The organism is Mesorhizobium sp. CNPSo 4684 (assembly GCF_057784315.1).
On record NZ_JBWLUX010000034.1, the window covers coordinates 1 to 56,870 of the forward strand.

53 protein-coding genes and 2 pseudogenes are annotated in these 56,870 nt (G+C 63.4%); 22 read left to right on the forward strand and 33 right to left on the reverse strand.

Annotated features, from left to right (window positions below; genetic code table 11):
- From AC04SG_RS26290 to AC04SG_RS26305, 4 genes and pseudogenes are all read left to right on the forward strand, one after another.
- On the forward strand, positions 1-154 hold a 154-nt coding region (locus AC04SG_RS26290; protein WP_488553466.1), incomplete at its 5' end, for an integrase core domain-containing protein.
- Positions 155-294: 140 nt separating this feature from the next.
- The gene (locus AC04SG_RS26295; RefSeq protein ID WP_488553421.1) at positions 295-618 is read left to right on the forward strand and encodes a tetratricopeptide repeat protein; all 324 of its coding nucleotides are present in this window, start codon (positions 295-297) and stop codon (positions 616-618) included.
- 760 nt (positions 619-1,378) lie between these two features.
- On the forward strand, positions 1,379-1,582 hold the full coding sequence (locus tag AC04SG_RS26300) for a hypothetical protein (protein WP_352556788.1): 204 nt from the start codon (positions 1,379-1,381) through the stop codon (positions 1,580-1,582).
- A gap of 290 nt (positions 1,583-1,872) precedes the next feature.
- Positions 1,873-2,235: pseudogene (locus tag AC04SG_RS26305) on the forward strand (AMP-binding protein); the annotation flags it as partial.
- Here the strand turns inward: AC04SG_RS26305 and AC04SG_RS26310 are convergent.
- The gene (locus AC04SG_RS26310) at positions 2,229-2,816 is read right to left on the reverse strand and encodes an AMP-binding protein (protein WP_488553467.1); all 588 of its coding nucleotides are present in this window, start codon (positions 2,814-2,816) and stop codon (positions 2,229-2,231) included. The pseudogene AC04SG_RS26305 and the gene AC04SG_RS26310 overlap by 7 nt on opposite strands.
- Between AC04SG_RS26310 and AC04SG_RS26315 the strand changes: the two genes are divergently transcribed.
- Complete coding sequence (locus AC04SG_RS26315) at positions 2,725-3,234, forward strand: class I adenylate-forming enzyme family protein (RefSeq protein ID WP_488553422.1); 510 nt, start codon at positions 2,725-2,727, stop codon at positions 3,232-3,234. The genes AC04SG_RS26310 and AC04SG_RS26315 overlap by 92 nt on opposite strands.
- A gap of 947 nt (positions 3,235-4,181) precedes the next feature.
- A complete protein-coding gene (locus tag AC04SG_RS26320) occupies positions 4,182-4,400 on the forward strand; it encodes a hypothetical protein (protein ID WP_488553423.1) in 219 nt (72 codons plus the stop codon).
- 258 nt (positions 4,401-4,658) lie between these two features.
- Here AC04SG_RS26320 and AC04SG_RS26325 read toward each other — a convergent pair whose 3' ends face one another.
- Positions 4,659-6,638, reverse strand: coding sequence for a putative bifunctional diguanylate cyclase/phosphodiesterase (locus AC04SG_RS26325; RefSeq protein WP_203280300.1), 1,980 nt, complete (start codon positions 6,636-6,638; stop codon positions 4,659-4,661).
- 269 nt (positions 6,639-6,907) lie between these two features.
- Between AC04SG_RS26325 and AC04SG_RS26330 the strand changes: the two genes are divergently transcribed.
- On the forward strand, positions 6,908-7,954 hold the full coding sequence (locus tag AC04SG_RS26330) for a class I SAM-dependent methyltransferase (RefSeq protein WP_488553424.1): 1,047 nt from the start codon (positions 6,908-6,910) through the stop codon (positions 7,952-7,954).
- A 43-nt stretch (positions 7,955-7,997) separates the two neighbouring features.
- On the opposite strand, the gene AC04SG_RS26335 is transcribed toward AC04SG_RS26330, so the two are convergent.
- On the reverse strand, positions 7,998-8,891 hold the full coding sequence (locus AC04SG_RS26335) for a LysR family transcriptional regulator (RefSeq protein ID WP_488553425.1): 894 nt from the start codon (positions 8,889-8,891) through the stop codon (positions 7,998-8,000).
- A 112-nt stretch (positions 8,892-9,003) separates the two neighbouring features.
- Here AC04SG_RS26335 and AC04SG_RS26340 point away from each other — a divergent pair, with 112 nt between their 5' ends.
- The 3 genes from AC04SG_RS26340 to AC04SG_RS26350 all read left to right on the forward strand — a co-directional run bounded on the left by AC04SG_RS26340 (position 9,004) and on the right by AC04SG_RS26350 (position 10,320).
- Positions 9,004-9,732, forward strand: a complete 729-nt coding sequence (locus tag AC04SG_RS26340; RefSeq protein ID WP_488553426.1) for an SDR family oxidoreductase — start codon at positions 9,004-9,006, stop codon at positions 9,730-9,732.
- Between the two features lie 26 nt (positions 9,733-9,758).
- Positions 9,759-10,037: an Atu4866 domain-containing protein gene (locus tag AC04SG_RS26345; protein ID WP_436262395.1), complete on the forward strand. Its 279-nt coding sequence runs from the start codon at positions 9,759-9,761 to the stop codon at positions 10,035-10,037.
- Between the two features lie 88 nt (positions 10,038-10,125).
- Positions 10,126-10,320, forward strand: a complete 195-nt coding sequence (locus AC04SG_RS26350) for a hypothetical protein (RefSeq protein ID WP_488553427.1) — start codon at positions 10,126-10,128, stop codon at positions 10,318-10,320.
- A gap of 6 nt (positions 10,321-10,326) precedes the next feature.
- On the opposite strand, the gene AC04SG_RS26355 is transcribed toward AC04SG_RS26350, so the two are convergent.
- A complete protein-coding gene (locus AC04SG_RS26355) occupies positions 10,327-11,220 on the reverse strand; it encodes an SDR family oxidoreductase (RefSeq protein WP_488553428.1) in 894 nt (297 codons plus the stop codon).
- A 127-nt stretch (positions 11,221-11,347) separates the two neighbouring features.
- Between AC04SG_RS26355 and AC04SG_RS26360 the strand changes: the two genes are divergently transcribed.
- Positions 11,348-12,289 carry an AraC family transcriptional regulator gene (locus AC04SG_RS26360; protein WP_488553429.1) on the forward strand — a complete coding sequence of 314 codons (942 nt, stop codon included), beginning with the start codon at positions 11,348-11,350 and terminating at the stop codon, positions 12,287-12,289.
- 29 nt (positions 12,290-12,318) lie between these two features.
- Here the strand turns inward: AC04SG_RS26360 and AC04SG_RS26365 are convergent, their stop codons facing one another.
- Positions 12,319-12,957: a glycoside hydrolase family 25 protein gene (locus AC04SG_RS26365; RefSeq protein ID WP_488553430.1), complete on the reverse strand. Its 639-nt coding sequence runs from the start codon at positions 12,955-12,957 to the stop codon at positions 12,319-12,321.
- Between the two features lie 331 nt (positions 12,958-13,288).
- On the opposite strand from AC04SG_RS26365, the gene AC04SG_RS26370 reads away from it, so the two are divergent.
- The gene (locus tag AC04SG_RS26370; RefSeq protein WP_192252634.1) at positions 13,289-13,678 is read left to right on the forward strand and encodes a hypothetical protein; all 390 of its coding nucleotides are present in this window, start codon (positions 13,289-13,291) and stop codon (positions 13,676-13,678) included.
- 27 nt (positions 13,679-13,705) lie between these two features.
- Here the strand turns inward: AC04SG_RS26370 and recQ are convergent, their stop codons facing one another.
- The 9 genes from recQ to uxaC form a co-directional block, all read right to left on the reverse strand.
- Entirely contained in the window at positions 13,706-15,544 is a 1,839-nt protein-coding gene (gene recQ / locus AC04SG_RS26375; protein ID WP_488553468.1) for a DNA helicase RecQ, read from the reverse strand.
- Positions 15,545-15,809: 265 nt separating this feature from the next.
- Positions 15,810-16,148, reverse strand: a complete 339-nt coding sequence (locus tag AC04SG_RS26380) for a cupin domain-containing protein (RefSeq protein WP_488553431.1) — start codon at positions 16,146-16,148, stop codon at positions 15,810-15,812.
- A gap of 10 nt (positions 16,149-16,158) precedes the next feature.
- Positions 16,159-16,926, reverse strand: coding sequence for a 2-dehydro-3-deoxy-D-gluconate 5-dehydrogenase KduD (kduD, locus tag AC04SG_RS26385; protein ID WP_488553432.1), 768 nt, complete (start codon positions 16,924-16,926; stop codon positions 16,159-16,161).
- Positions 16,923-17,774 (reverse strand): 5-dehydro-4-deoxy-D-glucuronate isomerase, encoded by an 852-nt coding sequence (kduI, locus tag AC04SG_RS26390; protein ID WP_488553433.1) that lies wholly within the window; start codon positions 17,772-17,774, stop codon positions 16,923-16,925. The genes kduD and kduI overlap by 4 nt, the downstream gene beginning before the upstream one ends.
- Positions 17,775-17,794: 20 nt before the next feature.
- Positions 17,795-18,571 carry a FadR/GntR family transcriptional regulator gene (locus AC04SG_RS26395; RefSeq protein ID WP_192252646.1) on the reverse strand — a complete coding sequence of 259 codons (777 nt, stop codon included), beginning with the start codon at positions 18,569-18,571 and terminating at the stop codon, positions 17,795-17,797.
- Between the two features lie 49 nt (positions 18,572-18,620).
- Entirely contained in the window at positions 18,621-19,901 is a 1,281-nt protein-coding gene (locus AC04SG_RS26400; protein WP_203280293.1) for a TRAP transporter large permease, read from the reverse strand.
- Positions 19,902-20,453, reverse strand: a complete 552-nt coding sequence (locus tag AC04SG_RS26405; protein ID WP_488553469.1) for a TRAP transporter small permease — start codon at positions 20,451-20,453, stop codon at positions 19,902-19,904.
- An 82-nt stretch (positions 20,454-20,535) separates the two neighbouring features.
- Positions 20,536-21,513, reverse strand: a complete 978-nt coding sequence (locus AC04SG_RS26410; protein ID WP_488553434.1) for a TRAP transporter substrate-binding protein — start codon at positions 21,511-21,513, stop codon at positions 20,536-20,538.
- A gap of 39 nt (positions 21,514-21,552) precedes the next feature.
- Positions 21,553-22,962: a glucuronate isomerase gene (uxaC, locus tag AC04SG_RS26415; RefSeq protein ID WP_488553435.1), complete on the reverse strand. Its 1,410-nt coding sequence runs from the start codon at positions 22,960-22,962 to the stop codon at positions 21,553-21,555.
- 173 nt (positions 22,963-23,135) lie between these two features.
- Between uxaC and AC04SG_RS26420 the strand changes: the two genes are divergently transcribed.
- Positions 23,136-24,638, forward strand: a complete 1,503-nt coding sequence (locus tag AC04SG_RS26420; RefSeq protein ID WP_488553436.1) for a mannitol dehydrogenase family protein — start codon at positions 23,136-23,138, stop codon at positions 24,636-24,638.
- A 21-nt stretch (positions 24,639-24,659) separates the two neighbouring features.
- On the opposite strand, the gene lepB is transcribed toward AC04SG_RS26420, so the two are convergent.
- On the reverse strand, positions 24,660-25,448 hold the full coding sequence (gene lepB / locus AC04SG_RS26425; protein ID WP_488553470.1) for a signal peptidase I: 789 nt from the start codon (positions 25,446-25,448) through the stop codon (positions 24,660-24,662).
- A gap of 315 nt (positions 25,449-25,763) precedes the next feature.
- Here lepB and AC04SG_RS26430 point away from each other — a divergent pair.
- A pseudogene (locus AC04SG_RS26430) lies at positions 25,764-25,943 on the forward strand (ABC transporter permease); the annotation flags it as partial.
- A gap of 57 nt (positions 25,944-26,000) precedes the next feature.
- On the opposite strand, the gene AC04SG_RS26435 reads toward AC04SG_RS26430, so the two are convergent.
- The 11 genes from AC04SG_RS26435 to AC04SG_RS26485 all read right to left on the reverse strand — a co-directional run bounded on the left by AC04SG_RS26435 (position 26,001) and on the right by AC04SG_RS26485 (position 38,686).
- Positions 26,001-26,408: a F0F1 ATP synthase subunit epsilon gene (locus tag AC04SG_RS26435; protein ID WP_192252660.1), complete on the reverse strand. Its 408-nt coding sequence runs from the start codon at positions 26,406-26,408 to the stop codon at positions 26,001-26,003.
- A 111-nt stretch (positions 26,409-26,519) separates the two neighbouring features.
- Positions 26,520-28,103 (reverse strand): F0F1 ATP synthase subunit beta, encoded by a 1,584-nt coding sequence (atpD, locus tag AC04SG_RS26440; protein ID WP_185970412.1) that lies wholly within the window; start codon positions 28,101-28,103, stop codon positions 26,520-26,522.
- Between the two features lie 70 nt (positions 28,104-28,173).
- Positions 28,174-29,058 carry a F0F1 ATP synthase subunit gamma gene (locus AC04SG_RS26445; RefSeq protein WP_488553437.1) on the reverse strand — a complete coding sequence of 295 codons (885 nt, stop codon included), beginning with the start codon at positions 29,056-29,058 and terminating at the stop codon, positions 28,174-28,176.
- Between the two features lie 32 nt (positions 29,059-29,090).
- Complete coding sequence (gene atpA, locus AC04SG_RS26450; RefSeq protein ID WP_192252664.1) at positions 29,091-30,620, reverse strand: F0F1 ATP synthase subunit alpha; 1,530 nt, start codon at positions 30,618-30,620, stop codon at positions 29,091-29,093.
- Positions 30,620-31,180, reverse strand: a complete 561-nt coding sequence (locus AC04SG_RS26455) for a F0F1 ATP synthase subunit delta (protein ID WP_455857505.1) — start codon at positions 31,178-31,180, stop codon at positions 30,620-30,622. The genes atpA and AC04SG_RS26455 overlap by 1 nt, the downstream gene beginning before the upstream one ends.
- A gap of 236 nt (positions 31,181-31,416) precedes the next feature.
- Positions 31,417-31,812 (reverse strand): AGROH133_08824 family phage infection protein, encoded by a 396-nt coding sequence (locus AC04SG_RS26460; protein WP_112559758.1) that lies wholly within the window; start codon positions 31,810-31,812, stop codon positions 31,417-31,419.
- 96 nt (positions 31,813-31,908) lie between these two features.
- A complete protein-coding gene (locus tag AC04SG_RS26465) occupies positions 31,909-32,604 on the reverse strand; it encodes an aspartate/glutamate racemase family protein (RefSeq protein WP_488553438.1) in 696 nt (231 codons plus the stop codon).
- Between the two features lie 106 nt (positions 32,605-32,710).
- Entirely contained in the window at positions 32,711-34,045 is a 1,335-nt protein-coding gene (locus tag AC04SG_RS26470) for a lysine N(6)-hydroxylase/L-ornithine N(5)-oxygenase family protein (protein ID WP_488553439.1), read from the reverse strand.
- Positions 34,042-35,856 (reverse strand): IucA/IucC family protein, encoded by a 1,815-nt coding sequence (locus AC04SG_RS26475; protein ID WP_488553440.1) that lies wholly within the window; start codon positions 35,854-35,856, stop codon positions 34,042-34,044. Before AC04SG_RS26475 ends, AC04SG_RS26470 begins: the two co-directional genes overlap by 4 nt.
- Positions 35,853-36,917, reverse strand: coding sequence for a GNAT family N-acetyltransferase (locus AC04SG_RS26480; RefSeq protein WP_488553441.1), 1,065 nt, complete (start codon positions 36,915-36,917; stop codon positions 35,853-35,855). The genes AC04SG_RS26475 and AC04SG_RS26480 overlap by 4 nt, the downstream gene beginning before the upstream one ends.
- Positions 36,914-38,686: an IucA/IucC family protein gene (locus AC04SG_RS26485; protein WP_488553442.1), complete on the reverse strand. Its 1,773-nt coding sequence runs from the start codon at positions 38,684-38,686 to the stop codon at positions 36,914-36,916. The genes AC04SG_RS26480 and AC04SG_RS26485 overlap by 4 nt, the downstream gene beginning before the upstream one ends.
- A gap of 122 nt (positions 38,687-38,808) precedes the next feature.
- Between AC04SG_RS26485 and AC04SG_RS26490 the strand changes: the two genes are divergently transcribed.
- On the forward strand, positions 38,809-39,975 hold the full coding sequence (locus tag AC04SG_RS26490) for an MFS transporter (protein ID WP_488553443.1): 1,167 nt from the start codon (positions 38,809-38,811) through the stop codon (positions 39,973-39,975).
- Positions 39,976-39,986: 11 nt separating this feature from the next.
- Here the strand turns inward: AC04SG_RS26490 and AC04SG_RS26495 are convergent, their stop codons facing one another.
- The 4 genes from AC04SG_RS26495 to AC04SG_RS26510 all read right to left on the reverse strand — a co-directional run bounded on the left by AC04SG_RS26495 (position 39,987) and on the right by AC04SG_RS26510 (position 46,326).
- Complete coding sequence (locus AC04SG_RS26495) at positions 39,987-41,273, reverse strand: RhtX/FptX family siderophore transporter (protein WP_488553444.1); 1,287 nt, start codon at positions 41,271-41,273, stop codon at positions 39,987-39,989.
- Positions 41,270-41,620 carry a hypothetical protein gene (locus tag AC04SG_RS26500; protein WP_488553445.1) on the reverse strand — a complete coding sequence of 117 codons (351 nt, stop codon included), beginning with the start codon at positions 41,618-41,620 and terminating at the stop codon, positions 41,270-41,272. The genes AC04SG_RS26495 and AC04SG_RS26500 overlap by 4 nt, the downstream gene beginning before the upstream one ends.
- A 39-nt stretch (positions 41,621-41,659) precedes the next feature.
- Positions 41,660-43,807: a TonB-dependent receptor gene (locus tag AC04SG_RS26505; protein WP_488553446.1), complete on the reverse strand. Its 2,148-nt coding sequence runs from the start codon at positions 43,805-43,807 to the stop codon at positions 41,660-41,662.
- 335 nt (positions 43,808-44,142) lie between these two features.
- Positions 44,143-46,326 carry a primosomal protein N' gene (locus AC04SG_RS26510; protein ID WP_488553447.1) on the reverse strand — a complete coding sequence of 728 codons (2,184 nt, stop codon included), beginning with the start codon at positions 46,324-46,326 and terminating at the stop codon, positions 44,143-44,145.
- A gap of 90 nt (positions 46,327-46,416) precedes the next feature.
- On the opposite strand from AC04SG_RS26510, the gene fsa reads away from it, so the two are divergent.
- On the forward strand, positions 46,417-47,073 hold the full coding sequence (fsa, locus tag AC04SG_RS26515) for a fructose-6-phosphate aldolase (protein ID WP_112559768.1): 657 nt from the start codon (positions 46,417-46,419) through the stop codon (positions 47,071-47,073).
- Between the two features lie 219 nt (positions 47,074-47,292).
- Here fsa and lptE read toward each other — a convergent pair whose 3' ends face one another.
- Together lptE and leuS are read right to left on the reverse strand one after the other, a co-directional pair.
- Complete coding sequence (gene lptE / locus AC04SG_RS26520) at positions 47,293-47,868, reverse strand: LPS assembly lipoprotein LptE (protein WP_192254978.1); 576 nt, start codon at positions 47,866-47,868, stop codon at positions 47,293-47,295.
- Positions 47,855-50,497: a leucine--tRNA ligase gene (gene leuS / locus AC04SG_RS26525; protein WP_488553448.1), complete on the reverse strand. Its 2,643-nt coding sequence runs from the start codon at positions 50,495-50,497 to the stop codon at positions 47,855-47,857. The genes lptE and leuS overlap by 14 nt, the downstream gene beginning before the upstream one ends.
- Positions 50,498-50,644: 147 nt before the next feature.
- Here leuS and AC04SG_RS26530 point away from each other — a divergent pair, with 147 nt between their 5' ends.
- The 4 genes from AC04SG_RS26530 to AC04SG_RS26545 all read left to right on the forward strand — a co-directional run bounded on the left by AC04SG_RS26530 (position 50,645) and on the right by AC04SG_RS26545 (position 53,217).
- Positions 50,645-51,307: a YggS family pyridoxal phosphate-dependent enzyme gene (locus tag AC04SG_RS26530; protein ID WP_488553449.1), complete on the forward strand. Its 663-nt coding sequence runs from the start codon at positions 50,645-50,647 to the stop codon at positions 51,305-51,307.
- Between the two features lie 70 nt (positions 51,308-51,377).
- The gene (locus tag AC04SG_RS26535) at positions 51,378-51,632 is read left to right on the forward strand and encodes a type II toxin-antitoxin system Phd/YefM family antitoxin (protein ID WP_112559772.1); all 255 of its coding nucleotides are present in this window, start codon (positions 51,378-51,380) and stop codon (positions 51,630-51,632) included.
- The gene (locus AC04SG_RS26540) at positions 51,632-52,033 is read left to right on the forward strand and encodes a PIN domain-containing protein (RefSeq protein ID WP_488553450.1); all 402 of its coding nucleotides are present in this window, start codon (positions 51,632-51,634) and stop codon (positions 52,031-52,033) included. Before AC04SG_RS26535 ends, AC04SG_RS26540 begins: the two co-directional genes overlap by 1 nt.
- A gap of 134 nt (positions 52,034-52,167) precedes the next feature.
- Positions 52,168-53,217, forward strand: a complete 1,050-nt coding sequence (locus AC04SG_RS26545) for an aldo/keto reductase (RefSeq protein WP_488553451.1) — start codon at positions 52,168-52,170, stop codon at positions 53,215-53,217.
- Positions 53,218-53,266: 49 nt separating this feature from the next.
- On the opposite strand, the gene AC04SG_RS26550 is transcribed toward AC04SG_RS26545, so the two are convergent.
- Positions 53,267-54,175, reverse strand: a complete 909-nt coding sequence (locus AC04SG_RS26550; protein WP_488553452.1) for a LysR family transcriptional regulator — start codon at positions 54,173-54,175, stop codon at positions 53,267-53,269.
- A 125-nt stretch (positions 54,176-54,300) separates the two neighbouring features.
- On the opposite strand from AC04SG_RS26550, the gene AC04SG_RS26555 reads away from it, so the two are divergent.
- Both AC04SG_RS26555 and AC04SG_RS26560 read left to right on the forward strand, forming a co-directional pair.
- Positions 54,301-55,494 (forward strand): MFS transporter, encoded by a 1,194-nt coding sequence (locus tag AC04SG_RS26555; protein WP_488553453.1) that lies wholly within the window; start codon positions 54,301-54,303, stop codon positions 55,492-55,494.
- 64 nt (positions 55,495-55,558) lie between these two features.
- Positions 55,559-56,848 (forward strand): SGNH/GDSL hydrolase family protein, encoded by a 1,290-nt coding sequence (locus AC04SG_RS26560; protein ID WP_488553454.1) that lies wholly within the window; start codon positions 55,559-55,561, stop codon positions 56,846-56,848.
- Positions 56,849-56,870: the final 22 nt, after the last annotated feature.

Consider the following 56,870-nt stretch of genomic DNA (forward strand, 5'->3'; position numbering starts at 1 on the left):
TGTCGCCTATCCGACCTCAGACAGCCGTGCAGCCGAGCTTCCAGTCTGGCTCCACAGATATAATTGGCATCGTCCGCACGGCAGCCTAAAATCCAAAACACCAATCAGCCGCCTCGGCTCGAACCAGGACAACCTGTTGAGGCTCCACAGCTAGAGCAGGCCCTCGTCGGCAGATTTTGGTACGACAACGATCCGCGGACGCTACAGAAGGCTTGGGACTCGGCACGAACGGCGCTCGCTCTCGACAGGAGCGATGGCGTCTGCCACCAGAGCATGGGGCTGGTGCTTACGCACATGCGCCAGCACAGCGATGCGGGAGTGCATTTCGAGCAAGCGCGCTCGTTGAACCCGCTGGACGTGAACATAGCGGGGGACTACGCAAGCTGGCTCAACTACGGCGGACAGGCCGAGACGGCGCTGAACGTGCTCGAAACTGCGCTCCTGCGCGACCCGTTACCTCCGATATGGTTCTGGGAGGTGAAGGGCAGCTCGCTCTTCCTGCTTGGAAGGTACTCGGAAGCCGTCGGTTCGTCAGAAGGCCGGCGACCAATTCTTCATTCATGCATTCCTCGCAGCGGCGTACGCACATTTGGGCGAGACGCAGAATGCGCGCGCTGAAGTCGAGGAAGCACTGGCGAGGAAACACGACCCGACTGTCCGGCTGATTTCACGTCTCCCGTTCGCCGACCAGGTCGACCTCGAGCTTTTCACGTCAGGCTTCAGAAAGGCCGGTTTTCCGGCGTGAACGCACCTTCCGGGAGGTTCCAGATCGATCGGGCGTCCGCCACCCACCAGACCTTTTCAATGTATGGTCGCCTGGCCCTTCGCCCATGGCGCCAATCTCCTCGGGCTTCCGCGATCACACCATAGGCTAACGCGATCCCGCCAGTTCACAATACATCTACAAGCGGTCGATTCCTTAGAGATGTAGCCGCTCCCATCAGAGGTCCGTCGCGTGGGGGCACGCGGCGGACTGCTGGTGGCCCATCCGGCCGATAATAGCGCGGCGCCTGGATCATCGCCAGGCGACGGCGGGTTTGTTTAGCCTTCCCTGACGTAAAGGAACGTCTCCTGCACGGTTCAGGAACGGAAGGAGCCCATTCTACAACACGTTATATCGGCGTATGATCTCTCGCCAGCCGGCACCCATTTGCCGGTTAGGCCCGGCGGTCAAACCCCAAGCCCCCCGCCCCTGACCGCTGGGCCGCCAGTAGCCGCGCCAGCGCGCATTTATGCCGACCGTCTGCCAATGTTGGCGCGACAGGAAATGCATCGTTTTACTCAATTTCCAATTGCTGGACTCGCGCGATGCGTCGGTAGTTTAATTTTGCATCAGGCCAAGGAGTGGAAGGGTCGCGAACTGGGAGGAACTAGACACATGGATTTCGAATTCGACATCCGCCATCCGTCTGACGATCAGCCGTACGAAATCACCTCTTTCGCCAAAAAGTACGGCCTTACGATCCCAATTGCGGACGCCGTGCTCTTCGCCAAAGGACCGTCGCGGACGGCATGCGATGCTGCCGCACTGGCTTTCCTCTGCGCTATTGCCGCACAAGCCAAGAGACAGAGGGCGCAATAGGGACGCCTAGCGCCTCTTCTGCTTCAGCCCTCTACATCGCCGCCATCACCGCTGCGATGCTCGCCAGCGCGGGTCTGGCGCTACAGGCAGCGCAAGATGATCGGCATGGCCGCTTGCCTGCTGATGGCCGCCCTGTGGGGGCCCACATCCGTTTTTCCGGTTAGGTCGAGTGAACGAGACCTTCAATCTAAAATGAGCGACTGCTAACATGGTTACAACTTAGGCCGTGCACGATCCAAATTCAGCAAGTCAGGACCATCGACGGTCGTCAATCCAGCGGCGGGAACGAAGTGCCTCAATCACGAGCCAACCACGACGAGCCAATCTGGGTACCACGTCTGCTCGACGTTGGGCTAAGACGCGAGCCAGATGATCTGGCACTTGTTAGCCCCGAGGGCAGCTTGAGCTGGCAAGAACTCGAGCGCGCCAGCAAACGCTATTCCGCTGGCTTGCTGGCCTATGGGCTGAAGCCGGGCGATAGAATTGCGTCGCTCATGCCCAATAGCGCTGCGCTGATGATTCACTACCTGGGCTGCTTCAAATCGGGGATCGTGGCAGTACCCTTGAACTACCGATACACGCCTCCCGAGATCGATCATGGACTCAAGACGAGCGGCGCTCGGGCACTATTGGCCCATGTTGACCGTCAGGAAGACATCGCTTCCAATGTCGCTTTATCGCCGCCGGCACAGAGCAGTCTGAATGACGAAAAGTCTTCGCGCCTGGCATTCTTCGCCCGAACCAACCCGAAGAGGACCGAGGGCAAAGCGATGAGTATGGGCGGGCGATGCTCGCGCAGCATCAACAGGAGCCCGGGTCCATCGAAGCTTGGCGGGACGACGACACGAGCGCCGGCTGCGAGTCCCATGAGAGCGTCCAGGAGCGCTCCGATGTGCGACATGGATCCGCTCAGCAGAACGATGTCGTCTGCCGCAGTTTGGCAGCCCTGTGCGAAGCTGGCAATCATACTGCCCAGACTTTCGAAACTATGGGCTACGCCCTTTGCCGGGCCGGTACTGCCCGAAGTGAAAAAGATAACCGCAGGATCAGTAGGCCCAGGCATAGGCGAATTTTCGGGCGCGATCGGGCTCTCCAAGAGCGTCGCGAAGTTTGAATGGCGATCGTGCTCGGAGCCGTAGTTGATGACCCCAAGTGGCAAGTCACGCGTGCCGCTCGAGCTGGCGCTCGAAGTTACTGCGCTCAGCGGCTTGTCCGTCAATGAGCTGTACGGCATGTCTGAAATTGGAGTTGCCACGATCAACCCTCCTGACGGGCTCAACAAAGCGGGTTCGATCGGGCGTCAGATTGTCGGCTACCAGATATCCATCCGCGACGATAACGGCAATGAACTGCCTCCCGGCGCTCAGGGGCGCCTTTGGATCAATTCGCCTTGCAACATGGTCGGCTATTGGGGTGATGCAGATGCAACGCGTGCCACCATCAGGGATGGCTGGCTGGACATCGGCGATGTGATGAAGATAGACGAGGACGGATACCTTTGGTTCTGCGGGCGGCGAAAACAGATCATCGTACACGATGGCTCGAACATCAGCCCGCAGGACGTCGAGGAAGCGCTTATGCGGCATCCCGCCGTGGCAATCGCCGGAGTTGTCGGGGTCCCGTCCATGGCGAAAATGTCCACGCGTTCGTAACTTTCAAGCCAGGCGCCGCGCAGCCAGCCCCGCAGGAGCTTATCCATTTCGCTCGCGCCAGCGTTGGCTATAAGGCACCGGAGAGCTTTTTTTTACTGGATGAGATGCCCCTCAGCGCCACGGATAAGGTTGATCGGGTGGTGTTGAAGAAGTTGGCGGAGCGCCTTCTGAAATCGGAAGCATCAACAGGGTAGGCATCAGAGGCTCGATAAATTTCAGCCGGCCAATGCCCCGCCAGCGCGCGTTTAGGCTGGCCGCGGTCCTACAGCGCCGAAGCCGTCCGCGCGCCCTGGCGCTTGCCTGTGCCCGCGTGCCACCGTAGCCAAGCCTGCTCGGACTCCTGCCTGTAGCCGGCCGGCATCGGCTGCCCAGTCGGCCGGCGGCAAGCGCATGCACCATTTCGGCTCGCGATATCCCCAGTGCTCAAGTCCGACCATCTGCGAGCCATCGAACCAGACCGACACATTGAGTTCGGGGAAGTGCAACACCTTGGCCTGCCACCAGGTGCGATCGATCTCGTATTCGCCTGCACCTTCCGCCCAGCCAGACCAGCCGCGGCCAGGGCACTTTGGTTAGTTCGCTGTCTCGCATGGCTCGCGTTAGCCTGTCTCGTTTCGGGACCAAAATGCTGGCACCGCTTTTGCGCTGCATAGATTGCCGGTGCTCTTCCTCCCACCGGTCCTGATCGGGGATCAGGAAGTAAACTTTCGCCGGGCTTGAGGGAATTGGGGTTCCTCGCCCGGCGAGTTTTCTTTCAATGCAGCACCATGGCGCCAACGGCGGCGATCGAGGAGATGAAGGCAAGCCAAGCAATCATGGATGCAATGACATTGACGGGATGACAGATCAGGAGCCAGTTGAGCGCACCGACCGAGCCCGGGCGGCCCGGCCGAGACCGCGTGTGCGATGAAAACCTCGAGCAGCACGGAGACTGACGGGAGGAAGAAATGAACCGGGTCAAGGACGTTTGCGATCGAGCACGATCGCTATGGCTGCGGGTGGTGCGATCGACCCACCCTGTCGACGATGTCGAGAACAACGAGCTTTATCGGCTGATCGACGGCAAGAACAAGGTCATCACCGGCACCAACTTCGAGGCGTCCCGCTTCGACATCAAGACCCGTCTATCGCGGTGGGAGAGCTACACGCCGCCGAACGTTAACTGAAAACTATTCCGGTTCGGAGTACTTTGGACAGCCCCGGCCACCGCGCTGGGCATTTCCATGTCAGTGAACAATGCGATCGGCTATCTCGGCTCGAAGCCGGGTTGCGAGCGCGAGTGGCCCGACCGCAACCCAGCGAGCGCTCTCTCCGCCAGTTTGCTTCCGCTTGAACGATGCTCGCCAATCTTCGACCGGCAGCTACTTTCCGTCCCGGAATTGCGAAAAAAGCGGTTCGCCGTTTCTGTGAAACGGTGAAACGCTCTAGGCAACGAGGCCTTGCCTGATCTGGTTTACTTCTTCGATCGGGACCGGATGCCCCGTGAGGAAGCCCTGCATCAAATCTACCCCCAGGCGCTGCAGCAATATGTACTGCTCTTCCGTTTCAACGCCCTCGGCGAGCACGACATGGCCGAGATTGCGAAGCAGCCCGACCATGTCCCGCAACAGGCTAAGGCCATGAGACGTCTGGCAATCGTGGAGAAAGCTGCGGTCGATCTTGACCACGTCGAATTTGAAACGGCGGAGCCATGTAAGGCCAGCAAATCCCGTTCCGAAGTCGTCCAGCCAGATCTGAACGCCCAATTTTCGCAGCCGCTCCACGTTTCTTACCGCTTGCGCCTCCAGAAAGATGTCACTGCCTTCGGTGATTTCGATGGCCAGTTTCTGTGGCGCGAGGCCGTGCCGACCAAGGATTTCGGTGATCCGGAGTGAAAAGTTAGGAACCTTGAGCTGAAAAACAGATACGTTCACGGTCACGACCGAGCCCAATCCGTATTCGGCCATGTCACCGCAGGCTCGATCGACCAGCCACGTACCCAGTTCCACTATCGCGCCGGTTTGCTCGGCAACGGGTATGAATACGGACGGACTGATCATGGTACCGTCGAAGTCACATACCCGCATAAGCGTCTCGTGGCCCAGCACACGTCCAGACGCCAGGTCGCAAATTGGCTGGTAGGCGACAGAAACGAGCTGGTTGGAAACTGCCAGCTTCAGCAATTCTGAAAGATTTTCGCCGGAGCGATCCCGGCCGGTGGCGTGCGGGTCGTAAATTGTGAACGTAGCCCGACCCGCAAACTTGGACGCGTAGAGTGCGCGGTCAGCTTCCTGCAGCAGGATTCTAAGCTCTACGCTCTGATCGGCGCGCGTCAACGAGGCTCCGGCACTGATCGTGACAATGTTGAGCTTGTCACCCCGATCAGGGTGATAGATGTCCAAGTCCTCCACAGCGCGGCAAAATTGCTGCGTTATTTCGTGAAGGTGAGCCCGTCCGGTGACCTTGCAGAGAATGACGAATTCTTCTCCGCCATAGCGGGCCGCGACAGCGTTGTTCGAAGCCGCTATTTCGGAAAGGACCTGGGCGAGTTTGATCAGACAATCGTCGCCGGCTTGATGACCAAGTCCGTCATTGAACCTTTTGAAGTAGTCGACGTCGATCAGAATGAGGCCTATCTCGTCGTCGTCCGCGGCCCAGTCTTCGCGCAGCTCCGAGAACTCTCGAATGATCGCTCTCCGGTTTTTCATCCCCGTGAGCGGATCGGTGTCCGCGATTTCGGTTAGCTTCTGCCCCTTCCTGATAGCAGCCTGCTCCTGAATCTGTGCCCGAAGTGCGTGCAGGAAAGTCTGGTACCGCTCCAGGCTAAGTCGCCAGGAAAGATACAGCGACAACACCAGACAATTCACGAAATACGCCGACAGCACGACCCGGCCAACGATGTCGGCCTGGAGGAAGAACAGCGCGGCGCACACAAAGCTAGCGGCGACCGTCGCCGAGGCAATGGCCGAAAGCCAAAACCGGAAGTTGAAGAACAAATTCGCACCCAGGATAAACACGGTGCCAAAAACCATGAAATGGGAGAGGGCATCCTGATGCTCTGTTCCAAGAGCGGAGACGAGCCATCCAAGGGCACCGGATACAATCGCCAGCGCCGCTACAAGGTGCAAGGTGGCAAGGGCGAAGCCCCGTCGGGCGACAAATTCGACAAGCGCCAGGGACGTGATCCCCAGCACAACGCGGGTCAAAACAAGCCGATCGGCGATATCCGGAAAAAGAAACCAATCGAAGAGGCCATAGGCCACATAGCTGAGTACAGCAGCGGCAATACCCCATCGCACGAGACTGCGATTTTCATCGGCATCTTTCTGCAGGAACAGCGCCAGGAGTTCCGGATCGGCCGAATGCCAGCGCGGGCGTGCAATCGCAACCGCCACCTTCTGGGCAACGTCCTCGCTCAGTTGCATTGCAACGCTCCTCTGCGATCTGCGGTAGCGAATGCAATAGCCGAGGTTGCCTGCCGTCGGAGAATGAAGGCGCCACTGTCCGCAAGAAAAGTCGGATGTCGCTAACCGACGGTAAACAGACGGTTCGGATTTAGCCAGTTCAGCAAGGTGAAGGGGCCGCTCAATTGGCTAAAGTTTTATTAAAATTTTATTAAAATAGTTCGCATCGTGCAGCGACACACCTATGCTGTTTGCCGGGGACCGGGGGGTAAAACCGGAGAGTAAACGGCATGCCAATCGACCCAAAAGTGCAGATCGACGAATACAGCCTCGTCACCACCAGACTGATGAAGAAACATGCCCCTACCTCTGAAGAGACGATTGACACTGACGAGTTGAGGGACAGGACGGCCCAGCTCGCCCTGATACTGGATCTTGCTCACCAAGCCTTCATGCGGCACAAACCGGCCGCCCCCATCGTCCACCGCCTGGCAGGCAGGCTCCATAAGCTCCGCCGGCAGGTTGCTCCCGCGGTCTGGCAGAAACTCGTCCCGTTGGCTCAGCAGCATCGGGTCGCGGAATATTTGATCCAGGATCCGTTCACGCGTTGGTCGGTCGAAAAACCGCGCGGGTATTCAGGCGATGCAGGCCTGCTGGACATTTACTACAAGCATCCCGCTGCCGACGATGCCGTGGCTTCGTCGACCTTACTTGGTCGGCAAATTTACGCGTACACCAGTGAAGCCGCCAGTTCGGTGGCGGGGCGCGAGCGGCGGGATATCCTGGCCAGGACGGTGGACGAGACGGCCAGGAGGGTGGAAAAGGCGGAGGTCCTGGCGATTGCCTGCGGCCACCTGCGGGAAGCCGAACGCTCCGACGCGTTGGCCAAGCGCAAATTGCAACGTTGGATAGGCTTGGACCAGGACCCCATCAGCGTAGCCACGGTGAACCACGACTTTGCCGGCACGGCAGTCGAGGCACTCCAGGGCTCTGTACGCGGCATTCTTCGCCGCGCCTATTCTCTTGGCACATTCGATCTCGTCTACGCATCGGGGCTTTACGATTATCTGCCGCGTGCCATCGGCGTCCGCCTGCTGCAAAGAGCCATGGAACTCGTCAAGCCTGGTGGCGAATTCCTGTTTGCCAATTTCAGCGACGAGATCACGACCGATGGCTACATGGAGACCTTCATGGATTGGCCGCTCATCCTGCGTTCGGCTGACGATATGTGGGACATCATCAATGCCGCCCTCGGCAAGAGCTCTTTCGAAGCGCACGTATATTATGGCTCTAACCGAAATATCGTTTACGGCAAAGTCAGGAAGGGCGACCTCTAACTGACACAGCGCAGGAAATCGCGCGAGTCTCCCACTTTCGGTATCACAGCTGCCAGCGCTTAAGATGGTCGATCAGCGCGCGCAGCTTCGGCGCGGCATTCCTGCGGCTCGGATAATAGAGGTAGAAGCCGGCAAAGCGCGGGCAGTAGTTTTCGAGCACTGGTATCAGGTCGCCGCGTTCGATTGCGCGGCGAAAGCTCTCTTCCATGCCGAAGGTGATGCCCGCGCCGGCGACAGCGAGCTTGATCATCAGGCTCATCTCGTTGGTCGTGATCTCCGGCGCGACCTCGACCCGGAATTCGCGGCCCTGATCGGCGAATTCCCAGCGATAGGGCGCAACCTTCGGCGCCGGACGCCAGCCGATGCAGCGATGTTGGGCAAGTTCCGCGGGATGAGACGGCAGGCCGAAGCGGTCGCGATAGGCAGGCGAGCAGACGGCAATCTGCCGCTCGTCATCCGCCACCGGCACGGCGATCATGTCCTCGTCGATCACCTCTCCCAACCGCACCCCGGCATCATAGCCTTCGGCGACGATGTCGAACTCTTCGTCGGTCACCGTGATGTCGAGCTGGATATCGGGATTGGCAGTGCAGAAAGCCGCGAGAAACGGCCCGGACAGGAAGCGTTCGGCAATCGAGGATACGGCCAGCCGCAACTGGCCGCCCGGGCGGTCGCGCAGTACCTGTGTCGCCTCGAGCGCGGAGCGCATGTCGGCAATGGCCGGCCCGACTTCGGCATGGAGCCTCTCGCCGGCTTCGGTCAGGCTAACGCTGCGCGTGGTGCGTTGCACCAGGGCAATGCCAAGGCTCTCCTCCAGCCGCTTGATCGTCTGGCTGACGGCCGAGCGGCTGACGCCCAGCCGATCGGCTGCAGCGCGGAAATTCCGCTCCTCGGCGACAAGCGCAAAGACCACCAGTGCATTGATGTCAGGTGACACTGGTTAGCTCCGCTTTCCATCGTGTGGCGAAATGAGTGTCTTATCGCAACAATGCTCTCGGCATATCTCCCTGGCAACCCACCTCTCAGTCCAGACATAAAGGAAAGTTGCCATGTCCCTCGACAAGATCGTTCTCGTCACCGGTGGCTCCAGCGGCATCGGCGCCGGCATCGCTCGCGAACTCGGCGCCGCCGGCGCCAGGCTGATGCTCGGCGCCCGCCGCACCGACCGGCTGGAAATTCTGGCCCAGGAAATCCGGGCAGGCGGCGGCGAGATCATGACCCGCCGGCTCGACGTCACCGACCGCGCCGATGTCGCGACCTTCGCCGACGCAGCGCGCCAGGCCTGGGGTCGGGTCGACGTCATCGTCAACAATGCCGGCATCATGCCGCTGTCCCTGATGGCATCGATGAAAACGGATGAATGGGACCAGATGGTCGACGTCAACATCAAGGGCGTGCTCAACGGCATCGCGGCGGTGTTGCCGGAGATGACGGCGCGCGGTTCGGGCCACATCATCAACATTGCCTCGGTCGGGGCGCTTACCGTGTCGCCGACGGCGGCGGTCTATTGCGCGACCAAGTATGCCGTGCGCGCCATTTCCGACGGACTGCGGCAGGAACGCAACGACATCCGCGTCACTTGCATCCACCCGGGCGTGGTCGAGAGCGAACTTGCCGGCACGATCACCGACCCGGCAGCGGCGGCGGCGATGAGCAGCTATCGCGCCATCGCGCTGCAACCCGACGCCATCGGCCGGGCGGTGCGCTTTGCCATCGAGCAGCCGGACGATGTCGACATCAACGAGATCGTCGTGCGCCCGACGCGGGCGGCGTATTGACGCGTTCCGTCGCCGCGTCGCTTGTCTTGGCGCTATTCAACTCCGCAACCACCGAGCACCACCGGATGAACACCAATCCTTATGTCGGCATGTGGGTCACCGCCGACCGTAATATCCGCCACGAACTCCTGGCCAACGGCCGCTATGTCGAGGCAAGGGGAAAACGCGAACGCGCCTATCTCGGGCGATATGTCGTGACGGGCAATCACATCGATTATTGGGACGACACCGGCTTCACCGCCGACGGAGACTTTGTTGATGGCGTGCTGCACCACGCCGGCATGATCCTTTACCGGGACAAATGACGGGTCGCCGAGCGCAATCCGGGCCGATCGGAACAGATCTCCAGGCCTTTGCTGCTACTCGGTCGTCAGTTGGCGGAGTTTCCCGGCAGTGTCGCAGCCCGCATTCATCGTCCTGCTCATGCTGCTGGCGGTCATCCTTGCCGCAGCCGTGCAGGCTTTGCTGCGGCCGCAGCGCAGCGACATGGACGGAGCGGGATCAGCGGGATTGCGGATTGCCATCCTGCTCGCCCTGCCGCTGATCGCATGGCTGTCGGTCAATGCCATGCAACGCAATTGGCCCTGACCTCGTTCAGCTCTCGAAATAGCTGACACGGTCGAGATCGGCGATAAGCCCCGGCCCGGTCGGCAACCATCCCAACCTAGTGCGGGTCTGCTCGCTCGACGCCGACAGATCCCTGCCGATGAAATGGCCGAGGAAGCCGAAATGCCCGGCCGCCTCCTCGAGGCTTTTGGAAACGACCGGCAGGTTGAGGCGGCGGCCGATGATCTCGGCGATCTCCCTGGTCGCCACGCCCCGTTCGCCAACCGCATGATAGCTGGCGCCGCCGGCACCCTTCTCCAGCGCCAGCCTGTACAGCGTGGCGGCGTCGGACCGGTGCACCGCCGCCCAGCAATTCACGCCGTCGCCGACATAGGCCGAGACGCCTTTTTCACGCGCAATGGCAATCAGCATCGGCACGAAGCCGTGATCGCCGTCGCCATGAACGGTCGGCGCAAGCCGTACCGTCGATGCGCGCACCCCGCGCGCGGCAAGCGCCATGGCCGTCGCTTCCGAAGCGCGCGGCATGGCGGCGGATGGAGGCGCGGGTTTGTCGTCCTCGGTCGCCGGCCTTCCCTGCGCAAAGCCGGCGAGGCCGGAGGTGACAAGCAGCGGCCGCTCCGAACCTTCCAGCACCGCGCCGAGCGTTTCGATGGCGCGCTGGTCGGCTGCGCAACTGGCGGCGAATTTCGAAAAGTCGTGGTTGAAGCCCGTATGGATGACGCCATCCGCCTGGGCGGCACCGCTGCGCAGGCTGTCCAGGTCCTCCATATCGCCGCGATGCGCCTCGGCCCCTGCGGCGACGATCCACTTCGCACCCGCCTCCGAGCGCGCGAGGCCAAGCACCTGATGGCCCGCCCCAAGCAATTCCTGCACAACGGCCGAACCGACAAAACCGGTGGCACCGGTAACGAACACGCGCATGATGATTTCTCCTCGGGTTTGTCGAAGGCCGCACAGGCAGCCCGCATGCCGAAGGAGATAGAAGGTTGAGATCATACGATCTATGCTGTAAAATCCGAAATATCTTCGCAATCGTCCGGGAATGCTCATGGATCCGCTGTCAGACGTGCTGTCGCTGCTGAAGCCGCGCAATTATCTGTCCGCCGGGCTGGAGGCTGGTGGTGACTGGGCGATCCAGTTCCCCGACCAGCAGGCCGCCATCAAATGCGGCGCCGTGGTCTACGGCCAATGCTGGCTGTCGGTCGAGGGGGTCGATGACGCGGTGCGCCTGGACGCCGGCGACTGTTTCCTGCTGCCGCGCGGCCGGCCTTTCCGTCTTGCCAGCGATCTCGGCCTGCCGACGGTCGATGCAAGCACGATCTTTTCACCGGCGCGCACCGGCGGCATCACCACCCACAATGGCGGCGGCGATTTCCTGCTGGTCAGCAGCCGCTTCGCGCTGTCCGGCGACCATGCCGGCATCCTGTTGCGGATGCTGCCGCCCATCGTCCACATCCGTGGGGACAGTGACCATTCGGCGCTGCGTTGGCCGGTGGAGCGGATGATGCAGGAATTGCGCCAGCGGCGTCCCGGCGGCTTTCTCATCGTCGAGCATCTCGCCCATATGATCCTGATCGAGGCCTTGCGCCTGCATATGGGGGCTCGTGACAGCGTCGGCTGGCTGTTCGCGCTGACCGACAGGCAGATCGGCGCCGCGATCGCCGCCATGCACGAAGACCCGGCGCATGCCTGGACATTGCAGACGCTGGCCGAGCGCGCCGGCATGTCGCGATCGACCTTTGCGCTGAAGTTCAAGCAGACGGTCGGGGCCTCACCCCTGGATTATCTGACGCGCTGGCGCATGATGCTCGCCGGCGACAGGTTGATGCATTCCGGCGATCCGGTGTCCGTTATTGCGCTGGCGCTCGGCTATGAATCCGAAAGCGCCTTCAGCACGGCGTTCAAGCGCGTCATGGGCTGTTCGCCGCGCCAATACAGCCGGCGCCTGGAAACGGACTCGCCGGCGCAGGGCGAACGCGAAGCCGCCTGAGCAGGCGATCCGATGCCGGATCACCTTGCCTACAGGCTGTAGCGCGAGCGAAACTCGACGAAGGACATCGCCAGATGGTTCTCGTCCACCTTGCCGGTGATCCCGTCGATGCTGCCCGACTGGCTGAATTGCCAGATGGCATAGTTGGTGAAGCCCGACGGTATCGGCGGCGGGCTCGAGCCGTAGCGGGCGAGCCAGAGCGGGCAGTTGCCGAAACCGCTCGGGTTGCCCAGTGCCTGCCAGATATTGGCGCGGGTATAGATGAACGGCCAGCGGCCGCCATGGGCGGACCGCACCGCCGCCACCCAATCCTTCGCCTTCTGGACATAGGCGGCCCGCGCCGCCGGCGTTGCCGGAATCAGTTCGATGTCGAGCGACGGAATGAGGTCGCCGCTGCCGAACGACACCGTGTTGAGGAAGGCATGCGCCTGGTCGGCGCCCGAAGCGGTGTTGCGCAGGAAGTGATATCCCCCCACCAGCAATCCCGCCGCCTTGGCATCGGCAACATTGCGCACCGCGAATGCGTCCTTGCTGGTCTTGTCGGATATCTTGACGAAGGTGAACTTGACCCCGGCGCTGGCAATTTTCGCCCATTTGATGGCGCTGGCGCCGCCGCCGCCGGCCTCGTTCTGATAGTGCGAAACGTCGATCCCTTCACGCGTCGGCATGCCCTTGCTCCCATAGCCAAGCGGGCGCCGAAAATTCGGCGCGCCCGATTCGTTTTGATGCAAGCTGTAAGAACTTCCCCCGAAGCTCAGCGAACATTGGTGCCGAATAGAGAACCTGACTCTCTTGCTTCGCTGAATTCAGGCATATTAGCCCTGTCTAAGTCCGCCTCTGTGAAACCCTTCACACAGCTTTGCAGAAGCTGGCGATCCGGTCGTTGACGGCGTCGGGCTTTGCGTCCTTTGTACAGTCGGGCGTGGCATTCGGTTGATCCACTCTCGCCCTGTTGATTAATATTCCCATCTTGTCCAGGGACTGCAAAGGCCAGCAAGCATGAAACCGGAACAGCGGGCAAGGAAGTGGATCGAGAAGAAGGCCAAGAAAGGTGTGCGAAGCCATCCAGTCGGCACCATCGCCTTCTATGGTCCCGATGACAGGCGCGCCACCAAGGCGGCCGTCGCCATCATTCCTGACCAGCACTCCGACGCGACCGAGATGCGCCGCTGGTTTGCCGAAACGGGCGATCTGCGCAAGGACGATACGATCTTTGGCGAAATTGCTGCGTTCTTGCAGGAGCACGAAGTCCATTCCGTGGTCATGGTCGACGGAATTCTCGGTTGCCCACACGAGGAAGGGACTGACTACCCGGAAGGAGGCGTCTGCCCGCGATGCCCTTATTGGGTGGGGCGGGATCGCTGGTCGGGCAAGTTGAAAGCGTACTGATGCCAGATCAGGCTTTGGTCCAGCCTCTCAGCCTTGCGCCTCTGACGGGTGCGCAGCGATTGCGCTCAGGAAAACCTTGCCGAACTCCTTGAGCTTGGCAGCACCGACGCCGTTCACTTCAGCGAAAGCGTCGAGGTTTTGCGGGCGGCGTTCGGCCATGTCGATCAGCGTGCGATCGGAAAACACCACATAGGCCGGAACCTGGCGCTCCTTGGCCAGACGCAGCCGCAGCGTCTTGAGGGTGGCGAGCAGCGATGCATCGACATTTTCGCCCTGGGGAGTCTGGCCGGCACGAGCCGCGCGGCGCGCCGCGCGGGTGCGCGTCTCGACGCGGTACTGGAACGGAACCTCGCCACGGCCGAGCGCATGGCCCTTGTCGGCGATGGCCAAGCCGCCATGGCCACCTGGATCCGGCACCAGGAAGCCGTTCGCGACCAACTGACGGATCAGCGATAGCCAAAAGTCCTTTTTGTGCGCGGCACCGCTGCCGAAGCCGGCCAGCCGGTGATGGCCCCTTGCCGCCACCTTTTCGGTCTCGTGACCAAGCAGGATGTCGATGACATGGCCGGCGCCGAAGCGCTCGCCGCTTTGCGCGACCGCCGCCAGGATGATGCCAGCCTCGGTGGTGCCGTCGGCGCGCGGCGCCTGCTCCAGGCAGTTGTCGCAATTGCCGCAAGGCGAAGCCTCTTCGCCGAAATAGCCGAGCAGCACCTGGCGCCGGCACTCCGCCGTCTCGCAATAGCCGATCAGCGTGTCGAGCCGGCCATGCGAGCGGCGTTTGTGCTCGACAGCAGCGTCCTCGTCCTCGATGAACATGCGGCGCATGCGGATATCGCCGAGGCCGTACAGCATATGAGCTTCCGCTGCTCGCCCGTCGCGGCCAGCGCGACCGATTTCCTGGTAATAGGCTTCGAGGCTGCCCGGCAAATCGGTGTGGAAGACATAAGCGACGTCAGGCTTGTCGATACCCATGCCGAAGGCGATGGTCGCAACCATGACGACGCCGGACAGCGTCATGAAAGCGTTCTGGTTGGCGTCTCGCGCCTCCTTGCTCATCCCGGCGTGGTAGGCGAGCGCGGTGACGCCATTCTTCTCGAGGAAGGCCGCCATCTCTTCGGTCTTCTTGCGCGACAGGCAATAGACGATGCCGCTGCGCCCCTGATGGCGCTCGATGAAATTGAGCAACTGCCGCTTGCTGTCCTGCTTGGGCTCGATAGCAAGCTTGATGTTGGGTCGGTCGAAGCCAAGCACCTGCGTTTCCACGCGCCCGCCAAACAGCCGCGTCTCGATATCTGCCCGCGTCGTCTCGTCCGCCGTCGCCGTCACCGCAATGATCGGCACGTCGGGAAAGATGCCGCGCAGCTGCGACAGATCTTCATATTCGCGCCGGAACGCCGGCCCCCATTGCGAAATGCAATGCGCCTCGTCGATGGCGATCAGCCTGACATCGAGCCTCGTCAGCGCATCGAGCATGCGCTCGGTCATCAGCCGTTCCGGAGCGAGGTAGAGCAGACGCGTCTGACCCGAGGCGACGCGGCGCCATGCCGCGACATTGGCGTCGCGCTCGATGGATGAATTGATCGTATCGGCGGCAACACCGGCAAGGCGCAAGGCCGCGACCTGGTCCTGCATCAGCGCCACCAGCGGTGAGACGACGATGGTGAGCCCGCCTTTGACCAGCGCCGGCACCTGGTAGCAGAGCGACTTGCCGGCACCCGTCGGCATCACCGCCAGCACATGACGGCCGGCAAGCAGCGCCTCCATCACCGACGCTTGGCCCGGGCGAAAATCGTCAAAGCCGAACACGTCCTTGAGGACACGCCGTTTGGGATCGTGCGTCGAAACGCTCGTCGTCGATATCTGCATCACTGATGTTTTCGATCGGCCGCCCGAAGCAGCGGCATGGGGCAACGATTAGCCCAGCCCCCGTCCGACCACAACAAGCAGCAGCAACATCCCACCGATGATCGACCTGGGCTGGTGCCGTTAAACCTATCTTCACCATGTTGCGGCACCGTCCGAACCCTGCGGCGATGTTTCGAGTACCGCTGCGCTACGAGCGCACAGGCTACAGGCCCGCGCCTCCCAGGAGGCGCGGGTTTTCCGTTTCTGGAACAGACCGGAAAGGCTATCAGGCCAGGAAATCGGCCCGATGCGGGGTAAAGCTGTCAACGAGGCGGCCGGCCTCCAGCGCCTTGACGCCGTGCACGAGATTGGACGGCACGATGAAGCTGCCGCCGGTCTCGATGGTTTCGGTGCGGCCGTCGATGGTGACCTCGAATCGGCCTTCGGCGACATAGCTTGCCTGGACATGCGGGTGCGAATGCAGCGCGCCGACACCGCCCTTGTCGAAGCCGAATTCGACCAGCATCAGCTCATCGGTGGAGAGGAGAACGCGCCGCCTGTTGCCGTCCGGCGTCGGCGTCCAGGCGCTCTCGCCGGGATGGGCGAAAATCTTGGCTTGAGTCATGACCGTCTCCTCATCGCGCCAGCCAGCCGCCGTCGACCGGAACCACCGCGCCATGCATATAGTCGGACGCCGGCGCCAGCAGGAAGACGGCGGCGTCGCCTATGTCTTCCGGCCCACCCCAGCGGCCGGCCGGGATGCGCGCCAGTATCGCCGCGCTGCGGTCGGGATCGGCGCGCAGCGCCTCGGTGTTGTTGGTTTCGATATAGCCCGGCGCAATGGCGTTGACGTTGATGCCTTTTGCCGCCCATTCGCAGGCGAGCAGCCTTGTGATGCCGAGCGCGCCATGTTTCGACGCGGTATAGGACGCGACACGGATGCCGCCCTGGAAACTCAGCACCGAGGCGATGTTGACGATCTTGCCGCGGCGCCCGGGATCGGCCAGCACGCGCCTGGCAAAAGCCTGACTCAAAAAGAACAGCGTCTTCAGATTGACGTCTATGACGTCGTCCCAATCGGCCTCGGTGAAATCGACCGCATCGGCGCGCCGGATGATGCCGGCATTGTTGACCAGCCCGTCGATTGGGCCGGTCTTTTCCCAGACCTGGTCGAGCATCGCCTTGGCGGCGGCATGATCGGCGAGATCGCACCGCACGGCCTCGAACTGCCCGCCGGCCTCGCCGACCTTCCCTTGCGTATCATCCATCGCCGAGCGGCCGACACCGATGACGGTGCCGCCGGCGCGCGCAATCGAGATAGCGATGCCCTGGCCGATGCCGGTATTGGCGCCGGTGACCAGGATGCGCCTGCCGGCGAGGCTGAAAGCGGACGGCCCGCTCAACGCAATTCGCCCAGCGGCACCGGGTCGACATCGGTGTAGTCGACATTGTCGCCGGCCATCGCCCAGATGAAAGCGTAGTTGGAGGTGCCGGCACCCGAATGGATCGACCAGCCCGGCGACAGCACCGCCTCCTCATTGGCCATGACGAGATGTCGGGTTTCGTCCGGCTCACCCATGAAATGGAAGACGCGCGCCGTCTCCGGCAGATCGAAATAGAGATAGGCCTCCATGCGCCGGTCATGCACATGGCAAGGGATAGTGTTCCAAACCGAGCCCGGCGCCAGCTGGGTCATGCCGACCACCAGCTGACAGGTCTTGACGCCCTCGGCATGGATGAACTGGAAGATCGAGCGCTCGTTGCAGGTCTCCTTGCCGCCGAGGTCGAGACGCTTCGCATCGCCGATGCGGATCAATCGGTTCGGATGGGTGTGATGCGCCGGCGCGCTGAGCAGGTAGAATTTGGCCGGCAGACCCTTGTCCGCCGAAGCGAACGACACATCGGTGCTGCCCATGCCGAGATAGAGCATGTCGCGCGCCTGCAATGGGTGGGTCTCGCCGTTCGCCGTCACCGAGCCGACGCCGCCAATGTTGACGATGATCAGCTCGCGGCGGTCGAGAAAATTCCTCGTGCCCGTCGGCCTGATCGCTTCCAGCGGCAGCGATTCCGCCACCGGCACGGCGCCGCCGACGATCATGCGGTCATAATGGGTATAGGTCAGGCTGACGCGTCCCGGCTGGAACAGGTCGTCAATGTGGAAGTTGTGACGCAACTCGTCGGTTCCCATGGACGCCGCGGCTACCGGGTCGATGGCGAAACGCGAGGTATAGTCGGTATAGGGATGATCCATCATTGCTCCAGCTGATTCTTCTATTCGGTTTCCGCCGCCTTGACCGAGTCGGCATAAAAGACCTGGCGTGCGTGCAGGCGCTCGCGATAGCGCTGCTGGCTGGCAGTGAGATGGGCGCGCATCGCCTCGCGCGCGGCTTCGGCGTCACCCGATGTGATCGCATTCAGGATCACCAGATGCTCGCGCTGCAGCCCGCGCTGATAGCTGTCCGACTGCACCAGTTCGGTCGACCAGGGTGAGGTCACGTCGCAGGGAATGGCTCGCCGGCCCAGCACATCGAGCATCTCGACATAGAACGGGTTGTTGGTGGCGCTGGCGATTGCCCGGTGGAAAGCGAGATCGGCCGGACCGGTCGGCTCGCTGTTGAGAAGCAGGCGCTCGAATTCGAAGAAGGCTTCCTGGATCGCCGCTTCCTGCGCCGCATTGCGGCGGATGGCGGCGAGCCCAGCCGATTCGATTTCGACGGCCAGGCGCACTTCGAGCACGTTGAGCGCGACCGAATCCTTGGCTCCCATGTCGGCGGCGAGCGCGCCGAACATGGTCGAGATGTGTTCGGTGACGAAGACGCCGGCGCCCTGGCGCGCCTCGACCAGGCCGTCGGCGGCAAGCTTGGCCAGCGCCTCGCGGATGACGGTGCGGCTGACGCCGAAAGTCTCGGTCAACTGGCCCTCGGTCGGCAATTTGTGGCCCGGCAGGATCTCGCCCGCATGCAGCTGCTTGCGGATCGCCGCGACGACGGTCTCCGACAGTTTGGGTTTTCTCTCGACCCTGAGATCAACAGCGCTATCCGATGCCATGTCGCACCCCTGTTTGAAGACGCCCTATTTGCCCTATTTGAAGACGCCCCTATTTGAAAACGCTTGGCAGCCAGAGCGAGATCGCCGGAATATACGTCACCAGCCCGAGGACCACGATGCCCGCGCCATAGAACGGCCAGATCGAGCGCATCGCTTCCCACACCGTGATCTTTCCCACGGCGCAGGCAACGAACTGCACCGTGCCGACCGGCGGCGTGTTCAACCCGATGCCGAGGTTGAGGATGGTGATGACGCCGAAATGCACGGGGTCGACGCCGTAATGCGTGACCAGCGGCAGGAAGATCGGCGTACAGATGATGATCATCGGCCCCATGTCCATGAAGGTGCCGAGCAGCAGCATCAGGACGTTGAGCAAAAGCAGCACCACCAGCGGGTCGGTGGAGATGGCGTTCATCCCGGCGATCAGCAGCACCGGCACTTTGAGATAGGCCATCAGCCAGCTGAACGAGGCCGCCGTGCCGATGATCAAAAGCACCATCGAGGTCGTGCGCACCGCGCCCTTTGTGGCATGGACGAAATCGCTCCAGGCCATCGACCGGTAGACGAAGACGGTGACCAGCAAGGCGTAGATGATGGCGATGCAGGAGCTTTCCGTCGCCGTGAAAATGCCTGAGCGGACGCCGCCGAAGATGATGCCGATGAGCAGCAGCCCGGGAACCGCGATCACCGCCAGCTGGCCAACGCGCGAGAAGCCGGGGAAGGCCTCGACCGGGTAGCCGCGGCTGCGGGCGACAAAATAGGCGGTGACCATCAGCGACGCGGCGAACAGCAGACCGGGCAGGATGCCGGCGGTGAACAGGTCGGCGATCGAAATCTTGCCGCCGCCGGCGATCGAATAGATGATCATGTTCTGCGACGGCGGCAAAAGCAGCGCGATCAGTGCCGCCATCGAGGTGACGTTGACAGCGTAGTCCGCGCCGTAGCCGCGCTCTTTCATCTGCGGGATCATCAGCCCGCCGACGGCGGCGGCTTCAGCCACCGCCGAGCCGGAAATGCCGCCGAACAATGTCGCGGCGATGATGTTGACCTGACCGAGCCCGCCGCGGACATGGCCGACCAGTGAGCCAGCAAAGGAGACGATGCGCTGCGCGATGCCGCCGCGCACCATCAGGTCGCCGGCAAAGATGAAGAACGGAATCGCCATCAGCGAGAACGCCGACATGCCTGATTTCAATTGCTGGAACACCACCAGGGGCGGCAGGCCGAGATAAAGCACGGTGGCGAAAGATGCGGCACCCAGGCAAAACGCGATTGGCGTGCCGGCAAACATCAACAGCGTGAAGACGCCGAACAGGATCCAGAGTTCCATCTAGGCCTCCTGCACGGCCGGCATCTCCGGCACGTCTTCGAGATTGATGTCCTTGTCGATGTCGACGCCCGACCAGCGCAGCACGATGCGTTCGGCGGAGAACAGGCAGATCAGAACGCCGCCGGCGACCAGTGGCAGATAGTCGAAACCGCCGGGAAGTTCGAGCGCCGGAATGACGGTGTGCCAGGTCAACCCGACCAGCTTGCAACCGTACCAGACCATGCCGAAGCCGAAGCCGAACGCGATCAGGTCGGACAATGTGCGCAGCGCCCATTTGCTGCCCTTCGGCAGGATGTAGAGCAGCACGTCGAAGCCCATATGGTAGTTCTCGCGCACGCCGACCGCCGCGCCCAGGAAGATGAACCAGTTCATCAGCATGATGGCGGTGACTTCCGTCCAGCTCGGCGACGCGTTGAGCACGAAGCGGGAAAACACCTGGTAGGCGACGAGCGCGGTCATGACGACCATCCCGATACAGGCGAGATAGAGCGCGCCGTCGCAAATCTTCGAAAGCACCGCGCTGAAGCGCGGTGGCGCTCCGCTCCTGGCCATTTCCGCTATCATCCGACCCTCCCGGTCTTTCCGTCCGTCAACAACGATTGGCGGGGCGGCGCTGGGCCGCCCCGCCAGCAGATTACTTGGTTGCCTGGATGCGCGCGGCGAGATCCTTGAGTTCCGGCGTCGACAGGTACTTGTCGTAAACCGGCTTCATCGCATCGATCAGCGGCTGCTTGTCGATCTCGCTGACCTTGACGCCGGCCTTCTCGACGATGTCGCGCGACTTCTTCTCCTGCGCATCCCACAGTTCGCGCATCTTGACGACGCTGTCCTTGGCCGCTTGCTTGACGATCGCCTGGTCTTCCGGCGACAGTCTGTCCCAGCTCGGCTTCGCCATCACCAGCACTTCCGGCACGATCTGGTGCTGGTCGACGGTGTAGTGCTTGGCGACCTCATAGTGCTTGGCGGATTCGAAGCTCGGCCAGTTGTTTTCGGCGCCGTCGATGACGCCGGTTTCGAGCGCCGAATAGACCTCGCCATAGGCCATCGGCGTGGCGTTGGCGCCGAGCGCATTGACCATGTCGACGAACACGTCGGACTGGATGACGCGGAACTTCATGCCCTTGAGATCGGCGATCGAGGTGATGTCCTTCTTGGTGTTGTAGAAGGAGCGCGCACCGGAATCGTAGAAGGCGAGACCAACCAGATCATGCGCCTCGAAGGCCTTCAGGATCTCGTCGCCGATCGGCCCGTCCATGACATGACGCATCTGGTCGACCGAGCGGAACATGTAGGGCAGCGACGGCACAGCGGTTTCCGGCACGATGCCGTTGAACGGACCCATCGAGACGCGGTTCAGGTCAATGACACCGGTCTGCGTCTGCTCGATCGTGTCCTTCTCCTCGCCGAGCTGCGCTGAATGATAGACCTCGACCGAATAGCGCCCGGCGGTGCGCTCCTTGATCAGCTCGCCCATATATTTGACCGCCTCGACCGTCGGATATCCATCCGGATGGGTGTCGGCCGAGCGCAGCACGGTCTGGGCGTTTGCGACGCCGATCATCAGTGAGCCGAAGGCGAATGTGGCCGCCGTCAGTTTTGAAAAATGCAACATGACTGTCTTCCTCCCTTTGTAAAAATCAAAGCGCCCGGCTCAGAGCCGGTACGCCTTCTTGGCAAGCGTGTAGACAAGCTCCCGCGCCAGCTCGTGCGCCTCATCCTCCCGCAGCCGGTGCTCGGCGACGAGACGGGCGAGAAAGGCGCAGTCGACCCGGCGCGCCACATCGTGACGCGCGGGTATGGATGGAAAGGCCCGGGTGTCGTCATTGAAACCGACGGTGTTGTAGAAGCCGGCGGTTTCGGTGGTCATTTCGCGGAAGCGGCGCATGCCTTCCGGGCTGTCATGGAACCACCAGGCAGGCCCGAGCTTCAGCGCCGGATAGACGCCGGCGAGCGGCGCCAGTTCGCGCGCATAGCTCGTCTCGTCGAGCGTGAACAGGATGATGGTCAGGTCGCGCTCTAGCCCGACGCAGTCGAGCAAAGGTTTGAGCGCCGCCGCATAGTCGGTGCGGGTCGGGATATCGAAGCCTTTGTCGCGGCCGAATTTTTGGAAAACACCAGGCGAATGATTGCGCCACGAGCCGGGATGGATCTGCATAACCAACCTGTCGTCGCGGCTCATCTTGGCCATTTCGGTCAGCATCTGGGCGCGAAACAGTTTGCGCTCGCGCTCGTCGTCGGAGCCGCGGCGGATGCGGTTGAACAGCTCTTCCGATGCCGCATCGGAAAGGTTGGCGGTCTCCGCAGTCGGATGGCCATGGTCGGACGAGGTCGCGCCGAAGCTTTTGAAGAAGGCGCGGCGCTGGCGATGCCCGTCGAGATAGCCGGCCCATGTGCCGGTATCGCAGCCGCTGACCTCGCCGAGACGGTCGAGATTGCTTAAGAAGCCCTCGAAATCTGGATCGACGACGGCATCCGGCCGGTAGGCGGTGACCACGCGGCCTTGCCAGCCGCTGTCGCGGATCGCCTTGTGCCATTGGAGATCGTCCAGCGCCCCCTCGGTCGTCGCAATGACCTCGATGTTGAAGCGCTCGAACAGTGCACGCGGGCGATAGCCGTCCTGTTTGAGCAGGCCTGCGATGGTATCGTAGTGGCGGTCGGCGGTGCTGGCGTTGAGCGGCTCGTCAATGCCGAACAGATGCTCGAGTACATGGTCGAGCCACAGTCGCGTCGGCGTACCGCGGAAGAGGTAATAGTGCTCGGCGAAGCGCCGCCAGATCGCCCTTGGGTCGCTCTCGACCGGCGAGCCGTCGAGCGGTGATATGCCGAGGTCCTCCAGCCGCACGCCCTGGCTGAACAGCATACGGAAAATGTAGTGGTCGGGCACGACCAGCAATTGCGCCGGGTCCGGAAACGGCTCGTTGAGCGCATACCAGCGTGGATCGGTATGGCCGTGCGGGCTGACGATCGGCAGGTCCTTGACCCCGGCATAGAGATCGCGCGCGATCGAAAGCGAGCGCCCTTCAGCGGCAAAAAGCAGATCGGGGTGGGTCAATCCTGCCACGTCACTCCTCCCAAGGGCGCTATCGGTAGGATTGGGAAGAAGTAATGTCAACATACAAAAATTGGATTGTTGTATGATGACTTTTAGCCGACATCGGGTCATTGTGCGGTTGGAGAACGGATGGTACGCCGCTAGCCTCCCGACCGATCAATCCGAGCCCGACAAGCCAAACCATGACAACCAGACGCCTCTGCAACGACACGGTGCGATCCTTGCCGGCCTCGGTTGCGATCCCGGCCTATGACCGCGCCGCCATCGCCCCAGGCATCGTCCATCTCGGCGTCGGCGCCTTTCACCGCGCCCATCAGGCAGCCTATGTCGATGACTGCCTGGCCGCCGGCGAGACCGGTTGGGGTATCATCGGCGTGTCGCTGCGCAGCCCCGACACGCGCGATGCGCTGACGCCGCAGGACGGGCTCTACACGCTGGCGGTACGCGGCAGCGATGGCGAAGCGCTTCAAATAATCGGCTCGATCCAGTCGATGCTGGTGGCGCCGGAAGATCCCGGCGCGGTGCTCGCCGCGCTGACCGATCCGCGCACCCGCATCGTCACGCTGACCATCACCGAAAAAGCCTATCTCAGGGCCGCCGACGGCAGCCTTGACGAAGTCCATCCCGATATCGTGCACGATCTGGCCAATCCCGGATCGCCGAAGACCGCGCATGGCTTTCTGGCTGAAGCGCTGGCACGCCGCCGCGCCGCCGGCACGCCACCCTTCACTGTGCTGTGCTGTGACAACCTGCCGGCCAACGGCGCCACGCTGCACCGGTTGCTGATCGCGTTCGCCAAATTGCGCGATGCCCGGGCCGCTGCATCGGGCGATGCCCTGCTCGCGGAACACATCGTCGATGCGGTGGCATTCCCCTCGAGCATGGTCGACCGCATCGTGCCGGCAACCATCGATGCCGACCGCGCGCGCATCGCCGGTGAGCTCGGCGTCCAAGATGCCTGGCCGGTGATGACTGAGCCGTTCCGGCAATGGGTGATCGAAGACAGGTTCCCGGCGGGACGACCGGCCTGGGAAAAATTCGGCGTCACCATGGTCGAGGACGTGAGGCCATTCGAGGATATGAAGCTGAGGCTGCTCAACGGTGCGCATTCGGGCATCGCCTATCTCGGCCTGCTCAGCGGCCACGCCACCGTCGACCGTGCCTTTGCCGACCCGGCGATCCGTGAATTCGTCGACCGGCTCTGGGCCGAGGCGATCCCGACCTTGCCGGCCGACGCCGGGCTCGACACGTCGGCCTACACGGCCGAGCTTGCCGAACGCTTTTCCAACACCGCGCTCGCCCACCGCACGGCGCAGATCGCTAATGACGGCAGCCAGAAACTGCCGCAACGTATTGTCGCTTCCGCCATCGAACGCATCCAGGCCGGCCTGGTCCCGGACCATCTGACGCTGGTGATCGCTGCCTGGATCGCCGCCTGCGAGGCGCGCGGCAAGGACCTACCGGAAGCCCACTTCACCGATCCGCTCGACACCGCGCTGGCCGCTCTCGGCGAACAGCCGACGCTGGAAAGGGTGGCTGCGGTGTTCGACCTCGCCGGCTTCGCCAGCTGCAAGCCCGAGAAGCAAGCGCTCATCGAACTGGTCGCCGCCCACCGCGTCCATATCCGGCAGGGCGGGGTCGCGCTTGCGCTCGCCGCGCTCGGCATACCGGGAAAAACAAAGTAAGCAGGGTCGAATCCACCAAACCTATTGTCCTGCCGGAGCGTCCAGCGCCTGCCGCGACGAGTACTCCGTGCCTTTCGAATTCCAGAACAATCGCACAACCTTGCCGACCAGGTTTTCGTCGGGAACAAAGCCTACACTGAGCCGGCTGTCGGAGGAATTGTCCCTGTTATCGCCAAGCACGAAATAATGGTCTTCGGGCACCTCAAACACGCGCGTGTTGTCGGTTATCGAATTGTCCGTGAGACTGATGACGGAATAGGAGACGCCGTTGGGGAGGGTTTCACGTTGCAGTCTGGCGCCTTGAGGCGAGTCCTCGGAGGTGTACGGACCAGCATCCTCAAGCTTGACTGCCACACCATTGATGCGAAGGACGCCATCGACCATCTGGATTTTTTCGCCCGGCAGGCCAACGACCCGTTTGATGTAATCGATGCTCGGATCCGCTGGAAATTTGAACACGACAATATCGCCCCGTTTCGGCACGGCAGCGAAAATCCGGCCTTCGAAGGGCAGCAGCCCAAGAGGAACGGTGTAGCGGCTGTAGCCATAGGCGAACTTGGAGGCAAAGAAGTAGTCGCCGTCCACCAGCGTCGGCACCATGCTGCCGGACGGCGTGGAAAAGGACTGGAATAGGAACGTGCGGGTGATAAGCGCGGCCACGACCGAGGCGTAAAACACCAGCACGAACACCGAAACCCCTCGCGCGTACCATTTGTCCGGCTTGAACCGGCCTGCGAAGGGGAGAACGATCGCTATCCACACGATCATCAGGCCGTAACCTGAGTAGGTGCCCACGGCAGCAAGATCCATGCCCGGTATCACCGGAAACCCGATGTAGCAGATCGCGATGCTGGCGCCAGTGATGACCAGCAGGCTGATCAAGGCCAGCCGGCCGGCGCCGATCCAAAGGAAGCCGGCAAATGGGCCGCCGAACGCCGCTATCGACGCCGTCGTCCACAGGGATCGCGAGGCCGTTTCCGGTTGCGCTGTCTGTTCCGTCATCGGCCACCCCTCAATGCCTAGGCAGCCGGACTGTCCGACAAACAAAAACCTGAGGCAAGTCCCGCCTGACTGCACCCGCCACAGCCAAATCGCGGTTCCGCCCGACCCGAGAATTGTCTCCGGCTGGCGCCCTTTGCCGGCGCCATCGCCTAGTACCGACTCATCTCGCTGTGCCTGGCGGCCGGCATACCGCCGCCCGACTTAAAGCTGGCCACCGGCCTGTTCGTGCTGCTGATGCTGGCGCTGCCCTCCCTGAAGTCCCGCCACGGCCGTGCGCCTGTGCGCGCAACGATCCGGGGATGAAGGCCGCAACAAAAAAGCCGGGCTGAGCCCGGCTTTATCTTCAAGTCGTTCTGCGGCCTAAGCTGCCAGCAGCGCGCTTTCGAGCGTGGTGAGCTGAGCCAGAAACTGCTCGGCCTTGCTGCGGGACTGATCGTCCTTGGCATCGGCAGCATCTTCCTTGGCGTCCTGGATGCGGCGGGCGAGATCGGCGCGGTCGATGTCGCCGACGGCAACCGCCGATTCGGCCAGCAGCGTGCAGCCGGAAGGCAGGATGTCGGCAAAGCCGCCGAACACCACATAGCGCTCTTCCTTGCCGCCGGCGGTCTTCACCGTGACGACGCCCGGCTTGATCGTGGTCATGACCGGCGCGTGATGCGCCATCACGGTCATTTCGCCTTCGGCGCCGGGAATGACGACGGCTTCGACCTGCTCGGAAACGAGCAGCCGCTCCGGCGAGACCAGTTCGAATTGGAAAGCTTCAGCCATGTCAATTTAGTGAGTAGGGAATAGTGAGTAGGGAGTAGGGAGAGAGGACAAATGTCCCGATCGCCCGGCTGCTATTCACTACTGACTACTGACTACTCCCTATTGCCTTGATTATGCCGCTTCCGCCGCGAGACGCTGTGCCTTTTCGACCGCTTCGTCGATGCCGCCGACCATGTAGAAGGCGGCTTCCGGCAGGTGATCATAGTCGCCGTTGCAGAGGCCCTTGAAGCCCTTGATGGTGTCGGCGAGGTCGACCAGCTTGCCCGGCGAGCCCGTGAACACTTCGGCGACGAAGAAGGGCTGCGACAGGAAGCGCTCGATCTTGCGGGCGCGAGCCACGGTCTGCTTGTCCTCTTCCGAGAGCTCGTCCATGCCCAGGATGGCAATGATGTCCTGCAGCGACTTGTAGCGCTGGAGGATCGACTGCACCTGGCGGGCGACGGCATAGTGCTCTTCACCGACGACCAGCGGGTCGAGCATGCGCGAAGTCGAATCGAGCGGATCGACCGCCGGATAGATGCCTTTTTCCGAGATCGCGCGGTTGAGCACGGTCGTCGCGTCAAGGTGGGCGAAGGAGGTTGCCGGCGCCGGATCGGTCAAATCGTCGGCAGGCACGTAGATAGCCTGCACCGAGGTGATCGAGCCCTTGGTCGTCGTCGTGATGCGTTCCTGCAGCGCGCCCATGTCGGTGGCCAGCGTCGGCTGATAGCCCACGGCCGAAGGAATACGGCCGAGCAGCGCCGACACTTCCGAACCCGCTTGCGTGAAGCGGAAGATGTTGTCGACGAAGAACAGCACATCCTGGCCCTGGTCGCGGAAATATTCAGCGACCGTCAGACCGGTCAGGCCGACACGGGCACGTGCGCCCGGCGGCTCGTTCATCTGGCCATAGACCAGTGCCGCCTTGGAGCCTTCGCCGCCGCCCTTCTTGTTGACGCCGGACTCGATGAACTCGTGATAGAGATCGTTGCCTTCGCGGGTGCGCTCGCCGACGCCGGCGAACACCGAGAAGCCGCCGTGAGCCTTGGCGACGTTGTTGATCAGTTCCTGGATCAGCACGGTCTTGCCGACGCCGGCGCCGCCGAACAGGCCGATCTTGCCGCCGCGGGCGTAGGGCGCCAGAAGGTCGAGAACCTTGATGCCGGTGATCAGGATCTGCGCTTCCGTCGACTGTTCGACATAGGACGGAGCCGGCTGGTGAATGGCGCGCATTTCGATACCGTCGACCGGGCCTTCTTCGTCGACCGGCTCGCCGATGACGTTGATGATGCGGCCGAGCATGCCCGGGCCGACCGGCACGGTGATCGGCGCGCCGGTGTCATAGACGTCCTGACCGCGAACCAGACCTTCGGTGGAGTCCATGGCGATGCAGCGCACGGTGTTTTCACCGAGATGCTGGGCAACTTCGAGGACCAGGCGATTGCCGACATTGGTCGTCTCGATGGCGTTCAGAATGGCCGGCAGGTGATCGCCGAACTGGACGTCGACGACAGCGCCGATGACCTGGCGGACCTTGCCGACAACGCCGGTCTTCTTCACAACGGCGGCCGTCGTCTTCGCTGCCGTAGCCTTGGCCGGGGCCGCTGCCTTGGCGGGCGCAGCCGCCGTCTTGGCCGGAGCGGCCTTCGCCGCTGCTGCCGGAGCCTTTGCCGCCGCTTTGGGAGCTGCCGCCTTCGGGGTCGCTGCTTTCGCCATCGTCTTTACCCTTTTCGTCCTTTGTTTCTCACGCTCCACCACAAGGTCGATGACCTCCTGGCGGCCGCGCCTAGAGCGCCTCGGCGCCCGAAATGATTTCGATCAGTTCCTTGGTGATCTGCGCCTGCCGCTGGCGGTTGTAGGTGATCGACAACTTGTTGATCATGTCGCCGGCATTGCGCGTCGCATTGTCCATGGCGCTCATCTTGGCGCCCATCTCGCCGGCTGCGTTTTCGAGCAGCGCGCGGAAGACCTGGACCGAGATGTTGCGTGGAATGAGGTCAGCGAGGATTTCGCCCGGCTCCGGCTCGTATTCGTAGACGGCGTTGCCGCCGACGGTCGCCTCGGCCGGGGCGGAAGCGACGCCGGCCGGGATGATCTGCTGTGCCGTCGGGATCTGGCTGATCACCGACTTGAACTGCGAATAGAACAGCGTGCAAATGTCGAAGCCGCCCTCGCCGAACAGATAGATAACCTTGCGAGCAATGGCGTCGGCATTGACGAAGCCGAGCGTCTTGACCTCGCGCAGGTCGACGCGTTCGAGGATCATCGAACCGTAATCGCGGCGCAGGATGTCGTAACCCTTCTTGCCGACGCAGATGATCTTTACCTGCTTGCCGTCGGCCAGCAGCCGGCGGATGTGGTCTCGGGCGAGACGCGCAATCTGCGAATTGAAGCCGCCGCACAGGCCGCGCTCGGCGGTGCAGACGACGAGCAGATGCACGTCGTCCTTGCCGGTGCCGGTCATCAGCGCCGGGGCATCGCCGCCGCCGCCGATCGCCTGGGTGATGTTGGCGAGCACGGACCCCATGCGCTCCGAATAGGGGCGCGCGGCTTCCGCGGCTTCCTGCGCGCGGCGCAGCTTCGCCGCGGCGACCATCTGCATCGCCTTGGTGATCTTCTGCGTCGCCTTGACCGAGGCGATACGGTTACGAAGGTCTTTTAACGAAGGCATGCTTCAAACCTGATCCCGTCCGTCCGGCTTTCTCAAGCGAAGGTCTTGGCGAAGGCATCGATCTCGGCCTTCAGCTTGGCGCGCAGATCGTCCGACAGCGCCTTCTCCTTGCGGATGCCGTCAAGCACGTCCTTACCGGCCGAGCGCATGTGGCTGAGCAGGCCATGCTCGAACTTGCCGACCTGATTGATCGCCAGCTTGTCGAGGTAGCCGTTGACACCGGCGAAGATCACCGCGACCTGTTCCTCGACCTTGAGCGGCGAGAACTGCGGCTGCTTCAGGAGTTCGGTCAGACGCGAACCGCGATTGAGCAGGCGCTGCGTGGCGGCGTCGAGATCGGAGCCGAACTGCGCGAAGGCCGCCATTTCGCGGTACTGCGCGAGCTCGCCCTTGATCGAGCCAGCGACCTGCTTCATCGCCTTGATCTGCGCCGACGAACCGACGCGCGACACCGACAGACCGACGTTGACGGCCGGGCGAACGCCCTGGAAGAACAGATTGGTTTCGAGGAAGATCTGGCCGTCGGTGATCGAGATCACGTTGGTCGGGATGTAGGCCGACACGTCGTTGGCCTGCGTCTCGATGACCGGCAGCGCGGTCAGCGAACCGCCGCCATTGTCGTCATTGAGCTTGGCGGCGCGCTCGAGCAGGCGCGAATGCAGGTAGAACACGTCGCCCGGATAGGCTTCGCGGCCCGGCGGGCGGCGCAGCAAGAGCGACATCTGGCGATAGGCGACGGCCTGCTTCGACAGATCGTCATAGCTGATCAGCGCGTGCATGCCGTTGTCGCGGAAATATTCGCCCATGGTGCAGGCGGTGAATGGCGCCAGGAACTGCATCGGCGCCGGATCGGAAGCGGTGGCGGCGACGATGATCGAATAGTCAAGCGCGCCGCGCTCCTCGAGCACTTTCACGAACTGCGCGACGGTCGAGCGCTTCTGACCGATGGCGACGTAGACGCAGTAGAGCTTTTCCTTCTCCGGGCCGTTGTCGTGGACCGCCTTCTGGTTGAGCATCGTGTCGAGAATGATGGCGGTCTTGCCGGTCTGGCGGTCACCGATGACCAGCTCGCGCTGGCCGCGGCCGACCGGGATCAGCGCGTCGATGGCCTTGAGGCCGGTCGACATCGGCTCGTTCACCGACTTGCGCGGGATGATGCCTGGCGCCTTGACGTCGACGCGCTTGCGTTCGGTTGCCTTGATCGGGCCCTTGCCGTCGATCGGGTTGCCGAGCGCGTCGACGACGCGGCCGAGCAGGCCCATGCCGACTGGCGCATCGACGATGGCGCCGGTCCGCTTGACGGTGTCGCCTTCCTTGATGTCGCGGTCGGCGCCGAAGATGACGACGCCGACATTGTCGGCTTCAAGGTTGAGGGCCATGCCGCGGATGCCGCCGGGGAATTCGACCATCTCGCCGGCCTGGACATTGTCGAGGCCGTAGACGCGAGCGATACCGTCACCGACGGACAGCACCTGTCCAACTTCGGAGACCTCGGCCTCCTTGCCGAAATTCTTGATCTGGTCTTTCAGAATTGCGGAAATTTCCGCGGCGCGGATGTCCATCAGCCGACCTCTTTCAGTGCAAGCTTGAGCGAATTGAGTTTGGTTTTGAGCGACGTATCGATCTGGCGCGAGCCCATCTTGACCACCAGCCCGCCGAGCAGCGACGGATCGACGGTAACGGATATGGCCACGTCCTTGCCGGCGACGCTTTTCAGCGCGGCCTTGAGTTCGGTCTGCTGCGCCGCCGTCAGTTCATGCGCCGAGGTGACCTCGGCAGCGGTCTCACCGCGATGCTCGGCGGCGATCTGGCGGAATGCCTTGATCATGCCGGGCACGGCGAAGAGGCGACGGTTGCGGGCGACGACGCGCAGGAAATTGCCGGTGAGACCAGTGATGCCCGCCTTGTCGGCGATCGCTGCGATGGCCTTGGCCTGGTCCTCGCTGGAGAACACCGGGCTGTTGATGAGGCGGGTCAGGTCGGCGCTGCCATCCAGCATCGTTGCGAAGCTGTTGAGGTCGGCCTCGACCTTGGCCACTGAATTGGACTGCAGTGCGAGTTCGAACAGCGAACCCGCGTAGCGTTCTGCGACACCTGAGATTGGCGATGACGATTGAGCCACGGACCGTCTTTTCTCTTGTCTGACAGGCCGCAGATTGTTGGCGCGAGCAAAAAACTCTGGCTAAATCTTTGACCTTACTAAGTTTTTCCAAGCACGAAGACGCGGCTTCCGCTATCCCCGGCCGAAAGTCGATTGCCGTCTAGCACAGGCATTTTAAGACCGCAATGCGTCGTTCCGCATGCTTTTCAGGCACTATTGTCGCATCCGGCGGCAGAGTTCAACCGAAGCCTTTGGATTCAGGGCAGAAAGCCGAAGACGAAGGCGAGCGGCAGTGCGGCCAGCACCAGCTCGACAATGATCGACGCCCAGTTGAAAGGCGTGTTCGCGCCATCCGACATCATCGACAGCAAACGGCCGAAAGCGGTGAACAGCCAGGAGAAGCCGAGCGCCATATAGAGCCATGGCTGCGCCAAAAGAATGCAGCACAGGCTGACGCCGAGATAGAAGCCGGACATGCGGCCGCGCCCTTCGGCGATGGCCGCTGCCTTTTCCGGTCGAACCTGCAGCCTGAGGATGCGAAAGGCGAGCCCCGGCGCGAGGAAGAATATGAGGCCAAGCGCCAAGGTGACGACGGCGCTCGACCACGCCAGCCATTCGCCCTGGCTGGTCGGCCACGGAAACGCAAACTCCATCTTTGTCCCCTCGCAAATGGCTCTCTGAAATCGGGAGCATTCTAGCGAAGGAAAGACTGCGCGCCAGATGGCGGTGGGCAGTTTAGCAACCGCGCATCAGCCAAGCGCGAACTCGACCGCCGCCTCGGCATGGATGCGCGTGGTGTCGAACACCGGAATGTCGAAATCGCCTTGGCCGATCAACATGGCGATCTCGGTGCAGCCCATGATGACGCCGTCAATCTTTTCATCGCGCCGCAAGCGGGTGACCTCGTCGAGGTAGGCCGCCTTCGATGGTGCGCTGACGATGCCCTGGCAGAGCTCGTCATAGATCACCCGATGCACCATGTCGCGGCCGGCCTGGTCCGGCACCATCGGCTCGAGGCCATATTTGTCGGCCAGCCGGCCCTTGTAGAAATCCTGCTCCATGGTGAAACGCGTCGCCAGCAGCGCCGGCCGCCTGACGCCGGCGCCCTTGACCGCCACTGCCGTGGCATCGGCGATGTGGATAAGTGGAATGGACACCGCCGCCTGCACTTGGCCGGCGAGCTTGTGCATGGTGTTGGTGCAAATCAGCAGCCCCTCGGCGCCGCCCGCCTCCAGCTTGCGCGCGGCATCCGCCAGAAGCACGCCCGCACCGTCCCAGTCGCCGTGATGCTGCCGCTCGGCGATCTCGGCGAAGTCGAAGGAATGGAGCAACAGCTTTGCCGAATGCAGCCCGCCCAATCGCTCGCGCACAATCTCGTTGAGCAGGCGGTAGTAGATGGCGGTCGATTCCCAGCTCATGCCGCCGAGCAGGCCAAGGGTTTTCATACGCTGAGACTCCAGCAGGACCGGACAATCTCTCTCACAGAAAAGCTTTGCAGGTCGATGTCAACCTGAAGGCGAGCCGCACCGCGCTGCGGCCCACGCCCAAATGTCAGCGCGCACCCGATTCGGTCATCCTCGCACTGGTGCCGAGGTGATGCAGGCTTTGTGCCGTATGCCTCGAACTCCAGGCAACCGGCGGGTCGGGCAAATCGAGATCGAAATGTGCCCTCCCGAGCAGTGAATTGACGATCTTGGCGCTGCGCCAGGCCATCAGGCTGAGCTGCGGCTCGGCTATGCCATGGCTGAGGCGACCAGCATTGAGCGCGTAGATGCGCCGGTCATCCGGCCCGTCCCACTCAACCTCGAAGCTGGCGTTGAGCCGGTAGTGGCCGCGCTCGTCCAGCGCGATCCTGTCCATCAGCGGCGCCATGCAGTCGGGAATCGCAAAGGCATAGCCGGTGGCCAGCACCACCGCATCGACGGCGCGCGTCTCGATGGCGCCGTCGAAGCCGTTGCGCATGATCAGCCGGTATTCACTGCCTTCCCGTGTCACGTTAAGCACTTCGCGGTGCGGCGTCATGTTGACCGTCGTCGCCTCCTCAGAAAGGTGCCGCAGCGTGTAAAGCCGGCGGTAGATCGCCTTCAGCGTGCTCGTCGATGCGCCGTCGCCGGCAAGCAGCTGCTGTTCCAGGATGGTTTCGCGCCGCCCCTGCGGCAGCCGATGGAAGTTTTCCACATAGCCCGGCGTAAAGAGCTCGTCGGTGAAGGGCGAGTCGTCCAGCGGCAGGAAATTTGGCCGCATCGAGATCCACTCGATCTCGCGGCCGGCGAAGCGGTCGGAGGAGATCAGATGCAGCAGCACTTCGGCGCCGCTCTGGCCACCGCCGATGACGGCAATACGCTGCCCGGTCAGGCGATTGAGACGGTTGGCGGCCTGGGCGTTGTGGAAGCATTGGTCGGAGGCCGCCGCTCGCGCCCAGGCAGGGATGTTGGGCTCCAGTCCGACGGCAATGGCAAGATTGCGCGCGCTCACCGCCTCACGGCCAATACGGAGCCTGAAATTCGTTCCGTCGAAGTCGATCTGGTCGACGGCACTGGCAAAGCGCAGCGAAGACAGGTTCTCGCCGACCCATGCGAGATAGCGGGCGAATTCCGGCCGCGGGATGGCGGAGAAATCTGCGTTCAGGAACTCGTAGAACTGCTTCTGCGAGACCAGATAGGACATGAACGACCATGGGCTGGTCGGATGCGTCGCGGTGACGAGGTCCTTGAGAAAAGACGTCTGCAGTTCGACGCCCGGCAGCATCATGCCGGGGTGCCATTCAAGCCGCGTCGCCCGGTCGAAGAAGCGCGCTTCGACGCCGTCCACCGCATCGAGATGGGCGGCGAGGCTGAGGTTGAACGGCCCGATACCGATGCCGGCGAGGTCAAGTGCTTGGGTCATGGCGAACTCCTTCTGGGAGCTGGCTGGGCTGATGGGAGGTCGCCGGGCTGACTCGGGTTGAGCGGATTGTCGAGCGGTGTGCCGAGGTCGGGCAGAGGGCGTTCGCCGCTATCGCCATAGCCGATCGCGAACCGCACCTTGTTGATGGCGATGCGCGGGATTTTTGGCGCAAACAGATCGAAAAGCGCGAACCGGTCCGCCAGTTCAGGATTCTGCACCTGGTAGCGCCGGATAGCGCCGGCGAGAATGCCGTAGAAAATTCTCTCGTCGAAGCGGTCGTATGCGACCAGCGCCTCGGACAGAAAGCGCAGGACGCTGACGATGTGGCCGGTCTGCAAATGCTGGAGAAGATGCGCCGGCGGCCGGCGCTTCAGCGTCGACAGGATTTTTGGGTCGAGGCCGGCAAGTTCGGGAAACGGCTGGTCGATGAGGTCAAGGTCGCCCTGAAAGTCCTTGACCGCCACGCCGACAGGCGTCGCTCCGTCGAGGATGATCGTGACGTTCTGGCCATGGGCGACAAAGCCGACGCCGTATCGGCACATGAAGTGGTAGAGCGGCACGAAGACCGTGGAGAACAGGCGGTCCAGCCATGCCTCCGGACCAAGGCCGGATTGTTCGATCAGGGCGCTGGCGATCGGCCTGCCATGGGCGTCGCGCTGCGGCAAGGCGCCCATCATCATCGGGCGCTGGCCCGTGGCCAAATCCTTTTCGGGGCTTTCGCGCCAGATGGCGCCCAGCATCTCGCAAAACTGATAGGGCGCGCCTTCAACGCCGGTGTAGTGCGGATGCGGATAGAAGGCGCCGGCGACTTCCCTTAAGACCTTGACGTTCTTGAGCACCGGGTCCGCGGCCGCCACCGTGGCCAGCCAGCGCGACAGATCGGCGCCGATCTCCATGTATTTTCCGGGCACCCCGCGCCAGGCCGAGGTGTTGAGGATGGTCAGCGGCAGCTTGATGTGCAGCGCCTCGGGCCGTGCCGCATTGGCAAGTGTGCGCAGCGACTGCAAGGGCAGGAACGGGTCGCCGAACGGGCCAAGCGGCACCAGCCGGCCGGCGGCAATCTCGCCACCATATTGCGAGGCGATCATCGCCTGCCATTGCCAGGGGTGCACCGGCAGCAGCCTGTGCGTCGACCGCGAGACCCCGGCGGCGGTGAAGGCCGTTTCGAGCCTTGCGCGCTCCTCGCCACCGAATGCGGCCTGCAGCAGCGCCTCTTCGTCAAGCCCGCTGTCGAGCGCCAGCTGGCAACGGTCGCGTGCGGCGGCAAGCCAGAAGAGCTGGACGGCCGCGGCGGATTCAGGCGCGTAGCGCTCGAAATCCTCCCGCCCCCAGCCGAGCCGGCCCTTGTTGGCAGGCGCCTTCGGATGGCCGTCGAGCACGGCCTGCAACTCGGTGTCCGGCAGCGCCGCAAGCTCGGCCGCCGGTCGGCCGGCGCGCACTTTGGCGATGCGCATGTCGGCCATCAGCGTGTTGTAGAGTTCTTTCGCATAGGTGCAGAACGTTGCCGGCGACATGCCGAGCGTCTCGCGTGCGTCGGCGAAGAAGGCGACCGCATCGTCGACCGGCAGCTCGATGCCGGCATCGCGGGTCAGCGTCTCGGGGCGGACGGCGATCTGGCCCCATATGCGCCGTGTCGCGGCAAAACGATAGGTCACGCCGGGGCCGGGCGTCAGCTCCCATCGGCCGGGCAAAAGCTCGCGCGGCGACAGGCACTCCTCGAAGGTCAGTTCGGAAATGGCCTTGGCGACCGCCTCGCGGTTGACCGCGGTCCAGCATGCCCCCGCCTTGGCGATCGGCTGCTGCACCGTCACAGCGGCACCTCGCGGAAGAAGCGCTCGCGCTCGCAGCAGACCAGTGCCGCGCGCTTGTGCGGAAAATCGAACTCCTTGACCTTGTCGTAGGCGGCATCGGCGCAATAGCTCAGCATCTTCTGGTGCGCCGCGCGCGGCTCGCCGACGATGCGCTGCGTGCGCGGCTCGTCCAGGAACAGATAGTGGGTGACGGAACGGAACAGAGCCAGTGTCTTCGGCCGGCCGAGATGGCGCGTATTGCCGATCAACCCATGCCAGCCACGGTCCCAGTCGAGCGGCTCGTAATAGGGCCCGAGGCGATCCTCCTTGGCCCAGTAGAACTCGAAATAGCCGGTCGGCTCGCCGTCGAAACTGGCGATGACGCCGAAGATGTGCGGATCGCTTTCCTGCTCGGCGAGATATTTGTCGAGCTCCTCATGGCTCTGGGCAAGCTCCCAGAAAAAGGCGACACGGCCATCGTTCATCCAGCAATGGAAGAGATCGAGATCGGTCCGTCGGTCGATCGGACGCAGCGACACGGTGAGGCCGATCTCGGCAATCCAGCGCTCGTACATCGGGCCGCAGGGGCGCGGCTGACGCAACGGCGGCAGTCGGTCTTCCGGGCCGATCGCGGTCGTCAGCGCCGGATAGGTGGAATGCGAGGCCTGGCTGCGCCACAAGAGCGGCAGCTGGCGCAGGACCGAGCGATGGATGATCGCGCGTTCCGGTTCACCCGCTGCCACCTCGGTAGCCAGCGTCGAAACCGGCCACAGCGTCTTGGCAACCGGCAGGAAAGCGCGGTCGAAGGAGGGATGCAGGCGCAGCGCGGCATCGACGAGACCCGCCAGGATCTGCGGTTGGTCGAGACGTCCGCCGGCGAAGGCGACGTCATCGATCAGCAGGCGGCCATCCGCCACGGAGATGCGGGCCTGTCCGGCCGCTGTTCCGTCAGCATCGACCAGGCTGACATGGCCATCGCCGGCACGGATGGCGAGCGGCTCTGCGGCGGAGGCCAGATGCTGCCATCCTTCGTTGCCGGCAGCGGTGGCGGGCGACCAGTTTTTCGCAGCCTCGATGTTCATGCGTACTCTCTCACATGCAGGGGGTTGGGAAGCTCGACGTAACCGGCCAGCGGGTCGGTCACCTCGGTGTTCTCGTTGATGTCTCGCAGCGCGATCAGGAAATTGCCTTTGGCGGCCAGCGTCGGCGCGTTGAGCAAATAGTCGACGCAGGACCGGTCGGCCATCGGCGTGGCGGCCAGCCGCTCGAGCGAACGGCGGAATATCGCCAGCAGGTCGTCTTCCCTGGCGAGGCCAGCGGCGGCAAGCGCTGCGATGGCGGCGAAGGCGCCGTTGACGATCAAATAGTAGCCGAACAGCTTCGCGGCTGCTTCCGATGGGAAGACATGATCTCCCGCCTGACCGGCCTCGGGCAGGAATTCGCGCAGCCTGGGCAGGAATTCCTCGACATAACCCGTGCCCTGGCAGTCGCGGAAATAGAGCGCATTCGGCCAGCCTCCGGAAAGGCCGACGACAAGGTTCTGCTGGTGGGCGCCGAACAGCAGGCCGAATTCCGAGAAGGCAACGATAAAAGGCTCGATGGCGGTTTCGAGGAAACGCTGAAACCACTGACGCGCCGTTTCCTCGACAGGTCTCTTCTCGTCGCGGGCGATGCGGCGGACCAGATCGGACAGATGGCTCTCGCTACAGCCGGGATGGCGCTCGCAAAGCGCGCCGAGAACGGCAGCCCGCGGGCCGCCCGTGCCGCGGAACGGATTTTCGCGAAACGAGACGATGGTGTCCGTCATCAGCCGGCCGTCTTCGTCGCGCAGGCCGAACCAGCCCGGCTCGCCCAGCACCGTCATGGTCGGGCAGCGGGTCTTCAAGGCGTCGCCAAGTTGGCCCTTGACCAGCCGGTGCACCGAAAGGCCGCGCCGGCATTCGTGTTCCTCAACGATGCGCCGGGAGTTGGTCAGGCGCAGGCTGAGCGAGAATTTCAGCATCCACTCGGTTTCAGCTGAATGAATCGTACGTAGCGAGGTCGTGGCCCGCCATACTGGCCCGCCGAGCCCGAGATCGACGATACGGCCGGCGCGGAACAGGCTTTCGACGCGGTCTTCCAGCATCAGCCGCGCCGCCTGCCACGGATGCATCGGAACGAGAATCGTGCCTTGCTCCCGGCCGGCCCGGGCGAGCAGCTGCGCATCGCTGACGGCGAGCCCGCGGGCCATCTCGGTGATTTCAAGCGGTTCGACGCTGCCGCCGGCGAGTATGGCCGGATCGACGGCCCACCAGCGCAGTTTGAATTGATTGCCGTATTCGTGTCCGAAGCGCTCGGAATCCGTCTGCGTGAATTCTTCGCGGCTCATCGGCGCCGGATGCACGGCGTGGCCAAAGCGCAGCGCGCTCTCGGCTTCGATGAAATCCGGATCGCGTTCGGAGAAGGGCCGCGACGATCCGCGCGCCGCGGTCGCCTCTGCGATCGCGGCGATGCTGGCCAGGCTACGGCGCAGGAAAGTCAGCCGGCTTTTCGGTGTCGCCCGGCCGGCAATGTCTGGCTCCGCCAGGATCAGCGCCAAAAGGCTGAAAAGATCGATCTCGGTCGCTTCGCCATCGGCATCGAGCCGCCAGAGCGGCATCGCGAAATCGTGGTAACCGACCTTCGAGCGATGCCGCGCCTCGACGAGCACCTCCGCGCGCGAGGCAGGGAACTTCAGGCGCAGCACATTCGCCTGCGGCCGGAACAATCCGGTTTGGCTCGCGTCGATGAATTCCCAGCCATCCCATTCCCGCAGCAACGCGTTGAGGATCGGGCTTAATGCAGAGGAAGCTTCTGATCCTATTCGCTCCATATTCGCCCTCATAAACTCTGAACGATATTGTATATATAGGATATTATACTTTTATAGATCTCAATATTTCTATTGATCATCTAACACAAATAAGAAATAAGCTTTTCGCTGTGATGAGCAATATGAAAAATCGATCTTCGCTTCTGCGCCGCCTGGCAATCGCGGTCTCCGCGATCGGCTTCGGCCAGTCGGCCTTCGTGTCGCTCGTTCCCCTGGTGATGGAGCGGCTGAGGCTCGACACATTTGCCGTCGGCGCGGCAACCGCTGTCGGCGCGGCGGCCTTCCTGGTCGGCTCGCCGCTGTGGGGCCGCATGGGCGAACGGCTTGGCCACGCCAGGCTGTTGCGCCTGCTTGGCCTCGCCATGCTGGCCGGTCAGGCGGTGTTCGCCATGCTGCTGACAGCCGGGACCCAAGCAGCACTCGGCATCGCCCTGCTGATGCTCTCGCGCTTCGTCTACGGCTTTGCCGCATCGGCCGTCATGCCGACGGCGCAGGTCTGGGCCAGCCGCTCGGTTGCCGACGACCGGCGCCAGGCCGCGTTGGGGCTGCTCGGCGCCGGCGTCAGCATGGGACGGCTGGCCGGCGCGCTGCCGGCGGCGGCTGCCGTGCTGTCGCCGCTGCTGCCGCCCATCCTGTTCCTGTTCAGTCCGCTGCTGCTGTGGCTCGCGCCGGGCCGGGAGCAGAGCGGCGGACAGGGCGACGCCAAGACGGCCGATGCCGGCCGCGGAATATCGCCCTTCGATCGCCGCGCTCTGCCTTGCCTGGCGATCGGCTTGTGCCTGACGCTGGGCTTCGGACAGGTGCAGATGGTACTCGGCCCCATGGTCCAGCAGCGCTTCGCCCTTGGCGCGGCGCAGGCGACGACGGTGACCGGCCTCGCTTTGATGCTGGTGGCCATCGTCATGGTTCTGGTTCAGGGGCTGGTCGTAGCCCGCCTGCGGTTGGCGGAGCGCAACAGCGTTGTCGTGGGCTGCGTCCTGGTTTGCGCCGGCATGACGATGCTGGCCGTCACGGCCAGCCATATCGTCTCGGCGACGTCCCTGATGGTGGCGGCCGCCGGCATTGCGCTGGCGACGCCCGGCTACACCGCCTGGCTGATGAAGCGCCTGGAGCCCGCCGAGCAAGGCGCCGCGGCCGGCTGGCTCACCAGCACCCATGTGCTCGGCCAGAGCATCGGCGCATTGGCCGGCGGCTTTGCCTTCACGCTCTGGCCCTTTGCGCCGCTGGCCGGCTGCGCGGCGCTGGCGCTGGCCGCCGCCTGTCTCGCCGCCATGCTTCGCAAGCACTAGCCAAACCGCGCTCATTCGGCGACCTCCGGCAGCGGCTGCGTCGGAGCTTCCGGCGGGGCTTTTGCGGCATCGGCAAAATGGGCGCTCAGCATGCGATAGGTCGCCACCACGGCAATGGCCGACAGCACGGTCGCCAGGGTGAACAGCGCGGCGTAGCCGAGCATGTCGGCGAGGCGCCCGGCAACCATGGAGCCGACGAGGTAGACGATGAGCTGGGCGCAGGACAGGATGGTGAAATCGGTGCCCGGCTGGTCCGACGAGGTTACCGCCATGAACAGGCTGTAGAGCGCCACGATCTCCATGTAGCGCACCAGCGTCTGCAGGAACGATGCGCCGAAGATCGGCCAGAAGCCGGCAATGGCGCCGAAAGCATGCAGCGCGAAGATCAGGAAGCAGATGGTGCGCAGCGCGCCGAGCAGGCCGAGCACCGAAGCGGCGCCCCGCTTGTGCAGCAGCCACGCCGCCAGCGCCGAGCCGCCGAGCCCGACGGTGAGCGCGGCGCCGCCCGAGAGATAACCGATGATGTCGAGCGGCACGCCGGCATCGACGAGATAGGAGCCTTCCATCGACTTCACCAGCCCTTCGCTGGCCCGGTAGATGAGCGCGATCCACAGGATCTGGCGTGCCTCGGGCCGGCGCAGGAAGCGCAGGATGGAGGGGCGGTTTATGACGGCCTGCGGCGCGTTGGCGACGGGATCGGTCTCGCGCATGGCGAAGGCGGCAAACAGCGGGATGACCGACAGCGCGGCCACCATGGCCACCATGGTTTGCCAGCCGGCATGATGATAGGTCAACAGGCCAAGCGTGCCGCCGAGGACGACCCCGAGCGCGACGGAGCCGCCCTGGATCGCATTGCCGATCGGCCTGTCCTTCGGATCGAGATACTTGGCCGCGTAGCCGTCGGTGGCGATGTCCTGCGTCGACATCAAAAGGCTCACAACAAGGCCGACGGCAAATATACCGGCGACATCGGTCGGCTCGATCCACAGCATGGCGACGATGCCGGCGATGACGCCGACCTGGGTGATGATGACCCAGCCGGCGCGATGCGCGCGGGCCAACGGCCGGAAGCGGTCGACCAGCGGCGCCCACAGGAATTTCAGCACCAGCGGCAGCATAAGCAGCGCCATCATGCCGATGGCGGTGCGGGAGACGCCCTGCTCGCGCAGGATCGGCGGGATCGCCGCGGCAAACAGATAGCTCGGAATGGCCTGCGCCAGATAGAGGCAGGCCAGGACGACGAAGAGCCGCAGGCGCGAAAGGCCGGCAGGCGCCGGCCAGTCTGCGTCGCCGCTCATTTGGCATATTCCTTCGGCGCGTAGCCGCTCAGGAAGGCGTCGGCCTCCGCCCGGCTGCGGGTGACGAGCACCGGAAAGCCGAACAGGCTTTGCCAGACGCGCCGCATGTTCGCGTCGACCGCGGGGCGCACCAGCGCGCAGGCGCGGCAGACCTTTTCGAGCCGGTCGTGTTCTGCCTTGTACCAGAGGTTTTGCGCCTTGCGCTGGGCGTCGCTCAGCGCGATCTCGATGCCGATATCGACCAGCAGCACGAACGGCTCTTGTTCCAGCGAAAGGCGGCCGAGCGCCTCGACATAGGCCCCGCCATCCGCCGGATCGGCGGGAGCCTCTGCCAGCAGCGAGACCAATGCACCGTTTCGTTGGAGAGACACCGCCATCGCCGCCCCTCAGAAGGTGATCTGGTAGGACAGCGCGACCGAACGCCCCAGACCGGGAACATCGGCACCGCGCGTCGCCGATGCGGAAGGGTTGATGTAGTAGGTGTCGAACACGTTGCGCACCGCAAGGTTCAGCACGCTCTCATTGGCGAACTTCTTCGAGACGGCGAGATTGACCAGCGCGGCACCGTCCAGTTCCTGGGTGGCGATGCGGTCGCGGCCGGAAAACAGCTCCAGCTCGCTGCGCAGGGTCAGCTCGTTCTCGAAATGGGTCGTCAGATAGACCAGCCCCTTGTAGGTCGAGGGAATGCGGTTATTGGGCAAATATTCGTTGGCTTCGATGTGGCCGTCGCGATCCGCATCGTATTTGCCTTCGACATAGCCGACCGATCCGCCAAGCGTGAACATGCCGCTGAGGTCGGCCTCGATATTGGCTTCGACGCCCCAGATGCGTTCCTTCTGCTGCGACACCCGGTTGTTGACGATGTCGTAGCTGACGCCGTTGTCCGAGGTCGACAGATAGGTGCTGACGCCACCACGATAGTCGCCCCAGTCGCCGCGCAGGCCGGCTTCCCAGGTGTTCACCAGCTGGGGCTCCGGCGCGATATCGGCATAGCTGATCGCATAGTCCGGCGCATTGGTGCACGGCAGCAGCGGCCTGATGGCCGTGCCGTAGGCGTCGCAGGTTTCAGCGTTGGAGTTCAACCCGGCGCGGCGGGTGAAGCCGCCAATGTCGGTCAGGCTGTAGCCTTGCGAAAAATTGCCGAAAAGCTGCATCCTTTCGGTCAGGTCGTAGACGGCGCCGGCATTGAAGGTGACGGCGTTGTAGTCGAACGACCCGCCGGTCACCCGGATCGCCGGCAGGCCGATGATGTTGCTGCCAAGCAGGACGGCTGCGGCGGGCCGGGTGAAATCCTCGACATTGAGGTAGAACTGGTCGACGCGCGCCCCGCCGCTCATGCGAAAACGATCCGTCACCGGAATTTCGCCCTGCGCAAACAAGGCGACCGAGTTCTGGGTCGTGGGCGAGATGGCGTCCTGACCGTTGGTCAGCTGTTGATCGGTGGCATCGAAGACGTAGTCGGCGCCCCAGGTCAGTGTGCTGCCCTCCTTTATGAAGTCCATCGGCGTGTTGACGGTCAGATTGACGCCGCTGCGCCGTGACTGCAGCGCCGTCTGGTTGAAGTCGGCCGTCGGGTCCATGCCCGGCGGCAGGATCACCGGCCGCGTCGGGTTTGTCGGCAGGTAGACCTGGCTGTTGACGGCCGAGAATTTGGTGAAGGGCGACTGCTTGAAGATGTCGTTGTAGAACGCCTTGACCTCGAGGTTCCCGAGCGCGAAGTCGCTGTCGGTGTATTTGGCGGTCAGGTATTTCGAATCTTCCTTCAGCGGCTTGCCTTCATAGGGATCGCCGAAATCCGGGGAGACAGGATTGGTCGTGTAATCGGTGAACCAGTCCGGCTTCTGGCTGGCATAGGTCCAGTCGACACTGACCTCAAAGCGCCGCGCATCGAACTGATAACCGGCCACGCCGAACAGATTGCCCGTGCCGGTGCGGTCGCCGCCGCCTTGCCCAAGCATGGCGTCGGAAGCCATCTCGTTGCCGTGGCCGTCATAGGTGCGGCGCGACAGATCGCCGGAGGCCGAGAAGAAATAGTCGAAATCGCCTTTCTTGCCCTCGACCGAGACGCTGGTGCTGGGCCCGGCCGATTTGCCGGGATTCTCGGTGAAGGCGGTGACGCCGGTGCGCACCGTCACCTTCGGCTTGTCGCTGTCGCCACGCTTGGTGATGAAGTTGATCGTGCCGCCGGTTGCGCCGGCGCCATAGAGGCTGGACGCACCGTTGATGACCTCGATGCGCTCGACCGAATTCAGGTCGATCATCGACAGGATGCGTGACACGTCACGCAGCGGCGTGTTGCGCGGCACGCCGTCGACCATGATGAGCACGCTGCGCCCGCGGAAGGTTTCCGAGGCGCCCGAAATGGTCTGGTTGCGTGGCGCGTAGCCGGGGACGATGCGGCTGATCAGGGTCGCGGCGTCGATGTTCTCCTGCGCAGCTTCCTCGACCTGTTCCCGTTCCACGACCTGGACAGACTGGGCAACGCTGGAAATGGACCTTTCATTGCGGCCGGTGACCAGGATCTGGTCGAGCACGGTGGCTCCCTGACTATCTGTTGGGGCGGCTTCCTGGGCGAATGCCGCGCCTGCCAGGATCGACGACCCCAAAGCCGATGACCAGAGAAGTGAAATGTAAAATCTGCGCATGCTGCCCCCAACCATGCCCTGGTCCCCAGTGCCAAAGCGGAAAGGCCCAGTTATAATTCATGATAAAACGAGTCAACATTTATTTTATGAGTTTTTTGATCAGGATTACTCAGCAAACGGAACGGCAGTCAGGTATATGAGCCACGCGTATTTTAGCGCATGCTAAGACACTGAGCTTTCTTGACAAACGGCTTCGGGGCGCCGCCGCGGGCGTTAGCCTTTGCTTACAAAAAGCTTTGCGGGTCGATGTCGACCTGTACGCGGACCGAGCCGCGTTGCTTCGGCCCTTCAGCCAGCATGGTGCGGATGAAGCCTTGCATGTCGGCCCGTCGCTCGCCCTGGATCAGCAAGCGGAAGCGGTGGCGCCCGCCAAGCAGGGACAGCGGCGCCTCGGCCGGGCCAAGCACGAACAGGTCGCTGGCCTGGGGTGCTGCGCGGCGCAAACCACGAGCGTGGCCTTCGGCCTCCGCCCGGGTCACCGCGCTGACAATGACGCCGGCGAGCCGGCCGAAAGGCGGCAGGGCCGCCCGTTCGCGCTCGGTGATCTCGCGTTCGTAAAACGCCTCGGCGTCGCCCGAGACGATCGCCCGCATCACCGGATGGTCCGGCTGAAAAGTCTGCAGCAGGCCGAGGCTCTTCTTGCCGGTGCGCCCCGCGCGGCCTGTCACCTGGCTGAGCAACTGGAAGGTGCGCTCGGCAGCGCGCGGATCGCCATTGGCGAGACCCAGATCCGCATCGACGACACCGACCAGCGTCATGTTGGGGAAGTTATGCCCTTTGGCGACCAGTTGCGTGCCGATGACGATATCGGCCTCGCCATTGGCGATGGCCTCCAGCTCCAGCCGCAGCCGCCGCACGCCGCCCATCAGGTCGGAGGACAAGACGATGGTGCGCGCGTCGGGGAAATGCGCCACAACCTCTTCAGCGATGCGCTCGACGCCCGGCCCACAGGCGACGAGATGGTCGAGCGTGCCGCATTCGGGACAGGCCTCCGGCCGCTTTTCATTGTGCCCGCAATGATGGCAGACAAGCTGGCCGCGAAAGCGGTGCTCGACCAGCCAGGCCGAGCAGATCGGGCAGCCGAAGCGGTGGCCGCAGACCCGGCACAGCGTCAGCGGCGCATAGCCACGCCGGTTGAGGAACAGCAGCGACTGTTCATTTTTCTCCAGCGTGCGCTGCATCTGATCGATCAGCAGCGGCGACAGGAAGCCGCCGCGCGCCGGCGGCGCTCGCCGCATGTCGATCGTCTTCAGGTCGGGAAGGGCGGCCTCGGCAAAGCGCGCCGAAAGCACCGCCCTGCTGTAGCGGCCCTGCTGCGCATTGACCCGGCTTTCGACGGACGGCGTCGCTGATGCCAGCACCACCGGAAAGCTGCTGATATGGCCGCGCACCACCGCCATGTCGCGGGCATTGTAGAAGACGCGGTCCTCCTGCTTGTAGGCGGGGTCGTGCTCCTCGTCGACGACGATGAGGCCGAGCTCGCGGAACGGCAGGAACAGCGCCGAACGCGCCCCGGCGACGACGCGCACGCCGCCTTCCGCCAATTGCCGCCAGACCTTTTCGCGCATTCTGGGCGGCAGGTCGGAATGCCATTCGGCCGGCTTGGCGCCGAAGCGCTGCTGGAAGCGTTCGAGGAAGGCATGCGTCAGCGCGATTTCCGGCAACAGGATCAGCACCTGCTTGCCCTGGTCGAGAGCCGCCGCCACCGCTTCGAAATAGACCTCCGTCTTGCCCGATCCGGTAACACCGTCGAGAAGCGTCACGTTGAAAGCACCGGCCGCGACATTGGCGCGCAGCATGGCGGCCGCATCAGCCTGGTCCGGCATAAGCTCCGGCAGGGCGTAAGAGGCATCGGGCGCTGCGACCACCGGTCGCGGCGGGATCATCACCGTCTCGAACACGCCTTGCGCCTTGAGCCCCTCGATCACCGTCGACGACACGCCTGCCGCATGCGCCAGCCCGGATCGCGTCCAGGCGAGGCCACCTTCCGCCGTCTCCAGCACGCGTGTCCTCGCGTCCGTCATCCGATCGGGCATGAGAAGCGTCCGCTGCAGGCCCTCGATCCACGGTTCGGGATCGAACGCCTCCGGCGCCCTGAGCAGCATGCGCGCCACCATGCCGGGCGGCGACAGCGTGTACTGAGCGATCCAGTCGACGAAGCGGCGCATGCCGCGATCGATCGGCGGGCAGTCGAAAACCTGCTCGATCGGCCGCAATTTCTTCGCGTCGACCTGTTCGGTCACGCCGTCCCAGACGATGCCGGCAACCTGGCGCGGACCGAGCGGCACGCGCACGATCGAGCCCGGCACCACGCGCATGCCGGCGGGCACCGCATAGGTGTAGGGCCGTTCGGCCGGCATCGGCACCAGCACTGGCGCGGCTGCGACAAAGGGCGAATCTTCGATCATCGGGCGTGACCTTGCCCCGACTTTGGTCTAGATCAAAGGCCAACCCCGAATGTGCATGGCATGCACATGAAAATCTTTCAGGAGACCCCCATGAAATTTTTTGTCGACACCGCTGACATCAAGGACATTAAGGAACTGAACGATCTGGGGCTGCTCGACGGCGTTACCACCAATCCCTCGCTGATCCTGAAATCCGGCGGCAAGATCGCCGAGGTCACCAAGCAGATCTGTGACATCGTCGAAGGCCCGGTTTCGGCCGAGGTCGTGGCGACCGAATACAAGAACATGATGGCGGAGGCCGAGGTGCTGGCCAAGATCGCGCCCAATGTCTGCATCAAGGTGCCGCTGACCCTGGACGGGCTGAAGGCCTGCAAGACGATCCGTACCCAGATGAACCGCATGGTCAACGTCACCCTGTGCTTCTCGGCCAACCAGGCGCTGCTCGCCGCCAAGGCCGGCGCCTCGTTCATCTCGCCCTTCGTCGGCCGCATCGACGACACCGGTTCGGACGGCATGGAGCTGATCCAGGAGATCCGGCAGATCTACGACAACTACGATTACCCGACCGAGATCCTGACCGCGTCGGTGCGCACCGTGAACCACGTCAAGCAGGCCGCGCTGATCGGCGCCGATGTCATCACCGCCCCGCCGGCGACGCTAAAGGCGCTGGTCAAGCACCCGCTGACCGACAAGGGCCTCGAGCAATTCCTCGCCGACTGGGCCAAGACTGGCCAGAAGATCGGCTGAGATCAGGCTTCGATATCAACGAAAGGGCCGGGAAACCGGCCTTTTTTATTGCGATCCGCATATTGGGGAACACTCAGAGACCGTTTCGAAATTCGCTCTGGCGAGTCATATGGTGGTGGTTTCGAGAACCGGAGCGCAGCGGACATTTTGGTCCGTGAGCATCGGAAGCGCAGAAAACGCCATCAGATGACCGCCGGAGTAGAATTTCCGAACGGTCTCTCAGGCCTTTTTGCCGTGCCTGACCAGATCCTGGGCGACCGACAGGCTCACCATTTCGGCCAGTTCGCGCGCGGCGCGGTTCTCGGCGTCGAGCTGCGCCCGGTAGGAGGCGAACTCCTGCCTTGGCTTGTCGAAGGATGACGGGATCGAGCGCTTGCCGGTGGCGATGACCGCACCGGTCTTGGCATCGGTCAGCACATAGTTCGCCGTCAGCGTCACCGTGCCTGCGGTCGGCTCATCCTCGTCGGTCTGGACCTGCACCACCGCAGCCGATTCGACCAGTTCGGTGACGCCGAGATCGAGCATGTAGACCGGCGCTGGCGGCTCGCCGGCGCCCTGGCCAAAGGCAAAGATCAGATTGTTGCGGACCTGCTGGGCGTAGCGGGTCTTGACCGGCTTGACCGCGATCGACGCCAGTTCGGCTGAAGCGCTGACGGTCGAGCCTGCCGTCAACGGCGCGCTGGAATAGAGCGGCCTGACCGTGCAGGCCGAAACCAGCGCCATCGAGGCGACCATGCCGTACAGCGCGGCGCGGCGCAGCAAATGCGTCGTCTTTTCCAGATCAGGCAACGACATTGACGATCCTCTGCGGCACGATGATCACCTTGCGGGGCGCCTTACCTTCCAGCGCTTTTTGCACGAAGTCGAGTGCCAGCACCGCTTTTTCGACCGCACCTTGGTCCGCGTCGCGGGCAATTGTCAAATCGCCACGCTTCTTGCCGTTGACCTGGACCGGCAGCACGATCTCGTTGTCGACGACCAGCGCCGGATCGTAGACCGGCCACGGCCGTTCGGCGACCAGATCGGTGCCGCCCAGCGTGTGCCAGCACTCCTCCGCCAGATGCGGCATGACCGGCGCAACCACATGCACCAGGATCTCCACTGCCTCGCGGCAGGCGCCTTTGAGCCCTGCATCGGCCTTGCCCTCGGCGACGTCATTGAGCGGCGTGGTCAAGGCATTGGCCAGCTCGTAGATGCGGGCGATGGCGCGGTTGAAGCCGAGCTTCTCGATGTCCTCGCCGATGGCCTTCAGGATCTTGTGCGCGGCCTTGGAAACGGCGCCGGCGTCGCCCTCCTTCGCCGCCTGCGGCTTGACGCCGTCGAGCGTCTCGGCGGCGATCGACACCAGGCGCCAGACGCGCTGGATGAAGCGATGCGCGCCGGCGGCGCCATCGTCGGTCCATTCGACGTCGCGCTCGGGCGGCGAATCCGACAGCATGAACCAGCGCGCGGTGTCGGCGCCGTAACCGTCGGTGATGTCTTCCGGGCTCACCGTGTTCTTCTTCGACTTCGACATCTTTTCGAGCGAGCCGATCGCCGCCTCTTCGCCGGTGGCGATCTCGATGGCACGGCGCTTGCCGCCGGCATCCTCGATCCTGACCTCTGCCGGCGACAGCCAGCGGCCATTGGTCGACGCGCCGCCGACGCGGTAGGTCTCGTGCACCACCATGCCTTGCGTGAACAGGCCCTTGAACGGCTCGGCGAGATCGAGATGCCCGGTCTCGCGCATGGCGCGGGTGAAGAAGCGCGAATAGAGCAGATGCAGGATCGCGTGCTCGATGCCGCCAATATACTGGTCGACCGCCAGCCAGTCATCGGCAGCCTTCGGCTCGGTCGGCTCGTTGGCCCAGGGCGCGGTGAAGCGGGCGAAATACCAGGACGAATCGACGAACGTGTCCATCGTGTCGGTCTCGCGCCGCGCATCCCTGCCGCATTGCGGGCACTTCACATGCCGCCAGGTCGGGTGACGGTCGAGCGGATTGCCGGGACGGTCGAACTCGATGTCGTCGGGCAGCTTGACCGGCAGGTCGGCCTTCGGCACCGGCACCACGCCGCAATCCTCGCAATGGATCATCGGGATCGGGCAGCCCCAATAGCGCTGGCGTGAAATGCCCCAGTCGCGCAGGCGGAAGTTCACCTTGCGCTCGGCCATCGGCCGGCCACCGATGCTTCTCTGCTCCAGCAGCTTCGCCACTTCGTCGAACGCCTGCTCCGGCTTCATGCCGTCGAGGAAGCGCGAATTGATCATCACGCCGTCATCGACATAGGCCTCTTCCGTGATCTGGAAGCTCTTTGCGTCGGCATCTTCCGGCATCACCACCGGGATGACCGGCAGGCCGTATTTGTTGGCGAAGTCGAGGTCGCGCTGGTCGCCCGACGGGCAGCCGAAAATGGCGCCGGTGCCGTATTCCATCAGCACGAAATTGGCGACATAGACCGGCAGCGTCCATGAGTCGTCGAACGGATGGACGACGCGGATGCCGGTGTCGAAGCCCTTCTTCTCGGCCGTCTCCAGTGCGGCCCCCGACGTGCCCATATGGCGCACTTCGTCGATGAACTTGGCCAGCTCTACATTGGTCTCCGCCGCCTTTTTGGCCAGCGGATGATCGGCGGCAACTGCCATGAAGGAAGCGCCGAAGATGGTGTCGGGCCTGGTCGTGTAAACTTCCAGCTCGTGCGTGTCGCCACCAATCTTGCTGGAACTTGGTGCTGCCAGCGGCCAGCGGATCAGCAGCCCTTCGGAGCGGCCGATCCAGTTCTGCTGCATCAGCTTGACCTTTTCCGGCCACTCGCCGAGACCGTTCAGCGAATCCAGCAGATCCTGCGCATAATCGGTGATCTTGAAGAACCACTGCGTCAGCTCACGCTGTTCGACCAGCGCGCCGGAGCGCCAGCCGCGCCCGTCGATGACCTGCTCGTTGGCGAGCACCGTCATGTCCTCCGGGTCCCAGTTGACCTTGGAGGATTTGCGCGTCACCAGCCCCTTCTCGACGAAATCGAGGAACAGCATCTGCTGGCGGTGGTAATAGTCGACGTCGCAGGTGGCGAATTCGCGCGCCCAGTCCAGCGACAAGCCCATCATCTTGAGCTGTTCGCGCATGGCGGCGATGTTGGCGTAGGTCCATTCCTTGGGATGGACCTTGTTCTGCATCGCCGCATTTTCGGCGGGCATGCCGAAGGCATCCCAGCCCATCGGGTGCAGCACGTTGAAACCCTTGGCCCGCTTGTAGCGCGCCACCACGTCGCCCATCGTGTAGTTGCGGGTATGGCCGATATGGATCTTCCCCGACGGATAGGGGAACATCTCCAGCACATAGTATTTCGGCTTCGGGTCGTCATTGTGCGCTTCGAACAGCTTCTTTTCGGCCCAGGCTTTCTGCCATTTGGGCTCTGACGCGCGCGGATTGTATCGTTCGGTTGCCATCGGATGATTTTCACTTAAAAGCAGGCGCAAGCCGCCGGACAAGGCCCGGTGGCCGAGGTAAATGTCGTCGCGGTGTTCACCATGGATTGCCGGACCCGTCAACTGCGGCGAGCCGGCGAGGGCTAGAAAGACAGGCAGGATATAGGCATGGCCAGCGCCGTCGAACAGTTTTTCGCCGTCAAGACAAGGATCGCCACTGCAGAGCGCGAAGCCGGCCGCGACGCCGGTTCCGTGACGCTGGTTGCAGTGTCGAAGACTTTTGAGGCCGACGCCATCCGCCCCGTCATCGAAGCCGGCCAGCGCGTCTTCGGCGAAAACCGCGTCCAGGAGGCGCAGGCCAAATGGCCGGCACTGAAACAGGAATTCCCCGACATCGAGCTGCACCTCATCGGCCCGCTGCAGTCGAACAAGGCGAAGGAAGCGGTCGCTTTGGCCGACGTCATCGAGACCGTCGACCGCGAGAAGATCGCCGCCGAACTTGCCAAAGAGATCACCAGGCAAGGCCGGACGCCAAAACTCTATGTCCAGGTCAACACCGGTTCGGAGCCGCAAAAGGCCGGCATCGAGCCGCGTGACGCCGTCGCCTTTGTTGCTCATTGCCGCGACATTCACGGGCTGGCCATCGAAGGCCTGATGTGCATCCCGCCGGCAGACGAAAACCCCGGCCCGCATTTCGCCCTGCTGGAAAAGCTGGCGCGCAAGGCCGGCGTCGCCAAACTGTCGATGGGCATGTCCGGCGACTACGAAATGGCCATCGCCTTCGGCGCCACCAGCGTCCGCGTCGGCTCGGCGATCTTCGGCAGCCGCTAGTTTCTCCCAGCGCTCCTTGCCGCGTCGTCGGCCGAATGCTATATCTAGCCAAGCTAGCTAGGAAGCATCTGTGAACTGGCACCTTCAGGACGCAAAGAATAATTTCTCCAAGGTGGTTCAACGCGCGCGCAGCGAGGGACCACAGACGGTGACGTTGCGCGGCGAGCGTGCCGCAGTGGTGCTTTCCGCCGAAGATTATGACCGTCTGGCCGGAAAGAAGAAGTCGTTGGCCGAGTATCTTTTGACCGGCCCGGTTTGGGATGATGATTTCGCCGAGGAGGTCAACCGCCGCCCGGATACGATGATCAGAGATGTCGACCTCTGATGTATCTGCTCGATACGAACATCGTTTCGGATGTGCAGAGGCGACTACCCAAGCCCACCGAATGGCTGGCTTCGGTGGATCCCACATCGGTGAGTCTCAGCGTCATAACGCTTGGAGAGATCGAGCGTGGGATCATCAAGTTGCGCAAGGTCGATTCCGAAAAGGCAACACGCTTCGATCTATGGCTACGCGAGCTTCGGCGCGACAATGCCGACCGTATTCTTGCTGTCACGGAAGATGTCGCGTTGGCTTGGGGCCGCATCACCGCCGGTCGCACGCGAGGCAGCGCGGACACGCTCATTGCAGCAACCGCGCTCGTCCATGATCTCATTCTTGTGACGCGCAACGTCACTGACTTCGATGATACAGGCGTGACGGTGCTCAACCCTTGGGACGACTGACCGCCTCCGCTACCTGACGTACGCGAGCCGGCATGGTTGGACCAATCGAGGGTCCATCATTGGGCCACGACTAGAAACGAAACGTACCGTTCCTATTTGCTTGGCGTCATCATAATTCTGCGGGAGCCGCCACCATGCGCTACAACCAACTCGGTAATACGGGGATGTTCGTCTCCGAACTTTGCCTCGGCACCATGACTTTCGGCGCCGCCGGCGAGAATGCCCAATGGGGCCTGATCGCCAGCCTCGACCAGAGGGGCGTCAACGACATCGTTGCCCGCTCCATCGCCGCCGGCGTCAATTTCTTCGACACCGCCGACGTCTATTCCGTCGGCCAGTCCGAGCGTCTGCTCGGCCAGTCGCTGAGGGATCTCGGTGTCAAGCGCTCCGACGTCATCATCGCCACCAAAGTCCACGGCGCCATGGGCCAGGGCCCGAACGAGCGCGGCTCGTCGCGCGGCCACATCATGGACTCGGTCGAGGGCAGCCTGGAGCGGCTGCAGCTCGGCCATATCGATCTCTACCAGTTGCACGGCACCGACGCGGTGACGCCGATCCACGAGACGCTGCGGGCGCTCGACGATCTCGTCGCCAGTGGCAAGGTCCGCTATGTCGGCGTCTCCAACTGGCAGGCCTGGCGCATCGCCAAAGCGCTGGGCATTGCCGAGCGCAAGGGCTTTTCCCGCTTCGAGACCATTCAGTCCTATTATTCGATCGCCGGCCGCGACCTCGAGCGCGAGATCGTGCCGCTCATCAACGAGGAAAAGCTCGGGCTGATGGTGTGGTCGCCGATGGCCGGTGGCCTGCTGTCGGGCAAATACGGCCCCGGTGCGCCCGGCAATGGCGAAGGCCGCCGCGTCGCCTTCAACTTCCCGCCGGTCAATGAGGATCGCGCTTGGGCAGCTGTCGCCGTCATGCGCGACATCGCCAAGAAGCACGACGTCAGCGTCGCCACGGTGGCGCTCGGCTATGTCTTGGCCAAACCCTTCGTCATGAGCGTCATCATCGGCGCCAGCCGCATGGAGCAGCTCGAACAGAACCTTGCTGCCACCGAGCTGAAGCTCGATGCCGACGATCTTGCCAAGCTCGATGAGGTGAGCTCGCTGCCGGCCGAATATCCCGGCTGGATGCTGGAGCGTCAGGGCGCCGGCCGCCGCCCGGCGCCTTTCGTGCCGAAGATGTAGGCGCATCCCGGCCTGATGCTTCGGGAGCCATTTGGCTCCCGAACGTCTGTCAGGCCATCCGCACGCTCTCAACCAGAAAGTCGAGAAAGGCCCGCACCCGTGCCGGCAAATGCCGGCCCTGGCCGACATAGACGGCGTGGCTAGGCTCCTCGTCGCCCGGATTGAAATCCTCCAGCAGCGCCGTCAGCCGGCCCGCCGCAATGTCATCAGCCACATGCCAATGTGCCAGCCGGGCGATGCCGGCGCCGGCAACCGCCATCAGCCGCATCGACTCACCATCGCTGACCACCGTGTTTCCCATTATCGGCACCGTGACGGCGTTGCCGGCTGCGTCGACAAACTGCCAGCCATCGACATGCCGGACAAAGCCGAAAGCCATGCGATTGTGCCGGTCGAGATCGGCAGGTGTCAGTGGCGTGCCATGTGTGACGAGGTAGGACGGTGCTGCAACGACCACCATCCGGCATTGCCCGAGCTTGCGCGCCACCAGCCGCGATTCGCCGAGCGGACCGGCGCGGATGGCGACGTCGGCGCGCTCCTGCATCAGGTCGATGACGCTGTCGGTCAGCACCAAATCGACCGAGATCTCGGGGTAGCGTTCGAGGAAGCGCGGCAGCAGCGGAATCAGCCGGTGCACCCCGAAGGGCACATAGCTGTTGACGCGCAGCCGTCCGCGCGGTGCCGCACCCACGGCGGCCTCGCGCTCGGCCGCCGCCATGTCGGCCAGGATGCGCAGCCCGCTGTCGTAGAAGGCCGTCCCTTCCGGCGTCAGCTGCAGCTTGCGCGTCGAGCGGCTGACCAGCCGCGCCCCGAGCCTTGCCTCCAGCCGCGCGATCAGTTTGCTGACCGCCGACGGCGTCATGCGCAGCGCGCGAGCGGCAGCCGAAAAGCTGCCCGCCTCGACAACGCGCACGAACACTTCGATCTCGCCGGAGCGGTTGATGTCGGGCCTGGCCATCTGTGAATCTATTTCACAGGAAATATGCCTAAGGCAAGTCTGGTTCACAAGGCGTGGGTGCACGATCTCTTGGGTCGGGGCGCGGATTGGACAAGGCGCTCATCGTCTTGGAAGTGGAAACCGCCATGCCTCTTGCTCTCTATGCCCTCGCCGCCGGCGCCTTCGGCATCGGTGTCACCGAATTCGTCATCATGGGCCTGCTGATCGATGTCAGCAAAGATCTCGGCGTCTCGATCTCGGCCGCCGGCCAGCTGATTTCAGGCTATGCACTTGGCGTCGTCATCGGCGCACCGCTGTTGACCATCGCCACCGGCAACTGGCCGCGCAAGACCGTGCTCTTGGCCCTGATGGCCGTCTTCACGATTGGCAACCTCGCCTGTGCGCTGGCGCCAGACTACTGGACGCTGATGGGCGCCCGCATCATCACCGCCTTTGCCCATGGCACCTTCTTCGGCGTCGGCTCGGTGGTCGCCACCGGCCTGGTCGCCCCCAACAAGAAGGCCTCGGCGATCGCGCTGATGTTCACCGGCCTGACCATCGCCAACATTCTCGGCGTCCCCTTCGGCACATGGCTCGGCCAGGCCTTCGGCTGGCGCGCCACCTTCTGGGCAGTAACCCTGGTCGGTCTGGCAGCCTTCGCCGTCATCCTCCTTCTGGTGCCGCGCAGCCAGACGGCGCCCGAGAAGACCAATTTGCGCGCCGACCTCGCCGTGCTGCGCCGCACGCCGGTGCTGCTTGGCCTTGCCACCACCGTGCTCGGCTATGCCGGCGTCTTCGCCGTCTTCACCTACATCGCCCCATTGCTCACCGAGATCAGCGGCTTCAAGGAAGCGGCCGTGTCGCCGATCCTGCTCGTCTTCGGCGGCGGTCTCATCGCCGGCAATCTGCTTGGCGGCAAGGTCGCCGACCGCTGGCTGGTACCGGCGGTGCTCGGCAGCCTCGTGGTGCTGGCGCTGGTGCTGGCAACCATGACCTTTGCCGCCCACAGCCAGGTCCTGGCCGTGATCTATGTCGGCCTGCTGGGTGCCGCAGCCTTCGCCACCGTAGCGCCGCTGCAGATGTGGGTGCTGGAAAAGGCGCAAGGTGCCGGCCAGAGCCTCGCCTCGTCCTTCAACATCGCCGCCTTTAATCTCGGCAATGCCGCCGGCGCCTGGCTCGGCGGCGCGGTGATTGCCCATGGCCTCGGCCTCGGCGCGCTGACCTGGGTCGCCGCCTTGCTGCCGGTCGCGGCACTCGGCGTCGCCGCCCTGGCGCTGCGCCTCGACAGAAACGGCGAGCGATTGGTGCCGGCCGCCGTCTGCCCAAGCGCCGCGGAGTGACCGCGGCTCCGAAACATCTCGACCCGACAGAAGCCAAGACACGCACCCAACAGGAGAAACCGTTGTGACCAACAGCAGAGATCCGGTTCGCTACGCCATCCTTGCCAATGCGGTCAGGCATTTGAGGCTCGTTCCTATCGCCCTGGCGGCGTCGTTGATGTTCGATCCGGCGATAGCCGGCGAAAGGCAAGGGTGGGTCGGCACCTGGCTGGCCAGTCCGCAATCGACGTGGGGCGCCGATTTTGCCTTGCCGGTGAAGATACCGCCGCAACTTGAGAACCAGACCATTCGCCAGGCGGTCCGGATCAGCCTCGGTGGCGAGAAATTCCGCGTCGTCCTGTCGAACGAGTATGCCGCCACGCCGGTCCAGATCGGCGGGGCCCATGTGGCAGTCGCCGGTGAGGGATCGAAAATCGTCGCCGGCACTGATCGCGTGCTGACCTTTGGCGGACAGGCCAAGGCCGCAATCGCGCCGGGCACGTCTCTGATCAGCGACCCGGTGGACCTGCCGCTCGATGCCTTGAGCCGGCTTTCGGTCTCGGTCTATCTGCCGCAGGAAACGCCGCTCGCCACCTTCCATTGGGATGGCAAGCAGACCGCCTATATCGGCAACGGCAACCAGACGGCTTCGGACGCGTTCGCGGCCACGCAGACCACCGACGCACGCATCCTGCTCAGCGAAATCCTGGTCGACGCACCCGCAAACGACGGCGCTGTCGTCGCTATCGGCGATTCGATCACCGACGGCGCCGGCGCCACTCTGGATGCCGACAACCGCTGGCCCGATTTCCTGGCCGCTCGCCTCGTCCCGAAACAGGTTGCGGTGCTCAACGCCGGCATATCCGGCGCCAGGCTGCTGGACGACGCCATGGGCGTGAAGGCATCCGCCCGCTTCGACCGCGATGTCCTGGCCCAGCCCGGCGTCAAGGCGGTGATCCTGCTCATCGGCATCAACGACATCAGCTGGCCAGGCACGCCCTTCGTGCGCGAAAAATCCCTGCCCGCTTTCGAAACCTTGACGAGCGCATACCTGCAGCTCGCCGCCCAGGCCCACGCCCACAATCTCAGCATTGTCGGCGCCACGCTGACGCCCTTCGAAGGCGCATTGAGCGGGACGCCGCTCGATGCCTACTATACGGCGGAAAAGGATGCGCTGCGCCAAAAGGTCAACAACTGGATCCGCACCAGCGGCGCCTTCGATGCCGTGGTCGATTTCGATCTCCTCCTGCGCGATCCGGCGCATCCAACACGTCTGCTGCCCAAATTCGATTCCGGCGACCATCTGCATCCGGGTGACGAGGGAAACCAGGCCATGGCCGACGCCATCGACCTCGCCACACTGGTCAAAAACTGAGCGACGCATCGCTGCTTCGGTT

Bases quoted from the DNA above. Each gene is read 5' to 3' on its own strand.
- AC04SG_RS26295 (WP_488553421.1), top strand. From the start codon at position 295: ATGCGCCAGCACAGCGATGCGGGAGTGCATTTCGAGCAAGCGCGCTCG.
- AC04SG_RS26300 (WP_352556788.1), top strand. From the start codon at position 1,379: ATGGATTTCGAATTCGACATCCGCCATCCGTCTGACGATCAGCCGTAC.
- AC04SG_RS26315 (WP_488553422.1), top strand. From the start codon at position 2,725: ATGACCCCAAGTGGCAAGTCACGCGTGCCGCTCGAGCTGGCGCTCGAA.
- AC04SG_RS26310 (WP_488553467.1), bottom strand. From the start codon at position 2,816: ATGCCGTACAGCTCATTGACGGACAAGCCGCTGAGCGCAGTAACTTCG.
- AC04SG_RS26320 (WP_488553423.1), top strand. From the start codon at position 4,182: ATGAACCGGGTCAAGGACGTTTGCGATCGAGCACGATCGCTATGGCTG.
- AC04SG_RS26325 (WP_203280300.1), bottom strand. From the start codon at position 6,638: ATGCAACTGAGCGAGGACGTTGCCCAGAAGGTGGCGGTTGCGATTGCA.
- AC04SG_RS26330 (WP_488553424.1), top strand. From the start codon at position 6,908: ATGCCAATCGACCCAAAAGTGCAGATCGACGAATACAGCCTCGTCACC.
- AC04SG_RS26340 (WP_488553426.1), top strand. From the start codon at position 9,004: ATGTCCCTCGACAAGATCGTTCTCGTCACCGGTGGCTCCAGCGGCATC.
- AC04SG_RS26355 (WP_488553428.1), bottom strand. From the start codon at position 11,220: ATGCGCGTGTTCGTTACCGGTGCCACCGGTTTTGTCGGTTCGGCCGTT.
- AC04SG_RS26360 (WP_488553429.1), top strand. From the start codon at position 11,348: ATGGATCCGCTGTCAGACGTGCTGTCGCTGCTGAAGCCGCGCAATTAT.
- AC04SG_RS26365 (WP_488553430.1), bottom strand. From the start codon at position 12,957: ATGCCGACGCGTGAAGGGATCGACGTTTCGCACTATCAGAACGAGGCC.
- AC04SG_RS26370 (WP_192252634.1), top strand. From the start codon at position 13,289: ATGAAACCGGAACAGCGGGCAAGGAAGTGGATCGAGAAGAAGGCCAAG.
- recQ (WP_488553468.1), bottom strand. From the start codon at position 15,544: ATGCAGATATCGACGACGAGCGTTTCGACGCACGATCCCAAACGGCGT.
- AC04SG_RS26380 (WP_488553431.1), bottom strand. From the start codon at position 16,148: ATGACTCAAGCCAAGATTTTCGCCCATCCCGGCGAGAGCGCCTGGACG.
- kduI (WP_488553433.1), bottom strand. From the start codon at position 17,774: ATGGATCATCCCTATACCGACTATACCTCGCGTTTCGCCATCGACCCG.
- AC04SG_RS26395 (WP_192252646.1), bottom strand. From the start codon at position 18,571: ATGGCATCGGATAGCGCTGTTGATCTCAGGGTCGAGAGAAAACCCAAA.
- AC04SG_RS26400 (WP_203280293.1), bottom strand. From the start codon at position 19,901: ATGGAACTCTGGATCCTGTTCGGCGTCTTCACGCTGTTGATGTTTGCC.
- AC04SG_RS26405 (WP_488553469.1), bottom strand. From the start codon at position 20,453: ATGGCCAGGAGCGGAGCGCCACCGCGCTTCAGCGCGGTGCTTTCGAAG.
- AC04SG_RS26410 (WP_488553434.1), bottom strand. From the start codon at position 21,513: ATGTTGCATTTTTCAAAACTGACGGCGGCCACATTCGCCTTCGGCTCA.
- AC04SG_RS26420 (WP_488553436.1), top strand. From the start codon at position 23,136: ATGACAACCAGACGCCTCTGCAACGACACGGTGCGATCCTTGCCGGCC.
- lepB (WP_488553470.1), bottom strand. From the start codon at position 25,448: ATGGATCTTGCTGCCGTGGGCACCTACTCAGGTTACGGCCTGATGATC.
- AC04SG_RS26435 (WP_192252660.1), bottom strand. From the start codon at position 26,408: ATGGCTGAAGCTTTCCAATTCGAACTGGTCTCGCCGGAGCGGCTGCTC.
- atpD (WP_185970412.1), bottom strand. From the start codon at position 28,103: ATGGCGAAAGCAGCGACCCCGAAGGCGGCAGCTCCCAAAGCGGCGGCA.
- AC04SG_RS26445 (WP_488553437.1), bottom strand. From the start codon at position 29,058: ATGCCTTCGTTAAAAGACCTTCGTAACCGTATCGCCTCGGTCAAGGCG.
- atpA (WP_192252664.1), bottom strand. From the start codon at position 30,620: ATGGACATCCGCGCCGCGGAAATTTCCGCAATTCTGAAAGACCAGATC.
- AC04SG_RS26460 (WP_112559758.1), bottom strand. From the start codon at position 31,812: ATGGAGTTTGCGTTTCCGTGGCCGACCAGCCAGGGCGAATGGCTGGCG.
- AC04SG_RS26465 (WP_488553438.1), bottom strand. From the start codon at position 32,604: ATGAAAACCCTTGGCCTGCTCGGCGGCATGAGCTGGGAATCGACCGCC.
- AC04SG_RS26470 (WP_488553439.1), bottom strand. From the start codon at position 34,045: ATGACCCAAGCACTTGACCTCGCCGGCATCGGTATCGGGCCGTTCAAC.
- AC04SG_RS26480 (WP_488553441.1), bottom strand. From the start codon at position 36,917: ATGAACATCGAGGCTGCGAAAAACTGGTCGCCCGCCACCGCTGCCGGC.
- AC04SG_RS26485 (WP_488553442.1), bottom strand. From the start codon at position 38,686: ATGGAGCGAATAGGATCAGAAGCTTCCTCTGCATTAAGCCCGATCCTC.
- AC04SG_RS26490 (WP_488553443.1), top strand. From the start codon at position 38,809: ATGAAAAATCGATCTTCGCTTCTGCGCCGCCTGGCAATCGCGGTCTCC.
- AC04SG_RS26495 (WP_488553444.1), bottom strand. From the start codon at position 41,273: ATGAGCGGCGACGCAGACTGGCCGGCGCCTGCCGGCCTTTCGCGCCTG.
- AC04SG_RS26510 (WP_488553447.1), bottom strand. From the start codon at position 46,326: ATGATCGAAGATTCGCCCTTTGTCGCAGCCGCGCCAGTGCTGGTGCCG.
- fsa (WP_112559768.1), top strand. From the start codon at position 46,417: ATGAAATTTTTTGTCGACACCGCTGACATCAAGGACATTAAGGAACTG.
- lptE (WP_192254978.1), bottom strand. From the start codon at position 47,868: ATGTCGTTGCCTGATCTGGAAAAGACGACGCATTTGCTGCGCCGCGCC.
- leuS (WP_488553448.1), bottom strand. From the start codon at position 50,497: ATGGCAACCGAACGATACAATCCGCGCGCGTCAGAGCCCAAATGGCAG.
- AC04SG_RS26530 (WP_488553449.1), top strand. From the start codon at position 50,645: ATGGCCAGCGCCGTCGAACAGTTTTTCGCCGTCAAGACAAGGATCGCC.
- AC04SG_RS26540 (WP_488553450.1), top strand. From the start codon at position 51,632: ATGTATCTGCTCGATACGAACATCGTTTCGGATGTGCAGAGGCGACTA.
- AC04SG_RS26545 (WP_488553451.1), top strand. From the start codon at position 52,168: ATGCGCTACAACCAACTCGGTAATACGGGGATGTTCGTCTCCGAACTT.
- AC04SG_RS26550 (WP_488553452.1), bottom strand. From the start codon at position 54,175: ATGGCCAGGCCCGACATCAACCGCTCCGGCGAGATCGAAGTGTTCGTG.
- AC04SG_RS26555 (WP_488553453.1), top strand. From the start codon at position 54,301: ATGCCTCTTGCTCTCTATGCCCTCGCCGCCGGCGCCTTCGGCATCGGT.